This window comes from Nocardia sp. NPDC059180 (assembly GCF_042754945.1).
Taxonomy (GTDB): domain Bacteria; phylum Actinomycetota; class Actinomycetes; order Mycobacteriales; family Mycobacteriaceae; genus Nocardia.
In genome coordinates this window covers 150,673-208,343 of the sequence record NZ_JBHZBU010000007.1, presented here as the reverse complement: position 1 = coordinate 208,343, position 57,671 = coordinate 150,673, and the positions used below count along the sequence as shown (strand labels likewise).

18 protein-coding genes and 1 pseudogene (2 of these 19 only partly in view) are annotated in these 57,671 nt (G+C 68.7%); 11 read left to right on the top strand and 8 right to left on the bottom strand.

The features are described 5' to 3' along the window. From ACFXNW_RS21990 to ACFXNW_RS21975, 4 genes are all read right to left on the bottom strand, one after another. Nucleotides 1-208, bottom strand: partial view of an HNH endonuclease gene (locus ACFXNW_RS21990; protein ID WP_379419601.1) — the 5' portion only. It extends 341 nt beyond the left edge of the window; 208 of the gene's 549 nt are visible here — the first part of the coding sequence; the start codon lies at nucleotides 206-208; the stop codon falls past the left edge of the window. 71 nt (nucleotides 209-279) lie between these two features. Beyond that, nucleotides 280-402, bottom strand: coding sequence for a hypothetical protein (locus ACFXNW_RS21985; RefSeq protein WP_379419600.1), 123 nt, complete (start codon nucleotides 400-402; stop codon nucleotides 280-282). A 119-nt stretch (nucleotides 403-521) separates the two neighbouring features. Then, nucleotides 522-1,055, bottom strand: a complete 534-nt coding sequence (locus tag ACFXNW_RS21980) for a DM13 domain-containing protein (RefSeq protein ID WP_379419599.1) — start codon at nucleotides 1,053-1,055, stop codon at nucleotides 522-524. A 249-nt stretch (nucleotides 1,056-1,304) separates the two neighbouring features. After that, nucleotides 1,305-2,594 carry an acyl-CoA dehydrogenase family protein gene (locus ACFXNW_RS21975; protein WP_379419767.1) on the bottom strand — a complete coding sequence of 430 codons (1,290 nt, stop codon included), beginning with the start codon at nucleotides 2,592-2,594 and terminating at the stop codon, nucleotides 1,305-1,307. 272 nt (nucleotides 2,595-2,866) lie between these two features. Between ACFXNW_RS21975 and ACFXNW_RS21970 the strand changes: the two genes are divergently transcribed. The 6 genes and pseudogenes from ACFXNW_RS21970 to ACFXNW_RS21945 all read left to right on the top strand — a co-directional run bounded on the left by ACFXNW_RS21970 (nucleotide 2,867) and on the right by ACFXNW_RS21945 (nucleotide 49,579). Further along, nucleotides 2,867-5,047: a malate synthase G gene (locus ACFXNW_RS21970; RefSeq protein ID WP_379419598.1), complete on the top strand. Its 2,181-nt coding sequence runs from the start codon at nucleotides 2,867-2,869 to the stop codon at nucleotides 5,045-5,047. A gap of 1,197 nt (nucleotides 5,048-6,244) precedes the next feature. Continuing rightward, nucleotides 6,245-12,409: a type I polyketide synthase gene (locus ACFXNW_RS21965; RefSeq protein WP_379419766.1), complete on the top strand. Its 6,165-nt coding sequence runs from the start codon at nucleotides 6,245-6,247 to the stop codon at nucleotides 12,407-12,409. A gap of 67 nt (nucleotides 12,410-12,476) precedes the next feature. Beyond that, on the top strand, nucleotides 12,477-27,122 hold the full coding sequence (locus ACFXNW_RS21960; RefSeq protein WP_379419597.1) for an SDR family NAD(P)-dependent oxidoreductase: 14,646 nt from the start codon (nucleotides 12,477-12,479) through the stop codon (nucleotides 27,120-27,122). Between the two features lie 41 nt (nucleotides 27,123-27,163). After that, a pseudogene (locus tag ACFXNW_RS21955) lies at nucleotides 27,164-38,131 on the top strand (type I polyketide synthase); the annotation flags it as partial. Further along, nucleotides 38,128-49,026, top strand: a complete 10,899-nt coding sequence (locus ACFXNW_RS21950; protein ID WP_379419596.1) for a type I polyketide synthase — start codon at nucleotides 38,128-38,130, stop codon at nucleotides 49,024-49,026. The pseudogene ACFXNW_RS21955 and the gene ACFXNW_RS21950, both read left to right, overlap by 4 nt. Nucleotides 49,027-49,048: 22 nt before the next feature. Next, complete coding sequence (locus tag ACFXNW_RS21945) at nucleotides 49,049-49,579, top strand: PaaI family thioesterase (RefSeq protein ID WP_379419595.1); 531 nt, start codon at nucleotides 49,049-49,051, stop codon at nucleotides 49,577-49,579. A gap of 91 nt (nucleotides 49,580-49,670) precedes the next feature. On the opposite strand, the gene ACFXNW_RS21940 is transcribed toward ACFXNW_RS21945, so the two are convergent. Beyond that, the gene (locus tag ACFXNW_RS21940) at nucleotides 49,671-50,543 is read right to left on the bottom strand and encodes a helix-turn-helix transcriptional regulator (RefSeq protein ID WP_379419594.1); all 873 of its coding nucleotides are present in this window, start codon (nucleotides 50,541-50,543) and stop codon (nucleotides 49,671-49,673) included. 119 nt (nucleotides 50,544-50,662) lie between these two features. On the opposite strand from ACFXNW_RS21940, the gene ACFXNW_RS21935 reads away from it, so the two are divergent. Both ACFXNW_RS21935 and ACFXNW_RS21930 read left to right on the top strand, forming a co-directional pair. After that, nucleotides 50,663-51,019 (top strand): VOC family protein, encoded by a 357-nt coding sequence (locus tag ACFXNW_RS21935; RefSeq protein ID WP_379419593.1) that lies wholly within the window; start codon nucleotides 50,663-50,665, stop codon nucleotides 51,017-51,019. A 13-nt stretch (nucleotides 51,020-51,032) separates the two neighbouring features. After that, a complete protein-coding gene (locus ACFXNW_RS21930) occupies nucleotides 51,033-51,431 on the top strand; it encodes an SRPBCC family protein (RefSeq protein WP_379419592.1) in 399 nt (132 codons plus the stop codon). Nucleotides 51,432-51,718: 287 nt separating this feature from the next. Here the strand turns inward: ACFXNW_RS21930 and ACFXNW_RS21925 are convergent, their stop codons facing one another. Further along, nucleotides 51,719-52,150 (bottom strand): nuclear transport factor 2 family protein, encoded by a 432-nt coding sequence (locus ACFXNW_RS21925; protein ID WP_379419591.1) that lies wholly within the window; start codon nucleotides 52,148-52,150, stop codon nucleotides 51,719-51,721. Between the two features lie 96 nt (nucleotides 52,151-52,246). Between ACFXNW_RS21925 and ACFXNW_RS21920 the strand changes: the two genes are divergently transcribed. The 3 genes from ACFXNW_RS21920 (at nucleotide 52,247) to ACFXNW_RS21910 (ending at nucleotide 55,654) form a co-directional block, all read left to right on the top strand. Next, nucleotides 52,247-52,756 (top strand): MarR family winged helix-turn-helix transcriptional regulator, encoded by a 510-nt coding sequence (locus ACFXNW_RS21920; protein WP_379419590.1) that lies wholly within the window; start codon nucleotides 52,247-52,249, stop codon nucleotides 52,754-52,756. 208 nt (nucleotides 52,757-52,964) lie between these two features. Then, on the top strand, nucleotides 52,965-54,659 hold the full coding sequence (locus ACFXNW_RS21915; RefSeq protein ID WP_379419589.1) for a hydrogenase maturation protein: 1,695 nt from the start codon (nucleotides 52,965-52,967) through the stop codon (nucleotides 54,657-54,659). A gap of 92 nt (nucleotides 54,660-54,751) precedes the next feature. Then, a complete protein-coding gene (locus tag ACFXNW_RS21910) occupies nucleotides 54,752-55,654 on the top strand; it encodes an MHYT domain-containing protein (RefSeq protein WP_379419588.1) in 903 nt (300 codons plus the stop codon). 16 nt (nucleotides 55,655-55,670) lie between these two features. Here the strand turns inward: ACFXNW_RS21910 and ACFXNW_RS21905 are convergent, their stop codons facing one another. Both ACFXNW_RS21905 and ACFXNW_RS21900 read right to left on the bottom strand, forming a co-directional pair. After that, entirely contained in the window at nucleotides 55,671-56,333 is a 663-nt protein-coding gene (locus tag ACFXNW_RS21905) for a DUF305 domain-containing protein (protein WP_379419587.1), read from the bottom strand. Beyond that, nucleotides 56,330-57,671: the 3' portion of an LVIVD repeat-containing protein gene (locus ACFXNW_RS21900; RefSeq protein ID WP_379419586.1), read on the bottom strand. It continues 233 nt past the right edge of the window; the window shows 1,342 of its 1,575 coding nt (coding positions 234-1,575); its start codon lies beyond the right edge, outside the window; it ends in the stop codon at nucleotides 56,330-56,332. Before ACFXNW_RS21900 ends, ACFXNW_RS21905 begins: the two co-directional genes overlap by 4 nt.

The following is a 57,671-nucleotide window of genomic DNA, read 5'->3' as shown; positions in this document are numbered from 1 at the left end:
GCACGATTTCCAGGTGCTTGGAGCGGATGGGGAAGTGCGGCTCCCGGTCGGCGACCGATTCGGCGGCACCGCTGAGCAACAGCACCACCGCGCGGTCGGCGGCGATCTCGTCGATCGCCTCGTAGCTGGCATTGAGTACCAGCACCGGGGTGTGTATCCAGTTGTCGGCAGACGGCGCCACCGCGGCGGTGGCATGGCGTATCAGCATGGGAATCACCATGTTTCGGGAGAGCGAGAAGGAGGTATCAGGGAAGTGAGGATTGGGGAGCGGGGCTGGGATCAGCGGCCGTCCTGGAGGCGGCCGGACTCGAGTTCCACGCTCGCGATGCCGGCCATCAGCCGCGCCTGGGCGAATACGGCCGGAGCCCACTGCTCCATCGGATTCTTCGAATGCAAAGCCACCTCCTCCTCTCCTGAGTTCTCGTCGATCACCGCCGGATGCGGTCGATCATCGAATTCATGGTGGCACACCGGATGCCGTGTTGTCGGGCCATTTTTCGGCGGGCGTCCGGCGCCTGCGGTCACGCCTGTTGGAGGACGGCAGCACCGAAGGAGACGTTGAACCGGTCGCACCAGATGGACACGCTGGTCAGCCGTGTCAGGTCGACCTCGGCCGGAATCGGATAGTTCTGGTTGCCCTTGTTGCCGCGGAGCTTGCCCAAATCGACATAGGCGCCGTCATCGAAGACGCCCCAGCCGTCGCGCCCGGACAGCACAGGAGCGTCCGAGAGCCAGACATGCAGGTCGGGTCCATCGGAGGTGTCCAGATTCTCCAGCCGCAGGACCCGGCTACCGTCGGGAAACCCGAGCACGGCCACCGTGCCGGATGTGCCGTGCTCGTGCGAGATGAGGGCGCCGCGGGCCAGTAGCTGCGGCTGCGGAGCGGGTGCGCCGGGGGAGATCGACGCCGCGACGGTCGGCACGGCCTCGTTGACGGTGGTGTTGGTGAACAGCTTCCATGGCTGGAAATAAGCCAGGCCGATGCCGAGGCCGGTGGCGACGATCAAGGCGAGAACCCAGGTCAGCGGTGACCGCGCGATCCGTTTCACGGCCATCTCCTCGTCCTCATGGCCACGTTCGCGACGAGCGCGAGCGCCGACCCGCCGCGAGCCTTGCCCTCATTCAACTCCGATCCGGGCGCGAACGGCACCCCGGACCAGGCTCGATCGGGCAACAGCCGAGGAGTTCACCGAGCACTCGGCCGGATCGGCCCGAACACTTCCGAGCCGAGCCGAGCCGAGCCGAGCCGAGCCGAGCCGAGGGCCGCCAGGCCATCACCCGGCGAGTCGGGCCGGGGGTTCTGTTCACAGATTCCCGACGATGTGCTCCAGACGCTGGGCGATGTGCTCTCGAGCCTGCTCGCGCAGTGCGGGCCGATACCCCGACGGGTACACCGGGTCGCCGGGTGCGTAGTCCTTCAGCACCTCTTTTGCGAGCGTGATCTTGTGGACCTCGGTAGGACCATCCGCGATGGCCATGACCTCGGCGTAGTTCATCATGTCGACGAACGGTAGATCCTGGCTGACGCCGAGTGCGCCGTGCAGGTGCAGCGCGCGCTGGGCGATATCGTGCATCACCTTCGGCATCGCGACCTTGATCGCCGCGATGTCTTTGCGCACCTTCAGATAGTCCTGCTCCTTGTCGATGCGCCACGCGGTGCGCAACACCAGCAGCCGGAACTGTTCCATTTCGATCCAGCTGTCGGCGATGCGTTCCTGGGTCATCTGGAGCCCGCCGAGTGGGCCCTTGCGCATCGGACGTGACACCGCGCGCTCGCACATCATGTCGAAGGTCTTACGCACCAACGCGACCGTACGCATGGCGTGATGCACCCGCCCGCCGCCGAGGCGGGTCTGCGCGACGATGAAGCCCTGGCCTTCGGCGCCGAGCAGGTGATCTGCCGGTACCCGGACATCGGTGAAACGCAGATGCCCCTCGTGCTCGCTGAAACCGTGCACGTGGAAGTTCTTCACGATCTCCAGGCCGGGAGTGCCTGCGGGCACGATGAACATCGACATGCCCTGATACGGGCTGACGTCAGGGTTGGTCACCACCATGACGATGTGGAAGGCCGCGAACTGGGCGTTGGAGTTGAACCACTTCTCGCCGTTGATGACCCAGTGGTCGCCGTCGCGCACCGCCCGAGCCTTGAACAAGGTCATGACCGAACCACCCGTGGGTTCGGTCATGACATAGCAGGAGCCGATCTCGCCTGCCAGCAGCGGTTGGAGATACTGCTCTTTCTGCTGCTCGGTCCCGTAATGCGCCAGGATCTCCGCGTTCCCGGAATCGGGCGCCTGACAACCGAAGACCGACGGCGCCCACACCGACGTGCCGAGCACCTCGTTGAGCAGCGCCAGCTTCATCTGGCCGAATCCGGGGCCGCCCAACTCCGGGCCCAGATGACACGCCCACAGGCCTTGCTCCTTCACCTTCTCCTTCAACGGACGCATGAGCGCCATGGCCTCGGTGTCGGTGCGGTCGTAGGGGTTCGGATAGAGCAGGTCGAGCGGCTCGACCTCGGTGCGGACGAACTGGGCGGCCCAGTCCAGCTTCGCCTGGTACTCCGGATCGGTCTCGAAATCCCAAGCCATGGTCGGCCTTTCGTCGGCGTCGGCGCTGAACCCCGGATGGCCGGGTTTCGCAGGTGTTCCGTTGAGCACACTATCCACCCCCACAGACCGCATCAAGGGTCGCGCGGATGGCCGGATGGCCTGCGAATGCGCGGTAAAAGGCCCGGTAGGGTCGGTGGCGGCGGGAACAGACCGGCCGGTGCCGGTGTTGACCCCGACGCACGGTCGTAGCACTACCGGCGGGTAACATGGCTGCGACTTTCCTACCCGTTTTCTCTACAAGTGAGGCTTAGATGACAGAGCGGATTCAGGTCGGCGGGCTCCAGGTGGCCGGCGTTCTCCACGAGTTCGTCGAGAACCAGGCGCTTCCGGGTACCGGCGTGGATTCCGCCGCGTTCTGGGCCGGCGCGGAGCAGATCATCAACGATCTCGCCCCGCGCAACCGTGCCCTGCTGGCCGAACGCGACGAGATCCAGGGCAAGCTCGACGCCTGGCACGGCGAGAACCCCGGCGCGAACTACGACAAGGCCGCCTACAAGAACTTCCTGACCGAGATCGGGTACCTGCGTCCCGAACCGGCCGAATTCCAGATCGCCACCCAGAACGTCGACGACGAGATCGCGACCACCGCGGGTCCGCAGCTGGTGGTGCCGGTGATGAACGCGCGCTTCGCGATCAACGCGGCCAACGCGCGCTGGGGCTCGCTCTACGACGCCCTCTACGGCACCGATGCCATCTCCGAGGCCAATGGCGCGGACAAGGGCACCGGCTACAACAAGGTGCGCGGCGACAAGGTCATCGAGTGGGCGCGCAACTTCCTCGACGACTCGGTCACCCTGATCACCGGCTCACACATCGGCTCCTCCTCGTACAAGATCGTCGACGGTGAGCTGGAAGTCGGCCTCGAGGACGGCACCGAGATCGGCCTGGCCGACGCCTCCCAGCTGGTCGGCTACCTGGGTGACCCCGAGTCTCCGACCTCGATCCTGCTCGAGCACAACGGGCTGCACATCGAGATCCAGATCGATCCCGAGTCGCCGATCGGCAGCACCGACACCGCCGGCGTGAAGGACGTCGTGCTGGAGTCCGCGGTCACCACGATCATGGACTTCGAGGACTCGGTCGCCGCGGTCGACGCCGAGGACAAGGTGCTCTGCTACCGCAACTGGCTCGGCCTGATGAAGGGCGACCTGTCCGAAGAGGTCAGCAAGGGCGGCAAGAGCTTCACCCGCACCATGAACCCCGATCGTGTCTACACCGCGCTCGACGGTTCCGAGCTGGCCCTGCACGGCCGTTCGCTGCTGTTCGTGCGCAACGTCGGTCACCTGATGACCTCCGACGCCATCCTCGACGCCGAGGGCAACGAGGTGCCCGAGGGCATCATGGACGGCCTGATCACCTCGCTGATCGCCAAACACGCCCTCAGCGGCGACACGAAGCTGAAGAACAGCCGTACGGGCTCGGTGTACATCGTGAAGCCGAAGATGCACGGCCCCGACGAGGTCGCCTTCACCAACGAGCTGTTCGGCCGGATCGAAGACGTCATCGGTGTGGACCGCAACACCCTCAAGGTCGGCATCATGGACGAGGAGCGCCGCACCACCGTCAACCTGAAGGCCTGTATCGCGGCCGCTCAGGAGCGCGTGGTCTTCATCAACACCGGCTTCCTCGACCGCACCGGCGACGAGATCCACACCTCCATGGAGGCCGGGCCGATGGTCCGCAAGGCCGATATGAAGGCCCAGCAGTGGATCGCCTCCTACGAGGACTGGAACGTCGACACCGGCCTGGCCACCGGCCTGCCGGGCAAGGCGCAGATCGGCAAGGGCATGTGGGCCATGCCCGATCTGATGGCCGACATGCTGGTCCAGAAGATCGGCCACCCGAAGGCGGGCGCCAACACAGCCTGGGTGCCCTCGCCCACCGCCGCCACCCTGCACGCCACCCACTACCACCTGGTGGATGTGTTCAAGCGGCAGGCCGAGCTGGCCAAGGGCGGCGCCCGCGCCACCGTCGACCAGATCCTGCAGATCCCGCTCGCCGCCGACACCAACTGGTCGGCCGAGGACAAGCAGCAGGAGCTCGACAACAACTCCCAGTCCATCCTCGGCTACGTGGTGCGCTGGATCGACCAGGGCGTCGGCTGCTCCAAGGTGCCCGACATCAAGGACGTCGCGCTCATGGAAGACCGCGCCACCCTGCGCATCTCCAGCCAGCTGATGGCCAACTGGCTGCGGCACGGCATCGTCTCCGCCGACGACGTGGTGGCCAGCCTGGAGCGGATGGCTCCGGTGGTCGATCGCCAGAACGCCGGTGACGCGACCTACCGGCCGATGGCGCCCGATTTCGCGGGCAGCGTCGCTTTCCAGGCCGCCAAGGAACTGATCCTGGAGGGCACCAAGCAGCCCAACGGCTACACCGAGCCCATCCTGCACCGTCGTCGTCGCGAGGCGAAGGCACTGGCAAATAAGTGATGTTCAGTGAGTGAAAAGTAGCTCCCAGCAGCTCTTTCAGCGGAGGCCCCGCACCGGAGACAACCGGTGCGGGGCCTTTGTCGTCTCTGGAGATCAGCTCGAATACCGGGTGTGACGCTCAAAACGGTCACAACAACGGTCACACATGGAGGTGTGTCACCGTGGTCAACAAGAAGGTCTGCACAGCAGTGGCGGGCTCGATTGTGGTAGCGCGAACCGCCACGAAGACCAGATCGATGGCGACCGCGGCAGCAAGGGCGCTCACCCGGACCCGGGCGGTGACACTCGGTTCTCCGCCCGGTATGCCTAACCTCCCAAAATTGGGAAGTGCGCAAGTTTGTCGAATTCGACCGATTCGTGCATAGTCGATCGACCGTGGTGCGGAATATGGTGAAACTGCGCTGTTCGGTATTTTCTGGCCTCGAATTCACGCGAGGTCGATCCGACGCATGGATATTCGTATCCAGGACAGGCTTCCTGGATTTCATCGGGAAATCATCTTCTGTTCCATGTGGCGCCATCGGACATGCTGCTATTTGTCATGGCTATGTCGAATGACATTGCTGCTCGGGAACTCTCGAAGCTGCCCCGCCAGGTCCGAGCAAACTTCGGGATCGGCTACCGGTTGCGAGATATCTATTCGAATGGCAAGCTCAGCTACCAGTGAGCAGCTCGGCTGCTCGCGGTTGTGGCACGGTGAAGAGAAGTGAGGAATAGGTGCTGGGTTCTTCCTCTGAATGGGAAGTGGGGGGCACTGACGGCGGGTGGATGACGCGTAAAGTACGAATACCCGCGTACCTTTTCGTCACGGCGAAAAGGTAATTCACCTGAATGTCATTCGATGAGCGCCGGCCAGTCCAGTTCGTGCATCTGACGTGCGCGTGAGCCGCCGTTCATAGAACCCTTCAGTAGCGAACCGCGGACCCCGCGCATGTTGTGCCGATCGGGTCGACGCACCCTATTGAGCTGCCCGGTCCGATGCCCGCAGGCAGGCGTGGTAACGACGCCTGCCTGGTGTGGCAGCCGGTGCGATGCCACTGCCGTACGCCGCTGAGTCGTGCTGTCGGCACCACCACCGGATACCCGGCCGAACACAACGGAATTCACCGATCCCGCCCGCGCGCGGGACTCGTCGACGACCTTGCGACACCCCTGGATGTGAACGTGAATACAAGTGCCGGTGATTCATCCGAGCGCATGCTGGAGTACCTGAAGAAGGTCACCGTGGAACTCATGGCGACCCGCGAGGATCTGACCCGGCTGCGGGAACGGATCAGCGAGCCGATAGCGATCGTCGGCATGAGCTGCCGCTATCCCGGCGGCGTCGAATCACCACGCCAGCTCTGGGATCTGGTCGCCTCCGGTACCGACGCCGTCGGCGGCTTCCCGGCGGACCGCGGCTGGGACGTGGCCGAGCTCTACGATCCCGATCCCGACCGATTCGGCAAGTCCTACACCCGCGAAGGCGGCTTCCTGCGCGGGGCAGGGGATTTCGACGCGGCATTCTTCGGGATCGGCCCGCGCGAGGCCGCCGCGATGGATCCGCAGCAGCGGCAGTTGCTGGAAGTGTCGTGGCAGGCGTTGGAGGACGCGGGTCTCGAACCGGCGGCGTTGCGGGGCAGTGATACCGGCGTGATCGCCGGGGTGATGTACGAGGACTACGGATACCTGGCCCGGGAAGCGGGGCCGGCGGCCGAAGGGTACGCGGGGACCGGCTCGGCGAGCAGTGTGGTGTCCGGGCGGGTGGCGTACACGTTGGGTCTGGAGGGCCCGGCGCTCACCGTTGATACGGCGTGTTCGTCATCGTTGGTGGCGATCCATCTGGCCTGCCAGTCGCTGCGCCGCGGGGAGACCTCGCTGATGCTGGCGGGCGGGGTGACCGTGATTTCGACGCCGGGCCTGTTCGTGGAATTCTCCCGCCAGCGGGGCCTGTCGCCGGATGGGCGATGTAAAGCATTCTCCTCGGCCGCCGACGGTGTGGGATGGGCCGAGGGCGTGGGGATGGTGGTACTGGAACGGCTGTCGGACGCGCGCCGCAACGGCCACGATGTGCTGGCCGTGATACGAGGCAGCGCGGTCAATCAGGACGGTGCGAGCAATGGACTGACCGCGCCGAACGGTCCCGCGCAGGAACGGGTGATCGGCGCAGCGCTGGCGGACGCGGGCTTGACCGCAGCAGACATCGACGCGGTGGAGGCACACGGCACCGGAACACCGCTCGGCGATCCGATCGAGGCCCAGGCGCTGCTCTCGGCCTACGGGCAGGACCGAGCCGAACCCCTGCGGATCGGATCGCTCAAATCGAATATCGGACATTCGCAGGCTGCCGCTGGTGTCGGCGGGGTGATCAAGATGGTGCAGGCGTTGCGGCACGAGACGCTACCGCGAACCCTGCACGTCGAAGCGCCGTCACCACATGTGGATTGGTCGGCCGGATCGGTGCGATTGCTGACCGAGGCGCAGCCGTGGCCCGCGGGGCCGCGGGTGCGCCGGGTGGGTGTGTCATCGTTCGGAATCAGCGGCACCAACGCCCATGTGATCGTGGAGGAGGCGCCCGAGACGGATGCCGCCACCGACGAGAAGACCGCGGTGCCGCCTCTCGTTGCCCTCGAGTCGGCGGATGCGCTGCCGGTGCTGGTGTCGGCGAAATCGGCCGACGCGCTGCGGGCCCAGGCGAACCGATTGCGGCAGTGGCTGCTCGACGATCCGGATGCCGACCTGTGGAGCCTGGCATCGTCGCTGGTCGGCACTCGGACGCACTGGGACCGGCGCGGTGCGGTGGTGGCCCGCGACCGGGAGCAATTGATGACGGGGCTGGCGGAACTCGCGGCGGGCGCGCCGGGCACCGGTGTGGCCACGGGGACGGTCGTCGCCGGTGGCACCGCGTTCCTGTTCACCGGACAGGGGGCGCAGCGGGCCGGTATGGGTGCGCGGCTGTATCGCGCGTTCCCTGTCTTCGCGGCCGCGTTGGACGAGGTCTGCGCGGCGTTCGATCCGCACCTGCCATCCGCGCGGCCGCTGCGGGAGGTGATGTTCGCCGATCCGGACGGTGTGCTCGATCGCACGGAATGGACGCAACCCGCGTTGTTCGCATTCGAAGTGGCGATGTACCGGCTGACGGAATCGTTCGGGATCACCCCGGATGTGCTGGCGGGACACTCCATCGGGGAGCTCGCCGCCGCGTATGTGGCGGGGGTGTGGTCACTCGAGGACGCGTGTCTGCTGGTGGCGGCGCGGGGACGGCTGATGGGTGCGCTGCCGCCGGGTGGGGCGATGCTCGCGGTCGCCGTCACCGAGGCGCAAGCCGTCGAGATCCTCGCGGAATACGGGGATCGAATCTCGGTCGCGGCGGTGAACGCTCCCGCCGCCGTGGTGCTGTCCGGTGCCGTTGACGCCGTCGATGTGCTGGAGAAGCAGCTCTCCGGTGCGGGAAAGCGGGTCGCGCGATTGCGGGTCGGCCATGCGTTTCATTCGGTGCTGATGGAGCCGATGCTCGCCGAATTCCGTGCGGTGGCCGAAGGTCTGCGCTACCGGGTGCCGTCGATCCCGATCGTGTCGACCGTATCCGGTGCCGCCGGCACCGAGGTGACCGAGCCCGGGTACTGGGTGGACCAGGTCCGGGGATGTGTGCGCTTCGCGGCGGGCGTGCAGACGCTCGTGGAATCGGGGGTGCGGCGCTTTCTGGAGATGGGGCCGGACGCGGTACTGGCGGCGATGACGCAGGAGTGCCTGGCCGGACGGACGGACCCGGGATCGCCTGCGGTGGTGGTGGCTGCGGCACGACGATCGGCCGATGAGGTCACCCAGTTCGTGACGTTGCTGACACAAGCCCATATCGCCGGCGTCCGGGTGAGGTGGGAGTCATTGTTCGCGGGCAGGCAGACCCGTCGGGTTCCCTTGCCCACCTATGCGTTCGCACGTCAGCGTTACTGGCTTGCCCCCGGAATCGGAGCGACGGGTGCGGCGGACCATCCGATCCTCACGAGCGCGGTGCCGGTGGCGGGCCGCGACGAATGGCTGTTCACCGGCAGGGTTTCGGCGCGGACGCATCCCTGGATCGCCGATCACGTGGTGTTCGGGTCCGCACTGCTGCCCGGTACCGGATTCGTGGAGTTGGCGTTGTCTGCGGGCGCCCGGCTGGGCGCGGGCGTGATCGAAGAACTGGTGCTGGAATCGCCGTTGCTGCTCGATGCCGAGGCGACCGTCGATATTCAGCTCGGCGTCGAGGCGGCCGACGGTGCGGGTCGCCGGCGTTTCTCGGTGCATTCCCGGACCGTGCCCGATGCGGATTCCGTTGAGGTGGAATGGGTGTTGCACGGCTCCGGTGTGCTGGCACCGCTCACCGCAACCGGGGATATGGGCTGGAATGAGCGCACCTGGCCACCGGTGGGTGCCGAACCGGCCGATGCGGCGCGGCTGTACGAGCGATTGGCCGGGATGGGTTTCGGATACGGTCCGGCCTTCCAGGGCGTGCGGGGCGCCTGGACGCGCGGTGCGGAGGTGTTCGCGGAATTGTCGCTACCCGAGGAGGCGGACGCGCGGCGGTTCCGGATCCATCCAGCGCTGCTCGACGCCGCCTTCCACCCCGCCATCGACCGTCTCGCCGATGCCGATGCCGATGCCGATGCCGATGCCGATGCCGGACGGGTACCGCTGCCTTTCGCCTTCGCAGGTGTTCGCGTGTACCGGGACGAGGCCACCGCACTGCGGGTGCGCGTCGGCCGTGATGGTGGCGATCGCATTCGAGTCGATGCCGTCGACACCACGGGCGCGCCCGTACTCGCCATCGACGCGCTGACCGCGCGCCCGGTCGATGCCCGCATGCTGCATCGTGATCGCGCCGCCCATTCCCTGTACACCCTCCGGTGGACACCGATGCCCACAGCGGCCGCCCCCGCCAAGCGAGCCGTCGCGGCCCTGGGTGGGGTGCCAGTGCCCGGCGCCGATACCGAATACGCGGAGCCGGGCGATCTGCTTGCGGCGCAATCGGTTGCGGATATCGCGGTCTGGCATTCCGAGGACGTATCCGCTCCGCCGGATATGGCCGCAGCTGCCCGGCGCCGCGTCCATATCGCCCTGCCGGTGGTGCGGAACTGGCTGGCCGATCCACGATCCGAGCACACCACGCTGGTCGTGGTGACCCGGCACGCTGCCGAGATACCGGGGAAGTCCTGCGATCCGGCGGCGGCGGCCGTCTCCGGCCTGATCGCCTGCGCGCAGTCGGAACATCCCGGACGGATCGTGCAGATCGATCACGACGACGCCACCGTGCTGACGGCAGACGCTGTGTTGCGGGCGGTCGCGCTCGGTGAGCCGCAGGTGGCATTGCGCGATAACGGCATGCTGGTCCCGAGGCTGGTCCGGGCCGCCGCGCCGGATGCGGGGCCGCTGTCGTTCGGCAGCGGAACGGTCCTGATCACCGGCGGCACCGGCGGATTGGGTGCGCTCACCGCGCGACATCTGGTCACGGCACACGGTGTGCGGCGACTGCTCCTGGTTTCCCGGCGGGGACCGGATGCCGAGGGCGCCGGGGAACTCGCCGCCGAACTCGAAGGCATGGGTGCCCACGTGCGGGTAGCCGCATGCGATGTGGCCGATCGCGACGCCCTGTCCCGGCTGCTGCGCACCATCTCCGCAGACCACCCGCTGACCGCCGTGATCCACACCGCCGGAGTACTCGACGACGCCACCATCGAGGCAATGACCACCGAACAGGTGGATCGGGTCCTGCGCCCGAAAACCGATGCGGCGCTGAACCTGCACGAATTGACCCGCGATCTGGATCTGTCGGCCTTCGTGCTGTTTTCCTCTGCCGCACCGCTGCTCGGTGGTCAGGGCCAGGGCAATTACGCGGCGGCCAATCGCTTCCTCGACGCGCTGGCGCATCATCGCCGGGAAGCGGGCCTGCCCGCGCACGCACTGGCGTGGGGACTGTGGACGCTCGGTATGGCGGACGCGGTCGCCGAGCCGGGCGGAGAACATATCGCCCGCCGGATCCGCACCCGCCTCGGACTGCTTCCGATCACCCCGGAGCCCGGCCTGGCGCTGTTCGATCGGGCGCTGGCCGCCGGGCACGCGTTCCTGATGACCGCGATACTCGACATGTCCGCGCTCACCGCGCTGGCTCGCTCCGGGATGCTGCCCGCGGTGCTGCGCGATCTGGTGCGCACGCCCGCGACGGCGCGACCGGAGCAGATGACGAGTTCGCTGGCCCAGCTCCTGGCCAGGTCGCCGGAGACCGAGCGCTACGACATCATCCTGCGTGAGGTCCGCTCGCTCGCCGCGGTCGTCCTCGGCCACAGCTCGGCCGAGGCCATCGACGCCGAGGTGCCGTTCGCCGAACTCGGATTCGATTCGCTGGGCGGGGTGGAGTTCCGCAACCGCCTCGCCGCGGCCAGCGGACAGGCATTGCCGTCCACGGTGGTGTTCGAATATCCGACCGCCGTCGCTGTCGCCCGGATGCTGCACGCGCAGCTTGGCGCTTCGCAGGCCCCTGCGCAGGCTCCGCCCGCCACGACGGGCGTGCGGGGCACCCTCACAGAGCTGGTGCTGGCTGCGCACCGGCGTGGCGAGGTGGCCGCCACCCTGCCTCTGTTGATCGAAACCGCGAAACTGAGCGTCGACGGCGAACGCGCCGCACCGCACGGTTCTTCGGCACCGATGCTGCTGGCGCGCGAGGGCGCAGGTCCCACCCTGATTTGCATTCCGTCATTCCTGGTCGGCAATGGACCGCATCAGTTCGGGCGGTTGGCGCGCGAACTCGGCGGGGAACTCGGTGTATCGGCACTGTGGTTGCCGGGCGCCCGTGCGGGGCAAGCGCTGCCGTCGAGCTGGGATGCGCTGCTGGATGAACTGGCCGCCGCCACCGCCGAAGCCACCGAGGCGCGTCCCTTCGCTCTCGTCGGCTATTCGATCGGTGGCGCGCTCGCGCACGCGCTCGCCGGACGGCTCGAGGAGCGCGGCCGTGGACCGGTGGGTGTCGCACTGCTCGACACCTATTCGCCCGATGGCGATGAACTCATGCGCCATGTGTTCGCCCGCGCGCTCGGCCTGGTGCTCGATCGCGGCCACGAGCTGATCGACATCGACGACCATGCCTTGGTCGCGATGGGTAACTACGTGCGGATCTACCACGAGCGCCGCAACCGGCCGATCGCGGCGCCAACGCTGAATCTGCGCGCCACCATCGGCCTGCCGGGTCTCGAGGTCGCCGAACCGGTGCCGGGATGGCAGCACCGAGGCGACACGGTCGAGATCGAGGCCGATCACTTCTCACTCATCGAAGAGCAGATCCCCGCCGTGGCGCGAGCCCTGCGGCAATGGCTCCAGTCGGTGGCGAACCCCGCCGCGAGCGTGTCATGACCCGGATCGGCGATTTTCCGCACTGCGCAGTGCGTGGCAGTTGACAAGGCGAGACAGAGGAAATCCCATGGTCGAATCGGCGAACGAGATCGCCATTGTCGGAATGTCGTGCCGGCTGCCGGGCGCTGCCGACCTGACACAGTTCTGGCGGCTGCTGCGCGATGGGCGCGAGGCCATCGGTTCGGCTCCGGCCGATCGCCCCGGTGTCGATGAGACGGCCGGATTCCTCGACACCGCCACCGAATACGACGCCGACTTCTTCGGCGTACCACCGAACGAGGCGCGGTCGATCGATCCGCAGCAGCTACTCGGTCTCGAATTGAGCTGGGAGGCGCTGGAAGACGCGCGCCTGCTCGATCGGCACGGAGCCCGCGCCGGAGTGTTCCTCGGCTCCACCGGCACCGATTTCGCCGAAATCGTCGCCGCGCAGGGCCGATCCGGTCTCGGCAGGCATACGCTCTCGGCCGTCGGCCGGGGGATGGCAGCCAACCGGATCTCCAACTATTACGGGTTCACCGGTCCGAGCCTCGTCGTGGACAGCGGTCAGTCGTCGTCGCTGGTCGCCGTGCATCTGGCCTGCGCGTCCTTGCGCAGTGGTGAATGCGATATAGCCCTTGCGGGCGGGCTGAATCTCATTCTCTCCCCGTTGAGCGGTGAGCGTTATGAACACTTCGGCGCCCATTCGCCCTCGGGTAAGTGCTACACCTTCGATGAACGTGCGGACGGCACCGTCCGGGGTGAAGGCGGCGGCGTCATCGTGCTCAAACCGATGGCGCGGGCGGTCGCCGACGGTGATCGGATCTACGCGGTGATCCGGGGCAGTGCGGTCGACAGCGGAAACGAGCGCCGGGTGCTCGGCGCATCGAGCGCGGCCGCGCAGACCTCGGTCATCCGGGACGCGCTCACGGCGGCAGCCGTCGATCCGGCCTCGGTGCACTATGTGGAGCTGCACGGGACCGGCACACCTGCCGGTGATCCGGTGGAGGCGACCGCACTCGGCGATACCTACGGCGCGACGCGGTCCGCGGACTCGGCGTTGATCGTCGGTTCGGTGAAAACCAATATCGGGCATCTGGAAGGTGCGGCGGGAATTGTCGGTCTGATCAAGACCGCGTTGTGCCTGCGGCATCGAGAACTGGTGCCGAGCCTGAACTTTCACACCCCGAATCCGCGGATTCCGCTCGACGCGCTCGGTCTGCGGGTCGCCACCGCGACCGAACCCTGGTCCGCTGCCACGCTGCGTCGAGCGGGCGTGTCGTCGTTCGGTATGGGCGGTACGAACGCGCATGCGGTGCTGGAGGAAGCGCCGGCACCCGTTGCGGGCGAACCGGTGACCGCAACGGAGCGGACGCGGCCGGTGGCGCTGGTGCTGTCAGGGCAGAGCCCGGCGGCATTGCGGGAGCAGGCGGTGCGGTTGCGGGAGTGGCTGGCCGAGCATCCGGGGGCTGATGCCACCGAGGTAGCCCATTCGCTATTGCGCTCGCGCACTCCGCTGGAATGGCGGGGCGCGGTGGTGGGGCACCGGATCGAGGCGTTCGATGCCGGGCTGGCGGCATTGGCCGATCCGGCCGGAGCCGATGATCGCCTCGCGGTGATCGGCAGGGCGGCGATTCGGCAGGCCGTGTTCGTGTTCCCTGGCCACGGCAGCCAATGGGCCGGGATGGGTGCGCAGCTGCTGGCCTCGGATCGGGTATTCGCGGCCGCGATCGCGGAGTGCGAGGCGGCGTTGGCGCCGTTCGTGGACTGGTCGCTGACCGAGGTGCTGCGCGGGGTGGAGGGTGCCCCGTCGCTGGAACGTGAGGATGTCGTCCAGCCGGTCATTTTCGCGGTGTCGGTCGCATTGGCCCGGGTGTGGCGCGCAAGCGGAGTCGAACCCGCCGCGGTGATCGGTCATTCTCAGGGCGAGATCGCGGCTGCGGTGGTGGCCGGTGGATTGTCCTTGGCGGACGGGGCCCGGGTCGTCGCGGTGCGTTCGCGTGCGCTCACCGAGGAACTGTCGGGATCGGGCGGTATGGCGGCGGTGGCGCTGGCGGCCGATGCGGTGCTCGCGCGCATGAGGCCGTTCGGTGACCGGTTGTCGATCGGTGCGGTGAACGGCCCGGGGCAGACCGTGGTGACCGGCGAGCTCGACGCGCTGACGGAGTTCCTCGACGGATGCGCCGCGGCGGGGGTGTGGGCGAAGCGGGTACCGATCGACTACGCCTCCCATTCGCCCGCGGTGGAGCGGATCCGCGACCGGCTGCTGGCCGGGTGGGCGCCGATTCGACCGAAAAGCGGTACTGTGCCGTTCTTTTCGACAGTGACCGCGAATTACGTCGATACCGCTGACCTCGATGCCGGGTACTGGTACCGGGGCCTGCGCGAACCGGTGCGGTTCGCCGACGCGGTCGAAGCACTACTGCGTGCCGAGCTGAACGCTTTCGTCGAGACCAGCCCGCACCCGGTGCTCACCGCCGCGATCGAGGTGACCGCGGACGCGCTCGGGAAAACCGGCCAGGTGGCCGTGCTCGGCACCTTGCGGCGCGGTCAGGGCGGCCCGGAGCACGTCACCGCCGCGCTGGCACGTGCCTATTGCGCGGGGCTCGAGGTTGCGCCGCAGATGCTCGCGCCGCACGCCCCGATGGTGGACCTGCCGGTCTACGCGTTCCAGCGGCGGCGCTGCTGGACGCCCGGAGTCGGTATGGGCGCGGAATCGGGCGATGCGCGCCAGGCGGCACTGCTGCCGCAAGCCCCTCCAGCCGCCGATGCCGCTGCGCAGATCACCGACTCGGGCCCACTGGCGCCACGGCTGTTCGCGGCGCCCGAGCCCGAACGTGACGCACTGGTGCTCGCGGTCGTGGCCGAACAGGCGGCGCTGATCCTCGGTCACGATTCCCCCGATGCGATACATCACGAACTCCCTTTCACCGCAGCCGGATTCGATTCGCTGAGCGGACAGCAATTGCGGAATCGACTGGTGGCGGCCACCGGCGTGCAGCTGCCCGCGACACTGGTATTCGACCATCCCACCCCGGCCGCGGTGGCCCGGCTGGTGCGTTCGCGGCTCGAAGGCGTGGATCCGGGCATCCGGCAGGCGACGCGGCGCGCACATTCCACGGAGCCGATCGCGATCGTCGGAATCGGCTGCCGGTTTCCCGGCGATGTGGCCTCGGCCGAGGACCTGTGGGAGCTGGTCGCGGCGGGCCGGGATGTGATCACGCCGTTCCCGGCGGACCGTGGCTGGGATCTGGAGCGGCTGTTCGACGCCGATCCGGATAAGCCGGGCACCGTTTACACCCGGGAAGGCGGATTCCTCTCCGCCGCCGACGTTTTCGACGCCGATTTCTTCGGCATCGGCCCGCGTGAGGCCGCTGCGATGGATCCACAGCAGCGACTGATGCTCGAGGTCGCCTGGGAAGCCCTCGAGCATGCGGGCATCGACCCCAGCGGATTGCGCGGCACCGATGCCGGTGTCTATGTGGGCGCCTGCTCCTCCGGCTATGAGCGGGGGGTGAGCGGCGGTTATGAAGGCTATCGACTCACCGGGACCTCGCACAGCGTGATATCCGGCCGGGTGGCCTACGTCCTCGGCCTGGAGGGGCCCGCGGTCACGGTGGACACCGCGTGCTCGTCCTCGCTCGTCGCGCTGCACCTGGCCTGCCAGGCATTGCACCAGGGCGAAACCGCGCTGGCGCTCGCGGGCGGGGTGAGTGTGGCGGCGAGCCCGGATCTGTTCATCGATTTCGCCCGCCAGCGCGGGCTGGCGCCGGACGGACGGTCGAAGGCTTTCGCCGCCGCGGCGGACGGCGTCACCTGGGCCGAGGGCGTCGGCGTCCTGGTGCTCGAACGGCTGTCGGATGCCCGCCGCCACGGCCACGATGTACTGGCCGTGGTGCGTGGAAGCGCGATCAATCAAGACGGTGCGAGCAACGGCCTGACGGCGCCGAACGGTCCATCGCAGGAGCGGGTGATCGCGGCGGCGCTGGCCGCGGGCGGTCTGGCGCCCGCCGATGTCGATGCCGTGGAGGCGCACGGGACCGGGACCACCCTTGGTGATCCGATCGAAGCGCAGGCATTGATCGCCGCCTACGGCTCCGGACGGGACGAGCCGTTGCGGATCGGATCCGTGAAATCGAATATCGGTCATGCGGTCGCCGCGGCCGGTATCGGCGGCGTCATCAAGATGGTGCAGGCCCTGCGCCATGAAGCGCTGCCGAAAACCCTGCATGTGGACGCCCCGACACCGCATGTGGACTGGTCGGCGGGATCGGTGCGATTGCTGACCGAGCCCGAGCCGTGGCCCGCCTCGGACCGGGTGCGCCGTGCGGGTGTCTCGTCGTTCGGGATCAGCGGCACCAATGCCCATGTGATCGTCGAAGAAGCACCGGCGGCCGTCGCGGTCGAGGGCTCCGGTGCGGATCGGCCCGCCGCGCTCCCGCTGCTCCTTTCGGCGAAGACCGACGCGGCGCTGCGAGATCAAGCGGGGCGCTTGCGGCAGTGGATGCTCGAGCATCCCGACGCCGATCTCGGCAGCGCCGCCAAGGCGCTGGTCGACACGCGTGCGCAGTTCGTTGTGCGCGGTGCAGCCGTCGGCGCCGATCGAACCGAACTACTGGCCGGACTGGCCGAACTCGCCGCCGGAACCGGAGCCTCCGCGGGCCGGGTCATGGCCGGTAAGACCGCGTTCCTGTTCACCGGTCAGGGGGCACAGCGGGCTGGGATGGGCGCCGAACTCTACCGTGCGTTCCCCGTCTTCGCCCGTGCCTTGGACGAGGTATGTGCCGAGTTCGATCCCCATCTGGACGCGGTGGATCCGGCACCGGGCCGGGACCGCGCACTCGCGTTGCGGGAGTTGATGTTCGACGATGTCGAGGGGTTGCTCGACCGGACGGAATTCACCCAGCCCGCCTTGTTCGCGTTCGAGATCGCGCTGTTCCGGCTGATCGAATCATTCGGTATCACCCCGGATCTGCTGATCGGTCATTCGATCGGCGAACTCGCCGCCGCGCATGCGGCGGGTGTGTGGTCGCTGGCCGACGCGTGCGCGCTGGTGGCCGCCCGTGGCCGGCTGATGGGGGCGCTGCCGATGGGTGGGGCCATGCTGGCGGTGGCGTGCGGGGCCGAACGCGCGTCGAATGCCATCGAGGATGCCCAGGGCCGGGTGTCGATCGCGGCGGTGAACGGACCGGCGTCGACCGTGCTGTCCGGGGACGCCGAGGCCGTCGGTGAGCTGGAGCGAAGCCTGGCGGCCGCCGGGGTCAAGACCACTCGGCTGCGGGTGAGCCACGCGTTCCATTCGGCGCGGATGGATCCGATGCTGGCCGAATTCCGTTCGGTGGCCGAGGCGATCGACTCCCGCCCGCCGAACATTCCGATCGTGTCGAATGTGACCGGTGAACTCGCCGGATCCGATCTGATCGATCCGGAGTACTGGGTGCGGCAGGTGCGGGATCGTGTCCGCTTCGCCGACGGCGTGGACGCTCTCGTCTCGGCGGGTGTACGCCGGTTCGTGGAGGTCGGGCCGGACGCGGTACTCGCGGCGATGGTTCGGCAATGCCTGGCCGAAACCCCGGACGCCGAAGCGGCTTCGGTGGTGATCGCGGCCGCGCGGCGTACCGCCATGGAGCCGACCAGGTTCGTCTCGGCGCTCGCGCAGGCCCATATCGCCGGTATCGAGGTGAACTGGACGGAGCTGTTCGCGGATTCCATGGCCTCGCGAGTGTCCCTGCCGACGTACGCGTTCCAGCATCAGCGGTACTGGCTGACATCCACCCAGACCGGTGATGCCAGGACCATCGGCCTCGACGAGCTGCGGCATCCGCTGCTCGGCGCCGTGGTCCGCGTGCCCGAGTCAGAAAGTGTGGTGGCGACCGGCCGGATATCGCTGTCGAGCCATCCCTGGCTCGCCGATCATGTGATCGGCGGTGCCGTACTGGTGCCGGGGACGGCATTCGTGGAGTTGGCGTTGCATGCCGGTGCGATGACCGACAGCCCGCATCTGGCCGAGCTGGTCGTGACGGCGCCGCTGGTGCTCCCGGCGACGGGCGCCGTCGAACTGCGCGTCATGGTGGACGGGCCCGATGAGTCGGGATCTCGGGCGGTGTCGGTGTACTCGCGTCTGCAAAGCGAGCTCGCGTCATCGGCGGTGGAGTGGACTCGTCATGCGACGGGAACCCTTGTCGCACAGCCGCTGTCGTCTGTGTCCCGCCAGGTGACGGAGATCTGGCCGCCGACGGGCGCCGACCCGATCGACATAGCGGATGGTTACGAAGAATTGGCTCGGCGCGGCTACGGTTACGGCCCGCATTTCCGCGGGTTGACAGCACTGTGGCGGCGCGGCGACGAGATCTTCGCGGAACTGGACCTGCCGGAGCAGGCGCATGGCGCGGCCGACCGGTTCGCGGTACACCCGGCACTGCTGGACTCGGCCCTGCACGCGGTCCTGCTCGGCGCCATGACCGAGCCGGCGGCGCCGGGCGAGATCCTGGTTCCGTATTCGTGGGAGAACATCGCCCTGCACGCTGTCGGCGCCACCTCAGTGCGGGTGCGGTCGGTACCGGCCGGAACCGGCGCCGATCGGCGCATCACGCTGACAGTCAGCGATTCACGCGATGAACCGGTCATCGAGTTCGGCGCGGTGACGCTGCGTCCGGTCGCGATCGACGCGCTCGCCGCCGATGAACGGGCGGACGCGGCACAGCTGTTCCGGCTGCGATGGGAGCCGGTGGGCAGCAGCGATGCCGCCGCGCCGGTCATGGCCACCCTCGCCGGTGGTGCCCTGACCGGGATCGACGTGGACTTCGCATCGGTCGCCGATATCTCCACGGCCGACATCGAGGTGGATGCCGTGGTGTGGCGGATACCCGAGTCGTCGACGGATGGTCCGGCGGCGGTGCGGCGCACGGTGCACGACACCCTCCGGACACTGAAATCCTGGCTGGCGGGCGAGCACGGTACCGAGGTCCGGTTCGCGGTGGTCACCACCGGTGGAGCGGGGTTGCCCGGGGAGGTCAAGGACCCGGCCGCCGCCGCGGTATGCGGGTTGGTGCGCAGTGCGCAATCGGAGAACCCGGGGCGGTTCGTCCTGGTGGACGAGGATCCGGCACAGCCGTTGGATGCCGAACGCGTGGCGACGGCGCTCGGATCGGGCGAACCACAGGTGGCGGTGCGCGGCGGACAGGTACTGGTGCCGCGATTGGTAACCGATGCGGCGCCCGTCGACACCGAGGCTCCTTCGTTCGGGAACGGGACCGTCCTCATCACCGGCGGTACCGGCGGGCTCGGCGCGCTGTTCGCCCGGCACCTGATCGCCGAGCACCGGGTGCGCAGTCTGGTCCTGACCTCGCGTCGGGGACCGGATGCGCCCGGCGCCGCCGAACTGGCCGCGGAGCTGACCCGGGCAGGCGCCGAGGTCCGGATCGTCGCGTGCGATGTGGCTGACCGCGATGCGGTGCGAAGCCTGCTGGACACCATCGACTCACCGGATCGCCTGAGTGCTGTCGTCCACACGGCGGGAGTGCTCGACGACGGCACCGTCGAGACATTGACCGGCGAGCAGGTGGACCGGGTCTTCGCGCCGAAGGTCGACGGCGCATGGCATCTGGACGAACTGACCCGCCACCGCGATCTGTCGGCATTTGTCCTGTTCTCCTCGATCGCGGGCATTGTCGGGTCGGCCGGGCAGGCGAACTACGCCGCCGCGAACACGGCCCTTGACGCGTTGGCCCAACAGCGACGGGCTGCCGGATCTGCCGCCACCTCGGTGGCTTGGGGCCCGTGGAACCAGGGCAGTGGGATGACCGGCGAGCTGGACCGGGTCGCCCTCGCCCGGTGGGAGCGTTTGGGGCTGGGCCAGATCGGCGACGATGAGGGTCGCCGTCTCTTCGACGCTGCCCTCACCCGGCCGGAGGCGTGCCTGGCCGCGATCCGATTCGACGCCGGTGTGCTGCGCCGCGCCGCCGACATCGAATCGGTTCCCGCCGTACTGCGCGGATTCGCGCCACGCGCCACGCTGAAACGAGCTGCGGCAGCCGATGGTTCGCTCGGCGCCCGGTTGGCCGGGCTGCCGGAAGCGCGACGCGGGTCCATGGTGCTGGAAGTGGTGCGCGAGCAGGTGGCCGCTGTGCTCGGCCATGCGTCACGCGAACTGATCGGGGCCGACCGGCCGTTCAGCGAGATGGGTTTCGATTCGCTGGGCGGGGTGGAGTTCCGTAATCGGCTGGATAAGGCGACCGGTGTGCGGCTGCCGTCGACGCTGGTGTTCGACCATCCGACACCGGCGGCGGTGGCCAAGCTGGTGCTGTCGAAACTCGGGCCCGCGCAGGGGGAAACGGCCGGGAAGGCGGTGCGGCGGGTGCGGGCGGACGAGCCCATCGCGATCGTCGGGATGGCCTGCCGGTATCCGGGCGGGGTCGAATCGCCCGACGAGCTCTGGGATCTGGTCGCCGCGGGAACGGACGCCATCAGCGAGTTCCCTGCCGATCGCGGCTGGGATCTGGAGCGGCTGTTCGATCCTGACCCGGCACACTCGGGAACCTCCTATGTACGTTCGGGTGGATTCCTGCGGGACGCGGCCGATTTCGATGCCGGATTCTTCGGTATCGGGCCCCGCGAGGCGATAGCCATGGACCCACAGCAGCGACTGCTGCTCGAGGTGTCCTGGGAGGCATTGGAGCACGCCGGAATCGATCCGGTGTCGTTGCGCGGCAGCGATACCGGCGTCTACACCGGCGTGATGTACCAGGACTACGAAACCGTGATCCGCGCGGCCGGACCCGAGGTGGAGTCCTATGCCCTGACCGGATCGCTCGGCAGTGTGGTGTCGGGCCGGGTGGCGTACGCGCTCGGCCTCGAGGGCCCCGCGCTCACCATGGACACCGCGTGTTCCTCCTCGCTGGTCGCCCTGCACGTGGCGTGCCGGGCGCTGCGTCAGGGGGAGAGTTCGCTGGCGCTGGTCGGCGGTGCGACAGTGATGACGACACCCACGGTGTTCGTGGACTTCTCTCGCCAGCGCGGGCTGGCCAAGGACGGCCGGTGCAAATCGTTCTCAGCGGCCGCCGACGGTGTGGCCTGGGCGGAGGGCGCAGGGGTACTGGTGATGGAGCGGCTGTCGGATGCGCGGAGGCTCGGCCACACCGTCCTGGCCGTGGTACGCGGCAGCGCGATCAATCAGGACGGTGCATCGAACGGGTTGACCGCGCCGAACGGCCCCTCGCAGGAGCGGGTGATCACCGCGGCGCTGGCCGACGCCGGATTGCGCGCGGCGGATGTGGACGCGGTAGAAGCGCACGGCACCGGGACCGCGCTGGGTGATCCGATCGAGGCGCAGGCCGTGCTCGCCGCCTATGGGCAGGATCGGGCGGAGCCGCTGCGGCTCGGATCGCTGAAATCGAATATCGGGCATTCGCAGGCCGCCGCCGGAGTCGGTGGCGTGATCAAAATGGTGCAGGCCCTGCGGCACGAGGTGATGCCCAAGACCTTGCACGTGGACGAGCTGTCACCGCATGTGGACTGGTCGGCCGGATCGGTTCAGGTACTGACCGAGGCACAGCACTGGCCCGCCGGCGGGCGGATACGGCGGGCGGGTGTGTCGTCCTTCGGTATCAGCGGAACGAACGCGCACGTGATCCTGGAGGAGGCGCCGCGCTCGGCGCCTGCCGGAGCGGGCGAATCAGCCGATCGCCACACCGAGGTGAATGTCTGGGCACTGTCGGCGGACAGCCCCGAGGCATTGCGCGGCCAAGCCGTTCGGCTCGCCGCATGGGTGGACGCACATCCGGAGGCGGACCTGACGGAGGTGGCGTCGACCCTGCTGCGCCACCGCCCCCAGCTGGAGTGGCGCGGTGCGGTGATCGGCCGGGAGCGCGCCGATCTCACGTCCGGGCTGGCCGGCCTGGCCGAGTCGGTGGCACAACCGCCCACCGGCAACGCGACATCGGGTCGCGCGACCACGGAACGCCGGGTGGCCTTCGTCTTCCCCGGCCAGGGGAGCCAATGGCCCGCGATGGCGGCGGAACTGCTCGCCGCGGGCGGGTCCTTCGCCGAGGCGATCGGGGAATGCGAAGCGGCGCTGGCACCGTTCGTCGACTGGTCGCTGACCGCGGTACTGCGTGGCGAACCGGACGCGGCGGCACTGGAACGGGTCGATGTGGTGCAGCCGGTGCTGTTCGCGGTGCTGGTGTCGCTGGCCCGGGTGTGGCGCGCGAGCGGCGTGGAACCGGCCGTGGTGGTCGGGCATTCGCAGGGCGAGATCGCGGCCGCCGTGGTGGCGGGCGGGCTGTCGTTGGCCGACGGTGCGCGAATCGTGGCGCGGCGCTCCCGGATCGTCGCCGAGGAACTGGCGGGCGCGGGTGGTATGGCGTCGGTGAACCTGTCTGCCGACGCGGTGACCGAACGGCTGGCCCGGTTCGGGGACCGGCTGTCCGTGGCGGCCGTGAACGGCCCCGGACAGATCGTGATCTCGGGTGCCGCGCAGGCCGTGACGGAATTCCTGGACGGGTGCGCGGCCGACGGTGTCTGGGCGAAACGCATTCCGGTGGATTACGCCTCGCACTCCCACGCGGTGGAGTCGATCCGCGATCGGGTACTGGCCGAGCTGGATCAGGTGACACCGATGCCCGGTTCGGTGCCGTTCTTCTCCACGGTGTCCGCCGACTACGTCGATACCGCGACGCTGGACGCGCGGTACTGGTACCGCGGGCTGCGCGAGCAGGTGCGTTTCGCCGAATCCATCGAAGCGTTGCAGCGCGCCGGGATCAACGCCTTCATCGAGGTGAGTCCGCATCCGGTGCTCACGATGGGGGTCGAACTGACCGCCGAATCGATCGATCTGGCCGATCAGGTGGCCGTCCTCGGCACGCTGAAACGCGAGCACGGCGGACCGCAACAGTTCGCCGTCGCGCTGGCGGGCGCGTATTGCGCCGGTATCGAGGTCGCGGCACAGGCGCTGGCTCCGGCCGCCGCTCGATTGGAGTTGCCGACATATGCCTTCCAGCGTCGGCGCTACTGGCCGAAACCGGCTGGTGTGCCGAATGACCGGCGGTCGGGTCTGGACGCGGTCGAACACCCGCTGCTCGGTGCGATGGTGCGGATGCCGGATTCGCGGGATGTGGTGTTCGCGAGCCGCGTATCGGCGGCCGATCAACCGTGGCTGACCGAGCATGCGGTGGCCGGTGTAGTGCTGCTGCCCGGCGCCGCCATGGTGGATCTGGTCATGCAGGCGGGAACGTTGCTCGACTGTACGGAGGTGGCGGATCTGACGATCGAGGCGCCACTTCCGGTACCGTCCGCCGGATCGATCGATCTGCGGGTGGTCGTGGCAGTGCCCGATACGCACGGCGCGCGAGCGGTATCGGTGTATTCGCACCCGAGTCAGGATGATTCGGATGAGTGGGTGCGGCATGCGAGCGGCACCGTCACCGCCGAACCGGCGGCGACTCCGGGCGTGGATCTGGTCGAATGGCCGCCCGCGGGCGCGGTGGCGATACCGGTCGAGGACGCCTATGCGGAGCTGGCCGGACAGGGCTACGAGTACGGATCGCTGTTCCGTGGGCTGACCACGCTGTGGCGGCGCGGTGACGAGGTGTTCGCGGAGGTCGCGTTGCCGGAAGCGGCCCGGCCGGATGTAACCGGCTTCGGTATCCACCCCGCGCTGCTGGACGCCGCGCTACACGCGATCCTGCTCGGTGGACTGGCTCCCGCCACCCCGGACGGCGCGATCGCCGTCCCGTTCTCCTGGGCGAACCTCACCCTGCACGCGACAGGCGCGACGGCACTTCGAGTGCGTGCGGCCAGGACCGACGTCACGGCCGGGAACGAACAGATCGCGCTCACCCTCGCCGATTCCGCGGGACTGCCGGTGGCCGACCTGGGTGCGTTGACCTTGCGGCCCATGCCGATCCACACTCTCGGTGCGGCGGGTGGACGGCCCGACGCTGTCGGCTACGCCGTGGAATGGCTCGCGTTCCCCGCACCGGCGTCCGGCGACACGGCGGACGCGTCCTGGGCACTCACCGGCGAGGCCGAAACCGTCACCGTCGCGGGGCAGGCGGCGACGGTGCTGCGTCTGGACGAGACATCATCCGGTGCGGGCGATCTTCCTGCGCTGGTACGAGATTCGGTGACCGACCTGACCGCGCGGATGCAGCGATTGCTGCAAGCAGACGAACTCGTGGTGGTCGTGACCCGGCAGGCGATGGCAGTGCATCCCGGCGAACCCGTGGATCTGCCCGGCGCTGCGGCCTGGGGTCTGCTGCGCACCGCGCAGAGCGAGAATCCGGGACGGATATTCGTCGTCGATGTCGACGAATGGACGGACTATCGGCACGGTGCGGAACTGGCAGTGGCCACCGGCAGTGAACCGGAACTGGCAGTGCGCCGTGGCGTGGCGTATATGCCGCGGTTGCGGCGCGCCAGTGGGGGAATTGCCGGGGCTGCGGCGGTCCTGCGTTCACCGGGCTTGGCATTCGGGGACCGCGGTCAGGGCGCCCTGGACGAGGACAATTTCGTCTTGGCCGATGATCCGCGCGCACGGGAACCGCTGCGGCCCGGACAGGTCCGAGTGGGTGTGCGTGCGGTCGGGCTGAATTTCCGGGACGTGCTCGTCGCGCTCGGGACCTATCCCTTCCCGGACGCCAGGATCGGCGGTGAAGCGGCGGGAATCGTGCTCGAGGTCGCCGACGACGTCATCGAATTCACTCCTGGTGACCGGGTTTTCGGCTTCCTCTGGGGTGTCGATTCGGTGGCCGTCGCCGACCGCAGGCTGCTCGCCCGGATGCCTCGCGGCTGGTCGTTCACCCAGGCCGCAGCGGTGCCCGTGGTGTATGCGACCGCCTACTACGGACTGGTCGACCTCGCTGCCGCGCAGCCGGGCCAGACCCTGTTGCTGCATGCGGCCACCGGCGGTGTCGGCATGGCAGCGGTGCAGCTCGCGCGGCATCTGCGGCTGCGAATGCTGGTCACCGCAAGTACCCCGAAGCGGGATGTGCTGCGGCAGATGGGATTCGGCGAGTCCGCGATAGGCGATTCGCGCACGCTGGAGTTCGAGCAGAAGTTCCTCGACGCCACCGATGGTCGCGGCGCGGATATCGTGCTGGACTCGCTGGCCGGTGAATTCGTGGACGCGTCGCTGCGATTGCTACCGCGTGGCGGGCGGTTCATCGAGATGGGTGTGCTCGATCGGCGTGATCGCGCCGAGGTGGCTGCCGCGCATCCCGGCGTCGACTACCGCAGTTTCGTCCTGCTCGATGTGGACCCGGACCGGCTGCACGAGATCCTGACGACACTGGTCGGCCTGTTCGACACCGGAGCGCTCACACCCTTCCCCACCACCGCGTGGGACCTGCGGCAGGCGCCGCAAGCCTTCCGGTACCTCGGCCAGGCCCGGCATATCGGCAAGAACGTGCTCACCGTGCCCACACCGTTGCGCCCGGACGGCACCGTCCTGATCACCGGCGGCACCGGGGTGCTCGGCGCGCTCGCGGCACGGCAGCTGATCACCGACTACGGCGTGCGGCGGCTGGTGCTGGTGGGCAGGCGCGGTCCGGGGGCGCCCGGTGCGGGCGAACTCCATGCCGATCTCACGGCGCTGGGCGCGCAGGTAGATATCGTCGCCTGCGATGTGGCCGACCGGGCCGCGTTGGACGCGGTGCTGGCGACCATCCCGCCGGAGCATCCGCTGACCGGTGTCGTCCACACGGCGGGCGTGCTCGCCGACGGGCTGTTCACCGCGATGACACCCGAACAGATCGCGACGGTACTGCGACCGAAGGTGGATGCGGCGTGGAACCTGCACAAGGCGACCGAGGACCTGGATCTGTCACTGTTCGTCCTCTATTCCTCGCTGACCGGCGTCATCGGTACCCCCGGCCAGGCGAACTACGCCGCGGCCAATGTGTTCCTCGACGCGCTGGCCCAGCACCGGCACGTACACGGCCTGCCCGCGACATCGGTGGCCTGGGGACTGTGGGAACAGAGCACCGGTATGACCGGCGATCTCGGTGCGGCCGATCTCGCCAGATTGCGGCGCGAAGGCATCCGCGCCCTGCGCGCCGAGGACGGTATGGCGCTGTTCGACGCGGCGCTGGCGACCGGTGATTCGGCGTTCGTGGCCGCGCGGATCGACCGGTCGGCGCTCGCCGACACCGAGGACGGCGAGGTCCGCGCGATGATGCGCGGACTGTCCGGGCCACCGCGGCGGCGCAGAGCCGCCGAGCGGAACGAATCGTCCGGTCTGCTGCCCCGGCTGCTGGGCCGGTCGGCGGCCGAGCAGGACCAGATCATCCTCGAGGTCGTCCGCACGCAGGCCGCGGCCGTCCTCGGGCATACCGGTGCGGAATCGGTGCTCGCGGACAAGCCGTTCACCGATATCGGATTCGATTCACTCGGCGTCATGGAGTTCCGCAACCGTCTGCGCTCGGCGCTCGGCGTACAGGTGCCCGCCACCGCGATGTTCGACTATCCGACGCCGGAGGCATTGGGCGCCTATCTGCGGCAACAGATCGTGCCCGACGACGATCCCGCCGAGCGGATCGCGGCCGAGGTCGAATCGCTGGCACGCAGCTGCGCCGCGGCCGAGCTGTCGGCCACGGACCGTTCGGAGATCTCCGCCCGGTTGGCGGCGCTGCTGAGCGAGCTCGCGGACCAGGACACCGAGGCGATCGACCTGCCAGGTGCCGTCGACGACCTCGACAGCGCCGACGACCGCGAACTCTTCGAATTCATCGATCACCTATAGCTGAATCAGCACGATCAGGAGCCCCACCGATGGCCGATAACGACGAACTGCGCCGGTACCTCAAGAAGACCGCGAAGGAGCTGTACGAGACCAAACAACAACTCCGCGCGCTCACCGACCGGTTACGGGAACCGATCGCTATCGTCGGTATGGCCTGCCGTTATCCGGGCGGCGTGCGATCGGCCGAGGACCTGTGGCGGGTGGCCGCCGACGGTGTGGACGCCATCGGCGACTACCCCGCCGACCGGGGGTGGGATCTGGAGCGGCTCTACGACCCGGACCCGGATGTACCGGGCACGGTCTACACCCGCTCGGGTGGATTCCTGGACTCCATCGGCGATTTCGACGCGGCCTTCTTCGGCATCGGCCCGCGGGAGGCGGCCGCGATGGATCCACAGCAGCGGATGCTGCTCGAGGCGTCGTGGGAGGCACTCGAGGATGCCGGCATCGATCCGGTGTCGTTGCGTGGCAGCGAGACCGGGGTGTTCGCCGGTGTCATCCATCAGTACTACGGGCCACGGGTCGGCTCTCCGGAGATCACCGCCGAGACGGAAGGCCATGCCTACCTCGGTGGTTCGGACAGTGTGCTGTCCGGCCGGATCGCCTACACGCTCGGTTTCAAGGGTCCGGCCATCTCGGTGGACACCGCGTGCTCGTCGTCCTTGGTCGCGGTGCATCTGGCCTGTCAGGCCTTGCGGCAGGGGGACACCACGCTGGCGCTGGCGGGCGGTGTGACTGTGATGTCGGATCCCTCGCTGCCGATCGCGTTCGCCCGCCAGCGCGCGATGTCGACCGACGGACGATGCAAGGCATTCGCGGCGGCCGCGGACGGCACCGGCTTCTCCGAGGGGCTCGGGGTGCTGGTGCTGGAACGGTTGTCCGACGCGCGACGGCTCGGCCACACCGTGCTGGCGGTGATTCGTGGCAGTGCGATCAATCAGGACGGTGCGAGCAATGGCCTGACCGCGCCCAACGGCCCGTCGCAGGAACGTGTCATCCGGCAGGCGCTGGCCAATGCCGGGCTCGATCCCTGGGATGTGGATGCGGTGGAGGCGCACGGTACGGGCACCATGCTCGGTGATCCGATCGAGGCGCGGGCCTTGATCGGTGTCTACGGCGGACGCCGGGAAGGCGCGCCGCTCGGTCTCGGTTCGCTGAAATCGAATATCGGTCACACGTCGGCGGCTGCCGGTGTGGGTGGTGTGATCAAAATGGTGCAGGCGATGCGGCACGGTGTGATGCCGAAGACTTTGCATGTGGATGCGCCGTCGCCGCATGTGGATTGGTCGGCGGGGACGGTGCGGTTGCTGACCGAGGCTCAGCCGTGGTCGGCGGGGGAGCGGCCGCGACGGGCGGGTGTGTCGTCGTTCGGGGCCAGCGGCACCAATGCGCACCTGATTCTCGAAGAGGCTTCCGTCGACGCGGTCGCCGCGCAGCCCGGCGAACAGCCGATGCCGGTCGGGGGGGCCGATACATCGGGCGCCGAGCGCGGCACGCCAGATACCGCGCGAGATGGGGCAGGTGCCGCGCCCGGCACACCGGATGTCGCTGCACTTGTGCTGTCGGCCAGAACCGAGGATGCGTTGCGTGCGCAGGCGGATCGGCTGCGGCAGAGGCTGCTCGACGATCCAGCGGCGAACGTATGGGATGTGGCGTATTCACTCACCGCCTCGCGGGCGCTGCTGGATCGGCGGGGAGCGGTCATCGGCCGGGACCGGGACGAGATGCTCGCGGGGCTCGCCGAGCTCGCGGCAGGTGGACCGGGCGCCATCGAGGCGGCGGCGGGTGCGGGAAAGACCGCGTTGCTGTTCACCGGTCAGGGTGCCCAGCGCGCGGGGATGGGGGTCGGGCTGTACGCGGCGTTTCCGGCGTTCGCGGCGGCACTGGACGAGGTGTGCGCACACATCGATCCACTACTCGGACGGTCGTTGCGAGCGTTGATGTTCAACGGGCCCGACGAGGTATTGGCCCGGACGGAATTCACCCAGCCCGCGCTGTTCGCCTTCGAAGTGGCGGCGTTCCGATTGGTGGCGTCGTTCGGCGTCGTGCCTGATGTATTGATCGGACATTCGATCGGGGAATTGGCGGCGGCCCATGTGGCGGGTGTCTGGTCGCTGGCGGATGCGTGCGCGCTGGTGGTGGCCCGCGGCCGCTTGATGGGCGCGTTGCCGACGGGCGGGGCGATGCTGGCGGTGGCGGTCGGGGAGCGCCGTGCTGCCGCTCTCGTCGCGGGCTCGGGCGATCGGGTGTCGGTCGCGGCGGTCAACGGACCCTCCTCGACCGTGCTGTCCGGCGATGACGACGCCATCGCCGAGATCGAGCGGCAATTGTCTGCCGAGGGGGTCAAGACCACCCGGCTGCGAGTCAGCCACGCCTTCCATTCGGCTCGGATGGAGCCCATGCTGCACGAATTCCGTTCCGTGGCAGCATCACTCGACTATCGACGGCCCACTGTGCCGCTGGTGTCGAACGTATCCGGTGCGTTCGCCGCAGACGAGCTCACCGACCCGGACTATTGGGTGCGCCAGGTGCGCGGCTGCGTGCGGTTCGCGCCGGGTGTCTCCACTCTGGTCGAGGCGGGGGTGCGGCGGTTTCTCGAGGTGGGGCCGGATGCGGTGCTCGCGGCGATGACCAGGGACTGCTTGGCGGCCGAATCGGCGCCGGAGTCGGCGACCCGGGTGGCCGCGCTGGCCCGCCGATCGGCCGATGAGGTGCGACAGTCCGTCACCTCGCTGGCGCAGGTCCATGTGGCGGGTACACGAGTCGACTGGGAGCCGCTGTTCGCAGGCCGGACAGCGCGCCGAATTCCCCTGCCCACCTATCCGTTCCAACGCAAACGCTTCTGGCTGCCGTCGACCCCGACCGGCACCTCGGCCGCGGCGGACCATCCGATCCTGACCGGTGTCGTGGGCTTGGCGGGTACCGACGAGTGGCTGTTCACCGGCCGGTTCTCGCTCCGCAGCCATCCCTGGATCGCCGATCATCAGACCTACGGCGTGGTGGTGGTACCCGCCGTGGCGCTGATCGAGTTCCTGCTCGTCGCGGCGGGCCGCATCGGTTGCCGGACAGTCGAGGAACTCACCTTGCAGGCGCCGATCCTGCCCGGCGCCGATGACGAGGTGGACCTCCAGGTGCTGGTGCAGGCGCCCGATGACTCGGGGCAGCGCCGATTCGAGATCTACTTCCGCACCTCACCCGACGCCGAATGGGTGCACAACGCCACCGGCGCGCTCGCGGCCGGCGCAGACGATGACGACGATCTGGTGTCGCGACTGCACGAGGAGCAGTGGCCACCCGCCGATGCGGAGGTCATCGACGCCACAGCACTTCCGGACCGGATCGCCAAGGACACCGGACTGGAATTCGGTCCCGCCTTCCTCGGCGTGCGTGCGGCCTGGCAGCGCGACGACACTGTCTTCTCCGAGGTCGTGCTGAACACCGACGCCGCGCCCGAACCGGGACGGTACGACCTGCATCCGGCGCTGCTCGATCTGGTCATGCACGCGGGTCTGTCCAGGGTGATGTGGCGCGGGGAGGATGCCGATCCCGACACCGGCTGGCTGCTGTTCCGCTGGGGCGGTGTGCGCCTGCACAAGCCCGCACCGGCCGGCCCGACCGAGCTGCGGGTCATCGCGGTCGCGACAGGTGCCGATACGGTCTCCGCCGCGGCGGTCGACCCGGACGGCACGCCGATCGTGTCCGTCGACGCGGTGGTGATGCGCCCGTACGACGTCAAGGAATTCCGCGGTGCGCTCTCCGGTGACGACGCCGGACTGTACGAATTGCGCTGGGAACCCGCCGCGGCGGCCGAACACCGCCCGGGATCGTCGATATCGGTGCTCGGCGGCACGATCGTCGCCGGAATCAGCACAGCGCACGCGTCGGTGGCCGAGGTCGTCACCGGTGACAGCGTTCCCGAAGTGGTGGTGTGGCGGCCCGAACCGTGCACCGATGATCCGGCGGGAGTCCGACGGGCGGTACACGACACACTGAACTTGTTGCGGTCGTGGCTCGCCGAGGAGCGCACAGCGAACGCTCGGCTCGTGGTGCTGACGGCAGGCGGGGTGGAATCGCCCGGTGCGGTTCCGCACGCCGCCGCGGCGGCGATATGGGGGTTGATGCGCAGCGCGCAGTCGGAGCATCCGGATCGGTTCACGGTGGTGGACGAGGATTCGGCGAATCCGCTGGACGCCGATCGGCTCGCGGACGTGGTGTCGCTGTGGGAGCCGCAGATCGCGGTCCGGGACGCGGCGGTGCAGGTGCCGCGGCTGGTGCGCCTGCCGGGGGAACCTACTGGTGGGCTCACCGATCAGCTGGGCTCACACACTGTTGACGGTGCTGCGGTGGCCCGTCGTCCGTATGTCGAGAACACAGAAGCCACACCATCGTTCGGTGACGGAACCGTGCTGATCACCGGGGGTACCGGCGGTCTCGGTGCCCTGCTGGCCCGGCATCTGGTAGCCGAGCACGGGGTGCGCAGGCTGACGTTGACCTCTCGGCGCGGCCTCGAATCCTCCGGTGCGACCGAGCTGATCGCCGAGCTGACCCGGCTCGGTGCCGGCGTCGAGGTGGTGGCTTGCGATGTCACCGACCGCGACGCGCTGCGAAACCTGTTGGACGCGATCGAATCCGACGGCGGTCTGACCGGTGTCGTGCACGCGGCCGGTGTACTGGACGACGCGACCGTGGCATCGCTGACCGCCGAGCAGACCGACCGGGTGCTGGCGCCGAAGGTGGACGGCGCCTGGCACCTCGACGAACTGACCCGCGACCGTGATCTCGCGGCGTTCGTGGTGTTCTCCTCGCTCGCCACGGTGCTCGGATCGGCCGGGCAGGCCAATTACGCCGCGGCGAACGGGTTCCTCGACGCCTTGACGGCACGGCGGCGAGCGGCCGGGCAGACCGCGATCTCGCTGGCATGGGGACCGTGGGAGCAGCGCAACGGTATGACCGGCGGCCTCGATCGTGCCGCTGTCGCGCGCTGGCAGCGGCTGGGGCTTGGACAGCTCGAGGATGCCGAAGGGCTGCGCCTGTTCGACGCAGCATTGGCCCGGGGCCGAGCCCATGTGGTGCCGATTAGGTTCGATCCGAGTGTCTTGCGCCGTGCCTCCGATATCGACGCGGTGCCCGCGGTGCTGCGTGGATTCGTCCGGCGTCCGGTGCGGGCGGCACAATCGGTGCCGGTGAGCGCGCCTACGGATGGCATGCTGGCCGGGGTGCCACAGGCGCAGCGCGGTGAGATCGTGCTGGATATGGTGCGGGCCCAGGCGGCCGCTGTCCTCGGACACGATTCGGGCGAGGACATCCGGCCCGATCAGCGCTTCGACGAGGTCGGCTTCGATTCCCTCGGCGGGGTGGAGTTCCGTAATCGGCTGAGCAAGACGACCGGTGTGCAGCTGCCATCCACGCTGGTGTTCGACCATCCCACCCCGGCGGCGGTGGCGACGCTGGTGCTGTCGAAGCTCGCGCCGTCGGTGGCCGCGCCGACCGGGAAGACCGTGCGCCGGGTGCGGGCGGATGAGCCCATCGCCATCGTCGGGATGGCCTGCCGGTTCCCCGGCGGCGTCGAATCGCCGGATCAGCTGTGGGATCTCATTACCGCGGGCACCGATGCGACCGGTGAATTCCCGTCCGATCGCGGGTGGGATCTGGATCGGCTGTTCGACCCGGATCCGGACGAGCCCGGCACGGTATACACCCGCCGCGGTGGATTCCTCGACGGTGCTGCCGATTTCGACGCGAGCTTGTTCGGGCTCGGCCCACGGGAAGCCTCGGCCATGGATCCGCAGCAGCGCCTGCTGCTCGAAGTCTCCTGGGAGGCATTGGAACAGGCCAATATCGACCCGATGTCGCTGCGCGGCACCGATACCGGTGTGTACACCGGAGCGGGCTACTCGGGGTACGCCGAACGGGTGGGCGGTGATCTGGAGGGCTACCGGCTCACCGGTACCACCAGCAGTGTGCTGTCCGGGCGGGTGGCCTATGTCTTCGGGCTCGAAGGACCCGCGGTCACGGTGGACACCGCATGCTCCTCATCGCTGGTCGCAGTGCACCTGGCCTGCCAGGCGCTGCGCCAGGGTGAGAGCTCACTGACGCTGGCGGGCGGCGTCACCGTCGCCGCCACCCCGCACCTCTACGTCGACTTCGCCCGCCAGCGTGGGCTGTCCCCCGACGGTCGGTGCAAGGCGTTCTCGGCCGCGGCCGACGGCGTCGCCTTCGCCGAGGGCGTCGGTGTGCTGGTGCTGGAGCGGCTCTCCGATGCCCGCAGGCTCGGTCATCGGGTACTCGGCCTGGTGCGCGGAACGGCCGTGAACCAGGACGGCGCCAGCAATGGTTTGACCGCGCCGAACGGTCCCTCGCAGGAACGACTGATCGCGGCAGCACTGGCGAACGCGGGCCTGCGGCCGTCGGATATCGACGTGGTCGAGGCGCACGGCACCGGCACGACATTGGGCGATCCGATCGAAGCCCAAGCGCTGATCGCCGCATACGGGCGCGACCGCGCGGGCCGGCCGCTGCGGATCGGAACGGTCAAATCGAATATCGGCCATACCGTCGCCGCGGCCGGTGTGGCCGGGATGATCAAGATGATCCAGGCCATGCGCTACGAAACCCAGCCGAGGACACTGCACGCGGAAGTGCCCAGCCCACATGTGGACTGGTCGGCGGGCGAAGTCGAGCTCTTGACCGAGGCCGAGCCATGGCCACTGGGTGAGCGCAAGCGCCGGGCGGGAGTGTCGTCGTTCGGTGTGAGTGGCACCAACGCCCACGTCATCATGGAGGAGGCTCCGGCGCAGCGGGAACCGGCACCGCCGCAATCCCAGGACGAACCGCCAACCGGCAACGCCGTCGCCTGGATGGTGTCTGCGAACACCGAAGCGGGCCTGCGAGCACAGGCAGAGCGGTTGCGGCAGTATCTGATCGACGAGCCCGACCTGGATGTCGTGGACATCGCGCACACACTGGCGACGGCACGGGCCCGATTGGATTGGCGCGGTGCGGCCACCGGCCGTGACCGGGACGAACTCCTGGCCGGGCTGGCCGCACTGGCGGTGGGTGCGCCGGGCACCATCGAAGCGGTCGCGGACGGGGGGAAGACGGCATTCCTGTTCACCGGCCAGGGCGCGCAGCGGCACGGTATGGGTGCGCAGCTGTACCGCGCGTTCCCGGCCTTCGCCGCCGCGCTGGACGAGGTGTGCGCCGAATTCGATCCGGTGCTCGGCGGTTCGCTGAAGGCCGTGATGTTCGATGCGGCGAACGACGGCGCCTCGACCACACTGGACCGGACCGAATGGACGCAGCCCGCGCTGTTCGCATTCGAGGTGGCGATGTTCCGGCTGCTCGAATCTTTCGGTATCACTCCGGATCTGGTGATCGGCCATTCGATCGGCGAGCTGGCGGCCGCCTATGTGGCCGGGGTGTGGTCGCTGCCGGACGCGTGCGCAGTGGTCTCGGCGCGGGGCCGGTTGATGGGCGCGCTGCCCACAGGCGGAGCCATGGTGGCGGTGGCGGTATCGGAGGAACGTGCGCTCGCGGCGATGGCGGACATCGGCCAGGAGCACGCCGGCCAGGTATCGGTGGCGGCGGTGAACGGTCCGGGATCGGTGGTGCTGTCGGGCGCGGAAGCCGCGGTCGAAGCCCTCGCCGCGACCTTCGTCCTCGAGGGGGTACAAACCTCTCGATTGCGGGTCAGCCATGCCTTCCATTCGCCGCTCATGGAGCCCATGCTCGATGAATTCCGCGCGGTGGCCGAGAGCGTGACCTATCACGAGCCGTCGCTGCCGATCGTGTCCAATGTGTCGGGCACCCGGGTCGGCGACGATGTACGCGATCCGGGCTACTGGGTCGCGCAGGTGCGGGCGTGCGTACGGTTCGCACCAGGGGTGGACGTCATGATTGCCTCGGGTGTGCGGCGATTCGTGGAACTCGGCCCTGATGCGGTGCTGGCCGCGATGGTCCGGCAGTGCCTGGCCCCGACGCCGGATATCGAGGCGAAATCGACGGTGATCGCGGCCGCTCGGCGGGCCACCGACGAACAGGCCCACGTCGTCTCGGCACTGTCGTGGGCCGGTGTCTCGGGCGCACCGGTGGACTGGGCGGGACTGTTCGGTGACCGCCCGGTTCGCCGGGTGCCGTTGCCCACCTATGCATTCCAGCATCGGCGGTACTGGTTGGCGCCGGTCGCCTCGGTATCGCCGAGCGCGACGGGCCATCCGGTATTGACCGGTGCGGTGCCGCTCGCGGGCACCGGCGAATGGATGCTCACCGGCACCCTCGCGCGCCGGACCCATCCGTGGCTCGCGGACCACACCAGCTATGGCGTGCTGGTGGTGCCGAGTACAGCGCTGGTGGAGATGCTGCTGGTCGCGGTACCGCGGTTGGGCTGCGCGGGCGTGGAGGAGCTGACCCTGGAGGCTCCGGTCCTGCCACCCGAGGAGGGTGCGCTCGAATTGCAGGTGCTCGTCGACCGCGCCGACGAGACGGGCCGACGGCATTTCACCTTCCACTACCGGATCGCCGGTGACGGTGACGACAGCTGGGTCCGCAATGCCAGCGGCATCCTGTCGGGCGAGCGACCTGCGACCGAACCGCTGCTGGACCGGCTCCGTGCCGAGCCGTGGCCGCCGACTGATGCCGAATCGGTCGATCCGGAATGGATCCCCCGGCATATCGAGGCCGCATCGGGTCTCGAATACAGCGGTTCGTTCCGCAGTACCGAACGGGCCTGGCGGCGCGGCGACACCGTCTTCGCCGAGGTCGCCCTCGACGAGTCCATCGACCAGGGCGGCTTCACGCTGCATCCGGGCTTGATGGACGCGGTCGGCCACGCGGGGCTCGCGTGTCTGATGTGGCCGGAACACGGTGGCGATCCGGAGATCGGCAAACTGCTGTTCCGCTGGGGCGGTGCGCGATTCCACGGCAGCACGCGGCCGGAGAGGCTGCGGGTGATCGCGGTGTCGAAGGGCCAGGACGGCCTCGCCATCGCGGCGATGGATGCTGCGGGTAATCCGGTGCTGTCCTTCGACGAGGTCGTCATGCGGTCCTACGACGTCTCCCAGCTGCGCGGTGCCGCGGCAGGCGGGGACGCCGGGGCATACGAGACGCACTGGACGCCACTGGATGTCGTCGCCGGCGATCCCACGCGGCGTGTGGTCGCGGCGCTGGGTTCGGTCCCGGTGTCCGATGCACGGGAACGATATCCAGATCTCACCACCCTGGCCGGGTCCGCGGATGCGCAGGCGGAGGTGGTGGTGTGGTCGGTCGCCGCGCAGGCACTCGCGCGCAACGGCGATATCACCGCCGCGGTGCACGAGCAGACGCGCTCGACGTTGCGGCTGCTCCAGAAGTGGTTGGAGCTGGGCGCCACGGAGTCCGCGCAGCTCGTCATCGTCACCCATAACGCCGCCGGACTGCCCGGCGAGACACCGAACCTCGCCGCTGCCACGGTCTCGGGTCTGGTCCGCAGCGCGCAAACCGAACATCCCGGCCGGATCGTGCTGCTCGACTGGCAGCTCTCCGATGCCGAACGGCCGCTCTCGGCCGATGCGGTGCTGCGGGTGCTGGCCACCGGCGAACCGAATGTGGCCGTTCGCGGCGACACCATGCTCGCGCCACGGCTGGCACCGGCGACGGTATCCGGCGAGCGGCGTCCGACGTTCGGTTCCGGCACCGTGCTCGTCACCGGAGGCACCGGTGGGCTCGGCGCGATACTGGCCCGGCATCTGGTCACCGAACATGATGTCCGGCGGTTGCTGCTCGTCTCCCGCAGCGGTGAAAAAGCGGGTGGCGCGATGGAATTGGCGGCGGAACTGAGTGAACTCGGCGCACAGGTCCGCCTTGCGGCGTGCGATGTCACCGATCGCACGGCGGTAGGGGCGCTGCTGGATTCGATCCCAGCCGAACAGCCGTTGACGGGTGTAGTCCATGCGGCCGGTGTGCTCGACGACGCCACGATCGGCACTCTCACCGCGAAGCGGTTGCATCAGGTGCTCGCGCCGAAGGTCGATGCGGCCTGGCATCTGCACGAGGCGACGCGGCAGCTGGATCTCTCCGCGTTCGTGCTCTTCTCCTCGATCACCGGGGTGCTCGGGCCCGCCGGGCAGGCCAATTACGCCGCCGCCAATGCCTTCCTCGACGCGCTGGCTGCCCGCCGCCGGGTCGAGGGCTTGCCCGCCGTGGCACTCGCGTGGGGTCCATGGGCACAATCCGGCACGGGATCGGGCGGTATGACCGACCACCTGGATGAGGCGGCGGTGGCGCGGCTGGCTCGGCTGGGCCTGCGCCCACTGTCGCATCCCGACGGCCTGCGGCTGTTCGACTCCGTCGCGGGCAGCGCGCCGGACACGAGAAGCCCGGCGGTGCTGGTTCCGGTGTCCTTCGATGTGCACGCCCTGCGCCGGGAGGCACGGGCGGGCGTCATCCCCGCAGTGCTGCGTGGGCTCGTCCCGCGTACCGAACCGGCCAACGGGCCCGGTCGGCGAGCACAAGGATTCGACCTGACCGCGGTGCCCGTCGCGAAACGGGAGCGGGCCGTGCTCGACCTGGTTCTCGAACACGCCGCCGCCGTACTCGGGTACTCATCGGCCGAAGAGATCCGCTCCGACAAGGGATTCGACGAGATCGGCTTCGACTCGCTCGGCGGTGTGGAGTTCCGCAACCGGTTGTCGAAAGCCACCGGTCTGCAATTGCCCTCGACGATCGTTTTCGATTACCCGACAGTGGCCGATCTGGCGGGTTACCTGCACGAGCAGTTGGCCGCGACGGTCGAAACGGCGCCGTCAACGGCCGCCGTGACACCCGGCGACCTCGATCGTCTCGCCGCAATGCTCGACCACGTCCTCGCCACCGCTGGCGACGACGACGCCACGGTCACCACACTGCTCGCCCTCGGTGACCGGCTGCGATCCCACCTCGGAGACAGCGGGCGGACCGACGAATACGACGATCTCGCCGCGCATTCCACCGACGAGCTGTTCGACCTGATCGATGAGGAGTTTGGCCGGCCATGAGCACTGACAACGAGGAACGCCTCACCCGGTACCTGCGGAAGGTCACCGGAGATCTGCGCTCCGCCAACAAGCACATCCAGGACCTCGAGGAGCGGGCGCGGGAACCGATCGCGATCGTCGGCATGAGCTGCCGCTATCCGGGCGGTGTGGAGAATCCGGCACAGCTGTGGGATCTGGTCGCCTCCGGCACCGATGCGGTGGGCGGATTCCCGACCGACCGTGGCTGGGATCTGGAGCGGCTGTACGACCCCGATCCGGGTGTGCCGAATACCGTCTACACCCGCGAGGGCGGATTCCTGTATTCGGCCGCCGATTTCGACGCGGGCTTCTTCGGTATCGGGCCGCGCGAGGCGGCGGTGATGGATCCGCAGCAGCGGTTGATGCTGGAGGCGTCCTGGGAGGCGATCGAGGATGCCGGTATCGATCCGGTGTCGTTGCGTGGCAGCGAGACCGGAGTCTTTACCGGGGTCATCCACCAGCACTACGGGCCGCGCGTAGGTTCCCCGGCCTTGTCGGCCGAAGCGGAGGGCCACGTCTATATGGGGGTGGCGAACTGTGTGGTCGCGGGCCGGGTCGCCTATACGCTCGGTCTGAAGGGGCCGGCGATGTCGGTGGATACCGCATGTTCGTCATCGCTGGTCGCGGTGCATCTGGCATGTCAGGCATTGCGGCAGGGGGACACCACGCTGGCACTGGCCGGTGGTGTCACGGTGATGTCGGATCCGGCGTTGCTGATCGCGTTCGCGCGCCAGCAGGGCCTCGCACCCGATGCCCGCTGCAAGGCATTCGCGGCGTCGGCGGACGGTACCGGCTTCGCCGAGGGGCTCGGGGTGCTGGTGCTGGAGCGGCTGTCGGACGCGCGCAGGCTCGGGCATACGGTCCTCGCCGTCGTCCGGGGTACCGCCGTGAACCAAGACGGTGCGAGCAAGGGCCTGACCGCGCCGAACGGCCCGTCGCAGGAACGTGTGATCGTGCAGACGCTGGCCAATGCGGGGCTGGACCCGGCGGATGTGGACGCCGTCGAGGCGCACGGTACCGGCACGATGCTCGGTGATCCGATCGAGGCCAGGGCCTTGATCTCGGCGTACGGGCGGGAGCGGGATACGCCGCTGTGGCTCGGTTCGTTGAAATCGAATATCGGTCACACCTCGGCCGCGGCGGGTGTCGGTGGTGTGATCAAGATGGTGCAGGCCATGCGGCATGGTGTGCTGCCCAAGACGCTGCATGTGGATGCGCCGACGCCGCATGTGGATTGGTCCGCGGGCACGGTGCGGTTGCTGACCGAGGCCCAGCCGTGGCCTGCGGGGGAGCGGGTACGCCGGACCAGCGTGTCATCGTTCGGCGCCAGCGGCACCAACGCCCATCTCGTCCTCGAGGAAGCGCCCGCTGATCCGGTCGACGCGGAACAGCCGGGCTCGGGAGCCGGCGCGGCGCGCGCGACAGCGGCGCAACCGCTCACGGTCCGGGGGCCGGGCTCCGCAACACCGGCAACAGGCCAGGATGTCGTGCCGTGGCTCGTATCGGCGAAATCGGCAGCGGCATTGCGGGCGCAGGCAGACCGCCTGCGGCTGCGGCTGATCAACGATCCCGACGCCGATATCTGGGATGTGGCGCATACGCTGTCGACCGCCCGGGCCCGGCTGGACTGGCGCGGTGCCGTGGTGGGCAGGGACCGGGCCGAGCTGCTGGCCGGTCTGGCGGCCCTGGCCGACGAGACGGCCGCCGATCGCAGCGGTGTGGTTCGTGGCGTGGTCGGCACCGGCCGCACAGCCTTCCTCTTCACCGGCCAGGGCGCGCAACGGCCGGGGATGGGTCGGGAGCTGTATGCGGCGTTTCCGGTGTTCGCGGCGGCGCTGGACGGGGTGTGCGCCCAGTTCGACGCGGTGCCGGGCCGGGGCTCTGCAACGTCGTTGCGAGAGGTGATGTTCGCCGACGACACGGCGTTGCTGGACCGGACGGAGTTCACCCAACCCGCGCTGTTCGCGTTCGAGGTGGCGCTGTATCGGCTGGCCGAATCGTTCGGCGTGACCGCCGATGTGCTGCTCGGGCATTCCATCGGTGAACTGGTGGCGGCGTACGTCGCCGGGGTCTGGTCGCTGACCGATGCCTGTGCTCTGGTGGCGGCGCGCGGGCGGTTGATGGGGGCCTTGCCCACGGGTGGGGCGATGCTCGCGGTCTCGATCGCCGAGGACGAGGCGAACGCTCTGGTGCGCGATCACGACGGCCGGGTGTCGGTCGCGGCGGTGAACGGTCCGTCCGCGATCGTGCTGTCGGGCGATACGGAGGTCGTCGATGACATCGAACGGCTGCTCGGCGAGCGCGGACACAAGACGACGCGGCTGCGGGTCAGCCATGCCTTCCATTCCGCCAGGATGGAACCGATGCTCGCGGAGTTCCGTTCGGTGGCAGCAGGATTGACCTATCGGATGCCGACAATGCCGATCGTGTCCAACGTGACCGGCGAGCCCGCCGAACAAGAACTGACCGATCCGGAGTACTGGGTGCGCCAGGTCCGCTCGGCTGTGCGGTTCGCGCCGGGAATCCGGGCACTGACCGGCTCCGGCGTGCGCCGCTTCCTGGAACTCGGCCCGGATGCCGTCCTGACAGCGATGACCCGCCGATGCCTGGCCGAGGAACCCGATCTCGAGGCGCGCTCCGTGGTCGCCGCGACGGCGCGGCGCGGTACCGATGAGCCCACCCAGTTCACCGCGTTCCTTGCCACCGCGTTCGCCGCGGGACTCGCCGTGGATTGGCGACCCGTCTTCGAGAGCCGGTCGCCGCAACGCATCGCCCTGCCGACCTATGCGTTCCAGCGTGCGCGGTACTGGCTGCCTGCCGGCGGCGACCAGGCAGATGTGCGCCGTGCCGGACTGCTCCCGCTCGAACACCCGCTGCTCGGCGCCGCGATCTCGGTCGCGGGCAAGGACGAGTGGCTGTTCACCGGAAGCCTCTCCACCAGGTCGCAGTCCTGGATCGCCGATCACACGGTCTTCGACGGAGTGCTCTTCCCCGGCACCGGATTCGTGGAGCTGGCACTGGCTGTCGGTGCACGGGTGGGCGCCGAGGTCGTCGACGAACTGGTACTGGAATCGCCATTGCGATTGGACGAGGGAGCCGAGGCCGCCGTTCAGATCCGCGTCGAAGCGCCGGAGGCGGGCGGGCGGCGACGATTCGTCGTCGCGTCGCGGGTGACCGATGCCGGGACCGGCGAGGAATCCGACATCACGCACGCGCACGGCCTTCTCGCACCGGGCGGGGAGATCGACCCGTCCGACACCGGCGCCGAATTCCCGGCACCCGACGATGCCGCCTCCGGTGCTGCGCTGTACGACGAATTGGCCGCGCTCGGGCTCGGTTACGGACCTATGTTCCAGGGCGTGCGTCAGCGATGGCAGGACGGTGACGACATCGTGGCCGAGGTGAGCATGGCCGCCGACACCGGAACGGACGCCGCTCGGTTCGGTATCCATCCCGCCCTGCTGGACGCCGCCCTGCATGCCGCCGTTCCCGCAATGACCACCGACCTGCCCCCGGATCACGTGCCGCTGCCGTTCTCGTTCACTGGCGTCCGATTGTTCCGGCCCGGCGCGGCGGCCGTACGAGTTCGGCTGCGCCGCATCGGCTCCGACGGCATGCGGCTGGAAACCGTCGACGCGACCGGTGCGCCGGTACTGACCGTCGACACATTGCGAGCGCGTCCGGTGAGCAGCCGGGCGCTGCACGACGGCCGCTCCGCGGACCGGCGTCGGCTCTTTGAGATCAGCTGGATACCGGTCGAATCCGGTGCTCACAGCGGCTCGCCGTCGCGGCGATTCGCCGCCGCGGGCTCATCACCGGTTCCCGGCTTCGGCGATAGCTACCCGGATCCGGGCGCGGTGCTCGAGGCCATCGCCGAAAGCGGTCCCGCCGCAGCCGATCCTGTGGCCGCCACCGATCCTGCCTCCCTCGACCCTTCGCGTTTCGATGCAGTGGTGTGGTTCGCCGACGAGATCGGCGCGACGGCATCGAGCACCCCCGAGTCGGTGCACAGCAGTGTGCACACCGCGTTGACGATCATTCGCGCATGGCTGCGCGCCCCCGGCACCCAGGACACCCGGCTGGTCGTGGTGACGCGCGAGGCGGCCGGTCTGCCGGGTGAAACCCCCGCTCCGGCCGCCGCGGCGGCACTGGGACTGCTGCGCAGCGCACAGTCGGAGCACCCAGGGCGAATCCTGTTGATCGACAGCGATATCGACGGTGCGGTGACACCCGAGGTGGTGTCGGCAGCCCTGGACGCCGACGAAGCGCAGTTCGCGGTCCGTGCGGGCGCACTGCTCGTCCCGCGGCTGACCCGATCCGACGCGCCCGCGACCGCACCGGACTTCGGGATCGGTTCCGGCACGGTACTGATCACCGGCGGCACCGGCGGGCTCGGTGCACTGGTGGCTCGACACCTGGCCGAGGCGCATGGTGCGCGTGATCTGGTGCTGGTGTCCCGACGCGGCGAACAAGCCGGCGGCACGGCCGATCTGGTGGCCGAACTGGCCGAATACGGGGCACGAACACGGGTGCTCGCGTGCGATGTGAGCGATCGCACCGCCGTCGCACGCCTGCTCGACGACATCGCCGACGGACCAGGACTGACGGCCGTGGTGCACGCGGCAGGCGTCCTGGCCGACGGCACCATCGAAACGCTCACACCCGAGCAGATCGACCGGGTACTCGCCGCCAAGGCCGATGCGGCGCTGCACCTGCACGAGCTCACCCTCGATCAGCAACTGTCGGCCTTCATCCTGTTCTCCTCGATCGCCGGAATTCTCGGCTCGCCCGGCCAGGGCAATTACGCGGCGGCGAACTCGGTGCTCGACGCCTTGGCTCGCCACCGCACCGCCGCCGGGCTCCCGGTGACATCGGTGGCCTGGGGTCCATGGAGCCCGGCCGGTGGGATGACGGCGGAACTGGGCGCGGCGGACTTGGCACGCCTGTCCCGGATGGGTGTTCGTCCGCTGGCCCACACCGATGGGCTGGCCCTGCTCGATCTGGCGGTGGGTACGCACCGGCCGTGCACCGCCGCGATCGATGTCGATACGGCCGCTTTGTCGGCGCAGGCGCGCGCTGGTCTGCTTGCGCCGCTGCTGCGGGCGCTGGTGCCCGCGGCGCGGCGCTCCGACGGCGGTGGTGACCTCGCCCGTCGGCTCGCGGCGGCAGACCCGGACAAACATGCCGCGATCGTGCTGGCCTTCGTCCGCGACCAGGTCGCCGCGGTGCTCGGGCACCCATCGGGCGAATTGATCGACGCCGGTAAGGCATTCAGCGAACTGGGATTCGATTCGCTCGGCGCGGTGGAGTTCCGCAACCGTCTCGCCGAGGCCACGTCCTTGCGGCTGCCCTCTACCCTCGCCTTCGACTATCCGACATCGTCGGCACTGGCCGAGTACCTGCGGACCAGGGTCGCCGGTTCCGCTGCGAACACCGGCCGGGTGCGCCGCCGGGCGCGCCCCGACGAACCGATCGCGATCGTCGGTATGGCCTGCCGTTATCCCGGCGGTGTCGAATCCGCGGACGGGCTGTGGGATCTGGTGTCCTCGGGAACCGATGCCATCAGCGAATTTCCCGCCGATCGCGACTGGCCGCTGGATCGCCTGTTCCACCCCGACCCCGACCATCCGGGTACCTCCTACGCCAGGGAAGGCGGATTCCTCACGAACGCAGCCGACTTCGATGCGGCCTTCTTCGGCATCGGCCCGCGCGAGGCGATCGCGATGGACCCACAGCAGCGCCTGCTGCTCGAGGTGTCCTGGGAAGCGCTCGAACATGCCGGTATCGACCCGACCTCGTTGCGGGGCAGCGATACCGGCGTCTACACGGGCGTGATGTACACCGATTACGAGACCGTCGCTCGCGCAGCGGGATCCGAGGTCGAAGGGTATCTGGCAACCGGTGCCGCGAGCAGTGTCGTGTCCGGACGGGTCGCCTACGCGCTGGGGCTGGAAGGTCCAGCGCTGACCGTCGATACGGCATGCTCGTCATCGCTGGTCGCGCTGCATGTGGCCTGCCGCGCCCTGCGGCAGGGTGAGAGTTCGCTGGCGCTGGTCGGCGGTGCGACGGTGATGTCGACACCGACCCTGTTCGTGGATTTCTCCCGGCAGCGTGGCTTGGCGCCGGACGGCCGGTCCAAGGCATTCTCCGCATCCGCCGACGGCGTCGCCTGGTCAGAAGGCGCTGCTGTGCTAGTCGTGGAACGGCTTGCGGACGCACAACGTTTGGGCCATCCCGTGCTCGCCGTGGTGCGTGGCACCGCCATCAACCAGGACGGCGCGAGCAATGGCCTGACAGCACCGAACGGCCCATCGCAGGAGCGGGTGATCGCGGCGGCGCTGGCCGATGCCGGCCTGGAACCGGCGCAGGTCGACGTGGTGGAGGCACACGGCACCGGCACGGCCCTCGGCGATCCGATCGAGGCGCAGGCACTGATCGCCGCCTATGGTCAGAATCGGGACCGGCCACTGCGGATCGGTGCGTTGAAATCGAATATCGGCCACACCCAGGCGGCATCGGGTGTCGGCGGTGTGATCAAGATGGTGCAGGCGTTGCGTCATGAGACCCTGCCGCGAACACTGCATGTGGATGCGCTGTCACCACATGTGGATTGGTCGGCCGGTGCGGTGCGAGTGCTGACGGAGGCCGAACCGTGGCCCGCTGGCAGTCAGGTGCGGCGTGCGGGCGTGTCGTCGTTCGGGATCAGCGGGACGAACGCCCATGTGATCGTGGAACAGGCCCCGGACCAGATCGCCGAATCCGAACCCGCCACGACCGGCCCGCACCCCGAGGTAGTGCCACTGGTCATATCGGCGAAATCGGAGCAGGCCCTGCGCGGGCAGGCGGAGCGATTGCGGAGCTGGCTGGCCGGGCATCCGGAGGCGGACCCGTGGACGATGGTTCCGACGCTGCTGGACTCGCGGGCGCTGCTGGATCGGCGTGCGGTCGTGGTCGGCAGCGGGCGCGACGAACTGCTCGCCGGGTTGGCGGCCCTGGCGACGGGGACCTCGTCGGCGTCGGTGGTGACAGGCGTGCCGCGCATCGGCACGACCGCGTTCCTGTTCACCGGTCAAAGTGCGCAGCGACGGGGTATGGGCGCGGCGCTGTCGGCCGCATTCCCCGTCTTCGCAGCGGCATTGGACGAAGTGTGCGCGGCGTTCGATCCATTGTCCGGACGATCGTTGCGTGCGGTGATGTTCACCGACCCCGAGGATGAATTGGGCCGGACCGAATGGACCCAGCCCGCACTGTTCGCCTTCGAGGTGGCGATGTTCCGGTTGCTGGCGTCCTTCGGTGCGGCACCGGATGTGCTGGCCGGACATTCCATCGGTGAACTCGCCGCGGCCTACGTCGCGGGCGTGTGGTCGCTGCCGGACGCATGCGCCCTGGTGGCCGCGCGGGGCAGGCTGATGGGCGCACTGCCCCCGGGTGGTGCGATGCTGGCCGCGGCGATCACCGAGGCCGAGGCGTCGGCGGTCATCGCCGAGTACGACGGCCGGGTATCGCTCGCGGCTGTCAACGGACCCGCGTCGGTGGTGCTCTCCGGTGCCGCGGACGCTCTCGCCGACATCGGCGGGCAACTCACCGATACCGGTCGCAAGAACACCCGGCTCCAGGTGTCACACGCGTTCCACTCCGCCCTGATGGAGCCGATGCTGGACGAATTCCGCAGCGTGGCAAAGGGGTTGACCTATCGGGAGCCGTCGATTCCGATGGTCTCGACTGTTACCGGCGCACCGGCCGATACCGAGCTGCTCGACCCGGAGTACTGGGTGGCGCAGGTGCGCGAATGCGTGCGATTCGCACCCTCGGTCGACACCCTCAGCGCATCGGGTGTACGGCGATTCGTGGAAGTCGGCCCGGATGCGGCGCTCGCCGCGATGACTACGGAATGTCTCGCCGAACATTCGGAGGCCGCCGCGAAGTCGATGACGGTGGCATCGTCGCGACGCACGACCGACGAGGTGGTCCAGTTCGTCTCGGCCCTCGCACACCTGCTCACCGCGGGTCTGCCGGTAGATCTGCGGCAGCTGGCCGCAGGCCGCGCCACCGGCCGCGCGCAGCTACCGACCTATGCGTTCCAGCATCAGCGGTTCTGGGTGCGGCCCGCCGCCGAACCAGCGACCGGAACGTTCGGGCATCCGCTCACGGCGAATGCGGTGCAGCTCGCGGGCCGCGACGAATGGCTGTTCACGGGCCGGTTCTCGGTACGCACCCAGCCGTGGATCGCCGATCACGCGGTATTCGGTTCGGTCGTACTGCCGGGAGCCGCCTTCGTGGAATCGGCGTTGGCCGCGGGCGCGCACCTGGATCTCGACACCGTCGAGGAATTGCTGCTGGAAGCACCACTGGTGCTCGACGGCACCACTGCGGTCGAACTGCAACTGACCGTCGAAGCGCTCGACGACGAAGGTCGCCGCGCCTTCACGATCCACTCCAGGCCCGCACCGGATTCCACCGACCCGACCCCTTGGGTGCTGCATGCGCGCGGCGTACTGGCCGCCGCCGCGAAGAGCACCCCGACCAGCCCCGACCCGGCCTGGCCGCCCGCAGAGGCGGAGCAGGCCGATCACCGATCGCTCTACGATCGCCTGGCCCAGCTGGGATTCGACTACGGTCCCGCCTTCCAGGGCGTCACCGGGATATGGCGGCACGACGATCGGACCTTCGTCGAGGTCTCCCTCGATGACGCGGTGCGCGGTTCGGCCGCCGCATTCGGCATTCATCCGGCGTTGCTCGACGCCTGCCTGCACGCGGGTGTCGATGAGCTGATCGACGATCTGCCCGCCGGACAGGTGCCGCTGCCCTTCGCCTTCACCGGCGTCCGGTTGTGGCGTTCGGGCGCGGAGGCGGTGCGGGTCCGGCTGATCCGCCACAGTGGCGGGCAGCTGGGAATCGAGGCCGTCGATCACGCCGGTTCGCCGGTATTGAGCGTAGAGGCGGTCCGCGCTCGCCCGATCGACGCGGACCTGCTGTCCGGGGCGCGCGCAGGGGGCCGCCGGACGACACCGCTGCATCTGCGATGGATCGAATCGGCGCTGCCCGCCGTCTCGCCCGGCGCGGCCGGTGTGGTGGCGACCTTGGGTTCGGTCCGGGTCGGCGGTATCGCGCACAGTTATGCCGATACAGCCGAACTCGTTGCGGCAGAGTCGGTTCCGGATGTGATCATCTGGTCTCTCGCCGATCTGGGGGATATCCCATCACCCGAACGCGCCGCCGCTGTCCGCAGCTCGGTCCGCACGGCGTGGATGGGACTGCGGTCCTGGCTGTCCGCCGAGCGGCTGGCGGACGCCCGCCTGGTGGTGGCGACCCGCCGCGCGGTGGGGCTGCCCGGTGAATCGGTGGACCCGGCCATGGCCGCGGTGGCCGGTCTGGTCCGCTCCGCCCAGTCGGAGCACCCCGGCCGGATCGTGCTGCTCGACCATGACGGCGAACTGTCCGGCGATCTGGTGCGGAGGGTGCTCGACTCGGCGCAGGCACAGGTGGCTGTCCGCGATACCAGTATGTTCGTGCCGCGGCTGGTCGAGGGCAGGGATCCCGAGCCCGCCGAGCCGAGCGCGGCATTCGGCAGCGGCACGGTGCTGATCACCGGTGGCACCACCGGTCTCGGCGCGGTGATGGCCCGCCATCTGGTCGCCGCGCACGGTGTGCGGCATCTGCTGCTGGTGTCCCGGCGAGGCCCGGCGACACCGGGCGCGGCGGAGCTGGCCGCCGAACTCACCGCCGCCGGCGCCGAAACCCGCGTGGCCGCCTGCGATATCGGTGACCGGGCGAGTGTCGCGACGGTGCTGGCATCGATCGGCACCGAACATCCGCTGACCGCGGTGCTTCACTCCGCGGGTGTAGTGGACGACGCCACCATCGAGAAGCTGACCCCCGAACAGCTCGATCGTGTACTCGTCCCCAAGGTCGACGGTGCCGTGCATCTGGACGAACTCACCCGGGGCGACGACCTGGCGGCCTTCGTTGTGTTCTCCTCGATCGCGGCGATGCTCGGTGCGGCGGGGCAGGGCAATTACGCGGCGGCGAACTCGTACCTCGACGGCCTCGCCCACGCACGCCGCGCCGAGGGCCTGCCCGCGCTTTCGGTGGCGTGGGGCCCGTGGCATCAGGACGTCGGCATGACGGGGGCCCTCGACCGGTCGGCGGTGACGCGGCTGGAACGGTCCGGTGTCAAGGTCCTCGACACCGCCGCCGGTGTCGCCTTACTGGACGCCGCACTCGCCGCCGACGAGGCCGTGGCCGCTTGCGTCGAATTCGACCGGACGGCGCTGTCGGCGCAGGCCAGAGCCGGGCTCCTGCCGGAGATGCTCGACGGCCTGGTCCCGGTACGAGCACGCCGGGCCGCTGGCGCCGGTGCCACCGGCGCCGAGCTGGCGGCACGGCTGGCCGCGGCACCCGCCGAACAGCGCGACGAGCTGCTGCTCGGCGTGGTCCGCGAACACGCCGCGGCCGTACTCGGATACCCGTCCGCCGCTGCCATCGATCCCGAAACACCGTTCAATGACATGGGATTCGATTCGCTCGGTAGCGTCGAACTGCGCAACCGGCTGGCGGAGGCAGCGGGCACGAAGCTGCCTTCGACACTGGTGTTCGACTATCCGACCGGGACCGCAGTGGCGGCATTCCTGCGCTCCCGGCTGGAGGTGGCTCCGGCCGCCTCGGCGGCCGACGAGCAGATCGCCGCGCTGCGAACGCTTTTCGCGAGTCTGTCCGCCACCGAGGACAAGGAACGTCTGGCCGCGCGGATCCGTGTGACATTGTCCGAAGCCGTGGCGGAACCGGCGTCCGCTGTTCGCAGTGATCGCGCCGCGGTGGAAGCGGCCGGCGTCGATGAGCTCTTCGCGCTCATCGACCAGCAGATCACCACACCGTGACAACCATCGAGTGAGGAAGAACATGACATCCAATGACGTGGCGACCATCGAAATCTCCGGCGGCGCACGCACCCTGCATATGGAATGGGACGATCCTGCCATCGCCGTACTCGGCCTGCTCGGACTGTCGAGGGAAGAACTGCTGGCACAGCTGCGCAGCGGTGAACTCGCTCAGCCGCCGCTGGCCCGTCTGCTCAACATCACGCTCATCGACGCCGAACCGGGCCGCATGACCTTGAGTCTCACCCCGGACGAGAGGCATGTGAATTTCATCGGGGTGATCGGCGGCGGCATCGTCGCCACCGTCCTCGATATCGCCATGTGGGGTGCGGTCCATCTGTCGCTGGAGGACAAATCCATGGTGTCGACCATCACCATGAACACCACCATGGTCCGGCGTATCTCGCCCGACCAGGGACCGCTGCGCGCGATCGCCCACGCGGTACACCTCGGTCGCAGCACCGCGGCGGCCGAGGCACGGCTCGTCGACTCCGCCGACAAGCTCTACGCCACCGCGACCGCAAGCTTCGCCCGCCTGGGCGGGGATCGGTAAGCGTCCCGGTGCCGACACCGAAGCCGTGAACCCGCCTACCGTCGTCCACACGACGGAAGGCGGGTGGGCTTCGGATTGCGGGCCGACAGCTCTACGCCGAACTCGCCTTACTCGGCCGGTGTGCGCGTCCGGTCCGCCCAATGGTTGCGTCGGCCACGATCAGCGCCTCGTCGGTGCTGCATTCAGCGGCGCGGTTGGGGGTCAGTAGTCGGTGCAGGGCGGTGGGGGTGTGGCCCAGGTGTTCGCGGACGGTGCGGGTCAAGTGTGCCTGGTCGGCGAAGCCGAGGTGTGCGGCGAGGTCGGCGAGGCCGGTTTCTCCGTCGGTGATCCGGTCGAGAGCGTGCCCGACTCGTATCCGGTTGCGGTAGCGGGTCAGCGACACTCCCATGTGCTGTGAGAACACTCGGCTCAGCCGGTACGGCGAAACCTTCAGCAATACGGCCAAAGAGCGCAGCCCGGCCGACTCCGCCGCCCCGTCGATGATCGCCTCGCGGGCCGCGGTGACCAGCATTCGATCGGCGGGCCGCGGCCGTGGGCCCGACCGTCCGGCGGCGAGTGCGACGAGCCGGACCAGTTCCTCGGCCACCGCGTAGTCGATATCGCCGCCCGCGGCAGCGGTGAGCATTCGGCGGTGCGCGAGCTCGATACGGGCATCGACGTAGACCGCCTGTGGGCTCAACGCCCATTCCAGAAGCTCGGGCTTGATCGTCACCGCGGTGCAGACGTCACCGCCGGCGGGGTGGGAGAACCCTTCTTCCTCACTCGGTGTGCCGATGTAGCCGACAGTGCGGTCCAGGTCGACGAGTTCGCCGTTGTTCTGTCGCCGAAATCTGCCCCGGCGCACGAGCACGAGCCGATGGTCGTCGCGGACTTCCGGAGCCGAGAAATCGGTGTGGTCGGAGTGGCAGGTCACGGTGGTTACGGTGAACTCCGGCCGGGTGACGAGGGTGGTGGCGGACAGCACGCATGGACCGTATGCCGGGGGTACGACAACAACGGCGCGCAAAAATCTTCAAGACCTGTGCGGGGCCGGGCATGAATGCTGAGACGGCAACATCGACGACACCAGGGAGATAACGAAAAATGACCGTCCACGCGAACCTCGCCGCGATCATCATCGACTGCGCCTCACCGAAGGTGATGGCGGAGTTCTACCGCGAGGTCACCGGCTGGAAGATCACCCATCTCGATGACGATTCCGCCTACCTGGGTGAGGGCCCGATCCAGCTCGCATTCCAACGAGTCGAGGGATATCAGGGTCCTGGCTGGCCCGATACCGGTAAGCACGCCCACCTCGACTTCACCGTCGCCGATGTGTCGACCGCAATCGAGCGGCTGCTCGCGCTGGGCGCGACCGTCCCCGACTTCCAGCCGGGGCAGGGTCAGTGGACGGTTCTTACTGATCCCGAAGGCCACCTGTTCTGCATCGCCACAGCCTGACCAGGAGGACACCATGGCATCCATTCACAAAGAATTCGTCGTCGACGCCACCCCGGACCAGGTCTGGGAGGTCCTGGCTGATTTCGGCGCGGTGCACGAGCGTCTCGCCCCGGGCTTCGTCACCGATACTCGCCTCGACGCCGACACCCGCACAGTCACGTTCGCCGACGGCACGATCGTCGCCGAACGACTCGTCGACCTCGACCCCGAGAGCAGGCGTGTGGCCTACTCGGTCGTCGGCGGGCACCTGCACCCTGCCCATCACCACGCCTCGATGCAGGCCCTGCCCGTCGAGAACGGCAAAACCCTGTTCGTGTGGCACACCGATGTCCTACCCGATGCTCTCGCCGCACCGATGGCCCAGTCCGTCGAGCAAGGATCGGCTGTCATACGTCGGGCCCTGCAGCGATGAGTTAGCGCGAACCGCCCACGGGACAGGCGTTACTTCCTGAAGTGGGACTCGGCCGTCCGCGGAAGCGTTGTCCGGTGGCAAGCTCAGACCGACCCCGCCGCTCGGCGGCAGTGATAACACGTCGCCGGGCGGCGGGTCGGTTGCATGCTCGCAGTCGAGGGGCAGTGATCATTCCTTACGGATCCAGGCGGGCGTAATCCGGATCTCGCTGAGTCGCCAGCCCGCCGACGTCCGTACCGCGGTGCATGTCTGTCGGAGGCTGCCTGTGCGGTGGCGGTGAGATCGGCCTACCGGGCCCGAGCCAGCGCTTCGGTCAGCGCCACCGGTGATACTTCGAGTCGGTCGAAACGCCAGCCGCTGGCGGTGCGGCGTGCTCGGTAGCGGTGGATCGCGGCTGCGACGGCCTCGGTCTTGTCGTCGATGACGTAGACCGCGATGTCGTGCGCCCGCACCGTCGCGGTGTCGCCGTCGATCTCCATTACGAGGTTGCACTTGCTGTGGAGAGTGCGGGCGTACGCGTCATGCCCCTTACGCGCGAGGGCGTTGAGCGCCTCGATCCCGTGCGCCTCCCCGCGGATGGAGGTGACCACGACGTCCTCGGTGAAGAGCCGGTCGGTGTCGGCGTAACCCTCGTCGACCCACAGGCTGTGACGGGCGATGAGTTCGGTCAGTTCGGCGCGGTCGGCGAGGTCGCGAATCAAGGCATCAGTGCTGGTCATGAGAGTCTCCTACGATCGGTTAGTGGCACTAACGTTAGTGACATTAATGAATGTAGATCGTTAGTGGCACTAACGCAAGTGCGGTACGCTCCGGGCATGGAGACCGGAGAGGAACTGCTGTTCGACCACGGTGAGCAAACCCCGGCGCGGCTCGAGCGACAGATCGCACGTCTCGCCTCGATGACGGCCGCCCAGATGGCCCGGGTCTCGCGCGACGAGTTGCGAGCCGTGGGCGCCCGCAAGGACCACTTCGTGGTGCTGGCCGCGCTCGCCGAGTTCGGCCCGGCGAGCCAGGCGGCGCTGTCCGACCGAACCAGCGTCTACAAGAGCGACCTCGTTTCCGTCCTCAACGACCTCGAGGACGGCGAGTGGGTTCGCCGCGCGCCCGACCCAGCCGACAAGCGTCGCAACGTCATCACCATCACCGAGCAAGGCGAGCGCCGCCTCGCCGAGCTCGACCGCGTCCTCGACGGCGTCAACGAACACATCATGACGCCGCTGGACCACGACGAGCGCGCACAACTGTTCAGTCTGCTCAACCGCATCAACACTCATCTCGCCACAACGGCGGATGGCACCAGTTCGCCGGGCTGGCAAATCCCCTAGATTGCCGCAAGTGACTACGACCGCGGTTGTTCGCCCGGCCCGGGAGGCCCCGGGGACGGCAGAGTCCGGTCTGCATGTCGCGCAGTGAGTCTCGTCACGACCCGCAGGTGCCCACGCTGCGTTCGAATGGGTGTGCGGCTAGCTTGGACGAGTTATGGAGAGCGTTTCGGGGGTGCGCAGTTCATCCCTGCCTGATGGAGGGGAAACCTTGCGCGTCCTGCTAGTCGCCAGTGCTTTCAACAGCCTCACCCAGCGCGTTTACACCGAACTGCGCGGTCGCGGGCACAAGGTGGGCGTCGAACTGGCACTCGGCGATGATCTGCTCCGGGCGCGAGTGGCTCACTTCCAGCCCGACCTCATCGTGGCGCCGATGCTCACCGCGGCCATCCCGGAAGACATCTGGACCGAACACACTGTCCTGATCGTGCATCCCGGCCCCAAAGGCGATCGTGGTCCGTCGTCGCTCGACTGGGCGATCGCGACCGGCGCGCGGGAATGGGGCGTGACCGTCCTGCAAGCCGTCGAAGAGATGGATGCGGGCCCGATCTGGGCTTCGGTGTCGTTCCCGGTGCCGGACTGCGGCAAGAGCGAGCTGTACCGCAACGAGGTATCCGACGCCGCCGTCGAGGCGGTGCTGCTCGCCGTCGAACGGTTCGCCGATGGCGGATTCGAGCCGGAGCCATTGGATTACGGCCGCCCGGACGTTCAGGGGCAGCTGCGCCCCTACCACTCCCAGCAGTACCGCCGAATCGGCTGGTCGTCCGACAGCACAGCCGAGATTCTGCGCACACTCCGCGCGGCCGACTCACAACCCGGCGTGCTGGACGAGCTGTACGGGCGTGAGTATTTCGTGCACGGCGGCCACAACGAGGATCAGCTGCGCGGCGCCCCTGGCGAAGTGATCGCCACGCGCGACGGCGCGATCTGCCGGGCCACTGTGGACGGTGCGATCTGGCTGCCGCAGCTGCGGCCTCGCCGGGTTCCCGGCAGCCCGGCGACATTCAAGCGGCCCGCCGTCGACGCGCTGGGCTCGGACCTGCCCGCCGACGTTCCCGAGGTACCGGTGACCCCGGCCGAGGCAGCGGTGCGCGACACCTGGTCCGAGCTGAGTTACCGCGAGGACGGGTCGGTGGGCTACCTCGAATTCGCCTACAGCGGCGGAGCGATGAGCACCCGGCAGTGCGAGCGGCTGCTGGCGGCCTACCGCGAGGCCTGCGCCCGGCCGATCGGTGTGCTCGTGCTCGGACCGGCTCGCGACTTCTTCTCCAATGGCATCCACCTCAACGTCATCGAGGCGGCCGAGGATTCGGCACTGGAGTCCTGGCACAATATCAATGCCATGAACGACCTGGTCGAGGCGATCCTGACCACGACGGACAAATTGGTCATCTCGGCGCTGGCCGGCAATGCCGCGGCCGGTGGCGTGATGCTGGCGCTCGCTGCCGACGAAGTGTGGTGCCAGGAGTCAGTGGTGCTCAACCCGCACTATCGGCTGATGGGGCTCTACGGCTCGGAATACTGGACCTACACGCTGCCGCGGCGGGTCGGGGAAACCGAAGCCGCGGCGCTGACCCGCGAGACCCTGCCGGTCGGCGCGAAGGCCGCCGCGCAGATCGGGCTGGTGGATCGGGTGGCGCCCGGTAGCACCGACGCGTTCCGGGCGTGGGTGCGTCGTGAGGCCGCGATGCTGGCCGATTCGACCGAACTCGAGGGCAGGCTGGTCGCCAAGAAGCAGCGCCGCGAAGCAGACGAGGTGGCCAAACCGCTGGCCGACTACCGCGCCGAGGAACTCACCGAAATGCGCCGCAACTTCTACGCCGACGGCGAGCCGTACCACCGGCTGCGGAACGAGTTCGTCTACGGGGTCGCCCCCGCCGCTACACCCACGTATCTGCTCGGCTGAGCGGCCCGAGGAAGACATGGCGCAGTGGAGACACCAATTGGCGACCCCCTGCGTATCCGTGGTGAACTTTTCATCTTGAAATCCTCATTTCGGTGGTTCGCACACTCGTGCACCCGATCGCGGATCGGAAATCGACTAGCTACATCGGAGTACACGTGCATCTCGAGCACTTCAGCAATGGGTGGGTAACCCCTGCCCTGGCCTATCTCATGTCGTTCATCGGGTCGGTCCTCGGCCTGCGGTGCGCGGCACACGCCCGCACGGCGAAGTCACCCGCCGGATGGCTGGTCGCCGCGGCCGTCGCGCTCGGCGGCGCGGGCATCTGGGTCATGCACTTCACGGCGATGCTCGGGTTCGCCATCGATAGCGTCGATATTCGCTACGACGTGCCGCTGACGCTGTTCAGTGCCGCCATCGCCGTGGTCGTCGTGCTGATCGGCCTTGCGATCGTCGTGCGTGGTCATCGGGAGGTGGTCGCGCTGCCGCTGGGTGGTGCGATCACTGGTTTCGGTGTCGCGGCAATGCACTATTTGGGCATGGCCGCGATGAATACCGGCTCCGAGATGAACTACGACGCCGGTCTGGTCGCGTTGTCCATCGTGATCGCGGTCGTCGCCGCGACCGCCGCATTCTGGTTCATGGTGCACGTGCGCGGGTGGGGCAACACCGTCGGTGCGGCGGTGATCATGGGCCTCGCGGTCTGCGGTATGCACTACACCGGCATGATGGCGCTGAGCGCCGACCACGGCAATCACACGGGAACACCCGAGGGTATTACGCCGGTGGAGCTGCTCACTCCGCTCATCACCACCGTCGCACTGGTCGTCGTGGGCCTGGTCGTGCTGGTCGGTGTGGCCGAACTCGAGGTCCGCAGCATCGCTGCCGCCAACGACCTCCAGCCGGAACAACGCGAGAGCGCCACCTTGGCCAGCACCGACCCGGCCACTCTGGCCAGCAGCGGCCGGGAATGGCCGCGGCAGATGGTCGACAGCTGACGCCACGCGCCGCCGGTCAGGGCAGTGGTTGCGCGTCGCGCTGACCGAGCAGGGCCGCTATGACGCCGGACTCCTGGGATTGGCCGTGAATCATCGAGCGGGCGGTTTCCTTGACCGGCCCGGACTCGATGAGCTGATCGGCCGCCTGCGCCATGGCCACACCGCCCTGATGGTGACGCAGCATGAGCTGGAGGAACAAGATCTCGGCGGCCCGGCCACGCGCGGCGGACAAGGCGTCCAGTTCGGCCATGGTCGCCATCCCCGGCATGGTGTGGCCGGCCGGATCGTGCGCGGTGGTCGTGGGGCCGCCGTGCTGGTGACCGGGCTCGACGCCTGCCTCACGCATCCAGGCCATCGGCTGCGGCGACAACGGTGACGCGTTGACCAGCCGCAGCCAGCCGAGCATGGTGCCGATCTCGAGGTTCTGGGTGTCGGCGAGTTGCCGAGCCAGCCGCGACACCCCCGGATCGACCGCCGGATCGAGACGCTGCACCATCATCAACGCCTGCTGATGGTGTGCGGTCATGTCCTGGACGAAACCGATCTCGACCGCGTCCAGAATGGGATCGGCGGGCCGTTCGTCAGTGATGAACAGCGGACGCAGGGCGGCGCCGAGTACCAGCAGCAGCGCCGCTACCGCCGCGTATCCGGCGATCCGCATCCCACGCGGCATATTCACGATCCGACGATCGAGGACTGGTTCGGCGGCGGCGTGTAGACGCCATTGTTCAGCTCCAGCACCATGAAGCCGTTGTCCGAACATGCCACATACAGCTGATTTCCGCGCCATTCCGGCGGTGAGAAGCACCAGTCGGTGGAGACGTCGCCGAAGGCGAGGCGCCCGGTGCGCGGGGTCAGCGCGTCCATCGGATTGAATTCGCCCTCGAGGACCGCGCGCACCGCGTTCGGCGCACTCATCAACGGGACACCGATGATCGACGCCAACGCGTGCGGCGAGTTCCACATCTCCAGATTGCGGCCGGTGCGGGCGGGCGGGTTGAAGTAGGCGATCTCGTGGATATTGCCCGGATCGCGGACATCGAAGACCCGGATGCCGGAGGAGATCCAGCCGCAGGCGAGCGCGGTGGGGTTCTGCTGCCGGTCGGCGGCGCAGTAGTGCGATTCGTAAGCGAACGCCGAACCGCCCATCGACGACCCGATATTGCTGTCGATGTTCTTCGGCAGGTTGATCTCGAGTTTGAGCTTGGCCGCCACCTTGGGCGCGGTGTCATCGGAGATATCGATCAGCTTGACCCCACCGGAGCCGCCCTCGTCGACGGTGTACAGGTAGGGCTTGCCGTCGTAGCTGACCGGGACGCTGTGCTGGGTGGCCCAGCCGTCGGTCCAGAACACCCGGCCGATGTGATGCACCTGCGGATTCGGATCGCGACGCTGGACGGCACTGATATCGAGCACCGTGAATCCGCCGAGCGCGGAGATGTACATGCGGTTGCCGTCGGGGCTGACACCGAAGCCGTGTGCCTCGATACCGGTCAGGCCCTGCCAGACGACGTGCGGATTCGCCGGGTCGGTGAGATCGACGGCACTGACGAAGCCGGGCGCGATACCCGAGGCCCAGTAGGTGCGGCCGTCGGGGGAGAAGCCACCCTCGTGGGTCGTGATCGGCAGCGGCATGGCCAGATTCGTGCCCGGCCCCGGGTTCAGCAGACGCGGATGGGCGCAGTCGGAGATGTCGTACACCGACATGTAGCCGACGCCGGTCCCCACCGGAACGCCGGTCCCGACCAGCAGTTTGCGCTCCTTGTTGACCTTCAGGCTTTCCCAGGTACCCGCGAGCATGGCCGGTTCGGTGAGATTGGCCGTCGGCCGCGGGTTCGTCGGATCGGACACGTCCAGGACCTGTACGCCGCGGCCTTCACTCAGGAGGTTTCCGGGGAAGAACGAGCCCATGTAGGCGCAGTGTTCGAAGCTGGTGGAGGTGATGCCTGCGCCACGTCCGGCGAACTGGCCGACCATCGACATATTGCAGCGGTAGCCCTGGGTGCTGCGTCCACTG

Bases quoted from the DNA above. Each gene is read 5' to 3' on its own strand.
- ACFXNW_RS21975 (WP_379419767.1), bottom strand. From the start codon at position 2,594: ATGGCTTGGGATTTCGAGACCGATCCGGAGTACCAGGCGAAGCTGGAC.
- ACFXNW_RS21920 (WP_379419590.1), top strand. From the start codon at position 52,247: ATGGAGACCGGAGAGGAACTGCTGTTCGACCACGGTGAGCAAACCCCG.
- ACFXNW_RS21980 (WP_379419599.1), bottom strand. From the start codon at position 1,055: ATGGCCGTGAAACGGATCGCGCGGTCACCGCTGACCTGGGTTCTCGCC.
- ACFXNW_RS21925 (WP_379419591.1), bottom strand. From the start codon at position 52,150: ATGACCAGCACTGATGCCTTGATTCGCGACCTCGCCGACCGCGCCGAA.
- ACFXNW_RS21950 (WP_379419596.1), top strand. From the start codon at position 38,128: ATGAGCACTGACAACGAGGAACGCCTCACCCGGTACCTGCGGAAGGTC.
- ACFXNW_RS21965 (WP_379419766.1), top strand. From the start codon at position 6,245: ATGCTGGAGTACCTGAAGAAGGTCACCGTGGAACTCATGGCGACCCGC.
- ACFXNW_RS21960 (WP_379419597.1), top strand. From the start codon at position 12,477: ATGGTCGAATCGGCGAACGAGATCGCCATTGTCGGAATGTCGTGCCGG.
- ACFXNW_RS21930 (WP_379419592.1), top strand. From the start codon at position 51,033: ATGGCATCCATTCACAAAGAATTCGTCGTCGACGCCACCCCGGACCAG.
- ACFXNW_RS21970 (WP_379419598.1), top strand. From the start codon at position 2,867: ATGACAGAGCGGATTCAGGTCGGCGGGCTCCAGGTGGCCGGCGTTCTC.
- ACFXNW_RS21945 (WP_379419595.1), top strand. From the start codon at position 49,049: ATGACATCCAATGACGTGGCGACCATCGAAATCTCCGGCGGCGCACGC.
- ACFXNW_RS21935 (WP_379419593.1), top strand. From the start codon at position 50,663: ATGACCGTCCACGCGAACCTCGCCGCGATCATCATCGACTGCGCCTCA.